This is a genomic window from Altererythrobacter lutimaris (assembly GCF_013371495.1).
Classification (GTDB): domain Bacteria; phylum Pseudomonadota; class Alphaproteobacteria; order Sphingomonadales; family Sphingomonadaceae; genus Erythrobacter; species Erythrobacter lutimaris_A.
Genome location: NZ_JABWTA010000001.1, coordinates 1,646,807 through 1,704,477 on the forward strand (window position 1 = coordinate 1,646,807; position 57,671 = coordinate 1,704,477).

At 57.8% G+C, this 57,671-nt stretch carries 48 protein-coding genes (2 of these 48 running past the window's edge); 29 read left to right on the plus strand and 19 right to left on the minus strand.

All coding sequences use genetic code 11. The annotated features are described in order from the left end of the window. The 3 genes in view from serS to HUO12_RS07995 are tightly spaced (at most 37 nt apart) and all read left to right on the plus strand, a layout consistent with a single transcriptional unit that may run on beyond the window. Positions 1 to 1,156, plus strand: the 3' portion of a protein-coding gene (serS, locus tag HUO12_RS07985; protein WP_176273069.1) for a serine--tRNA ligase. Its footprint begins 125 nt before the window's first position; the window shows 1,156 of its 1,281 coding nt (coding positions 126-1,281); the start codon falls outside the window, past its left edge; the stop codon is at positions 1,154 to 1,156. Continuing rightward, positions 1,156 to 1,920 carry a 5'/3'-nucleotidase SurE gene (gene surE / locus HUO12_RS07990; protein WP_176273070.1) on the plus strand — a complete coding sequence of 255 codons (765 nt, stop codon included), beginning with the start codon at positions 1,156 to 1,158 and terminating at the stop codon, positions 1,918 to 1,920. The genes serS and surE overlap by 1 nt, the downstream gene beginning before the upstream one ends. 37 nt (positions 1,921 to 1,957) lie before the next feature. Continuing rightward, positions 1,958 to 3,016: a potassium channel family protein gene (locus tag HUO12_RS07995; protein WP_176274355.1), complete on the plus strand. Its 1,059-nt coding sequence runs from the start codon at positions 1,958 to 1,960 to the stop codon at positions 3,014 to 3,016. Between the two features lie 118 nt (positions 3,017 to 3,134). Here the strand turns inward: HUO12_RS07995 and HUO12_RS08000 are convergent, their stop codons facing one another. After that, positions 3,135 to 3,545: a DUF1761 domain-containing protein gene (locus tag HUO12_RS08000; RefSeq protein WP_176273071.1), complete on the minus strand. Its 411-nt coding sequence runs from the start codon at positions 3,543 to 3,545 to the stop codon at positions 3,135 to 3,137. Positions 3,546 to 3,622: 77 nt separating this feature from the next. On the opposite strand from HUO12_RS08000, the gene rimO reads away from it, so the two are divergent. From rimO to HUO12_RS08040, 8 genes are all read left to right on the plus strand, one after another. Continuing rightward, entirely contained in the window at positions 3,623 to 5,008 is a 1,386-nt protein-coding gene (gene rimO, locus HUO12_RS08005) for a 30S ribosomal protein S12 methylthiotransferase RimO (protein ID WP_176273072.1), read from the plus strand. Positions 5,009 to 5,235: 227 nt separating this feature from the next. Continuing rightward, the gene (locus HUO12_RS08010) at positions 5,236 to 7,578 is read left to right on the plus strand and encodes an EAL domain-containing protein (RefSeq protein ID WP_176273073.1); all 2,343 of its coding nucleotides are present in this window, start codon (positions 5,236 to 5,238) and stop codon (positions 7,576 to 7,578) included. Positions 7,579 to 7,873: 295 nt separating this feature from the next. Further along, positions 7,874 to 8,671, plus strand: coding sequence for a transglutaminase-like domain-containing protein (locus HUO12_RS08015; protein ID WP_176273074.1), 798 nt, complete (start codon positions 7,874 to 7,876; stop codon positions 8,669 to 8,671). A gap of 105 nt (positions 8,672 to 8,776) precedes the next feature. Continuing rightward, complete coding sequence (gene zwf, locus HUO12_RS08020) at positions 8,777 to 10,219, plus strand: glucose-6-phosphate dehydrogenase (protein ID WP_176273075.1); 1,443 nt, start codon at positions 8,777 to 8,779, stop codon at positions 10,217 to 10,219. Continuing rightward, the gene (gene edd / locus HUO12_RS08025) at positions 10,212 to 12,017 is read left to right on the plus strand and encodes a phosphogluconate dehydratase (protein ID WP_176273076.1); all 1,806 of its coding nucleotides are present in this window, start codon (positions 10,212 to 10,214) and stop codon (positions 12,015 to 12,017) included. The genes zwf and edd overlap by 8 nt, the downstream gene beginning before the upstream one ends. Positions 12,018 to 12,022: 5 nt before the next feature. Continuing rightward, entirely contained in the window at positions 12,023 to 13,003 is a 981-nt protein-coding gene (locus HUO12_RS08030; protein ID WP_176273077.1) for a glucokinase, read from the plus strand. Then, positions 13,000 to 13,614 (plus strand): bifunctional 4-hydroxy-2-oxoglutarate aldolase/2-dehydro-3-deoxy-phosphogluconate aldolase, encoded by a 615-nt coding sequence (eda, locus tag HUO12_RS08035; protein WP_269748038.1) that lies wholly within the window; start codon positions 13,000 to 13,002, stop codon positions 13,612 to 13,614. Before HUO12_RS08030 ends, eda begins: the two co-directional genes overlap by 4 nt. After that, the gene (locus tag HUO12_RS08040) at positions 13,611 to 16,388 is read left to right on the plus strand and encodes a phosphoenolpyruvate carboxylase (RefSeq protein WP_176273078.1); all 2,778 of its coding nucleotides are present in this window, start codon (positions 13,611 to 13,613) and stop codon (positions 16,386 to 16,388) included. The genes eda and HUO12_RS08040 overlap by 4 nt, the downstream gene beginning before the upstream one ends. Before the next feature lie 246 nt (positions 16,389 to 16,634). Here the strand turns inward: HUO12_RS08040 and tilS are convergent, their stop codons facing one another. The 5 genes from tilS to HUO12_RS08065 all read right to left on the minus strand — a co-directional run bounded on the left by tilS (position 16,635) and on the right by HUO12_RS08065 (position 22,396). Next, positions 16,635 to 17,558 (minus strand): tRNA lysidine(34) synthetase TilS, encoded by a 924-nt coding sequence (gene tilS, locus HUO12_RS08045; protein ID WP_176273079.1) that lies wholly within the window; start codon positions 17,556 to 17,558, stop codon positions 16,635 to 16,637. A gap of 62 nt (positions 17,559 to 17,620) precedes the next feature. Next, positions 17,621 to 18,595 (minus strand): tol-pal system YbgF family protein, encoded by a 975-nt coding sequence (locus HUO12_RS08050; protein WP_232367343.1) that lies wholly within the window; start codon positions 18,593 to 18,595, stop codon positions 17,621 to 17,623. 162 nt (positions 18,596 to 18,757) lie between these two features. Continuing rightward, positions 18,758 to 19,651, minus strand: a complete 894-nt coding sequence (locus tag HUO12_RS08055; RefSeq protein WP_176273080.1) for a helix-turn-helix domain-containing protein — start codon at positions 19,649 to 19,651, stop codon at positions 18,758 to 18,760. A gap of 180 nt (positions 19,652 to 19,831) precedes the next feature. Further along, positions 19,832 to 22,102, minus strand: a complete 2,271-nt coding sequence (gene ptsP / locus HUO12_RS08060) for a phosphoenolpyruvate--protein phosphotransferase (protein WP_176273081.1) — start codon at positions 22,100 to 22,102, stop codon at positions 19,832 to 19,834. Between the two features lie 138 nt (positions 22,103 to 22,240). Continuing rightward, on the minus strand, positions 22,241 to 22,396 hold the full coding sequence (locus tag HUO12_RS08065) for a YdcH family protein (RefSeq protein ID WP_176273082.1): 156 nt from the start codon (positions 22,394 to 22,396) through the stop codon (positions 22,241 to 22,243). 175 nt (positions 22,397 to 22,571) lie between these two features. On the opposite strand from HUO12_RS08065, the gene HUO12_RS08070 reads away from it, so the two are divergent. Then, a complete protein-coding gene (locus tag HUO12_RS08070; RefSeq protein WP_176273083.1) occupies positions 22,572 to 22,769 on the plus strand; it encodes a YdcH family protein in 198 nt (65 codons plus the stop codon). Between the two features lie 146 nt (positions 22,770 to 22,915). Beyond that, positions 22,916 to 23,389, plus strand: coding sequence for a DUF1465 family protein (locus tag HUO12_RS08075; RefSeq protein ID WP_176273084.1), 474 nt, complete (start codon positions 22,916 to 22,918; stop codon positions 23,387 to 23,389). 13 nt (positions 23,390 to 23,402) lie between these two features. On the opposite strand, the gene glpK is transcribed toward HUO12_RS08075, so the two are convergent. Beyond that, a complete protein-coding gene (gene glpK, locus HUO12_RS08080; RefSeq protein ID WP_176273085.1) occupies positions 23,403 to 24,875 on the minus strand; it encodes a glycerol kinase GlpK in 1,473 nt (490 codons plus the stop codon). Between the two features lie 59 nt (positions 24,876 to 24,934). Here glpK and HUO12_RS08085 point away from each other — a divergent pair, with 59 nt between their 5' ends. Next, the gene (locus HUO12_RS08085; protein ID WP_176273086.1) at positions 24,935 to 25,819 is read left to right on the plus strand and encodes an MBL fold metallo-hydrolase; all 885 of its coding nucleotides are present in this window, start codon (positions 24,935 to 24,937) and stop codon (positions 25,817 to 25,819) included. 238 nt (positions 25,820 to 26,057) lie between these two features. Here HUO12_RS08085 and HUO12_RS08090 read toward each other — a convergent pair whose 3' ends face one another. Both HUO12_RS08090 and HUO12_RS08095 read right to left on the minus strand, forming a co-directional pair. Continuing rightward, on the minus strand, positions 26,058 to 27,479 hold the full coding sequence (locus HUO12_RS08090; protein ID WP_176273087.1) for a hypothetical protein: 1,422 nt from the start codon (positions 27,477 to 27,479) through the stop codon (positions 26,058 to 26,060). A 53-nt stretch (positions 27,480 to 27,532) separates the two neighbouring features. After that, the gene (locus HUO12_RS08095; RefSeq protein WP_176273088.1) at positions 27,533 to 29,140 is read right to left on the minus strand and encodes a class I adenylate-forming enzyme family protein; all 1,608 of its coding nucleotides are present in this window, start codon (positions 29,138 to 29,140) and stop codon (positions 27,533 to 27,535) included. 111 nt (positions 29,141 to 29,251) lie between these two features. Here HUO12_RS08095 and nadA point away from each other — a divergent pair, with 111 nt between their 5' ends. Next, positions 29,252 to 30,238 (plus strand): quinolinate synthase NadA, encoded by a 987-nt coding sequence (gene nadA / locus HUO12_RS08100; protein ID WP_176273089.1) that lies wholly within the window; start codon positions 29,252 to 29,254, stop codon positions 30,236 to 30,238. A 4-nt stretch (positions 30,239 to 30,242) separates the two neighbouring features. Here the strand turns inward: nadA and HUO12_RS08105 are convergent, their stop codons facing one another. Continuing rightward, positions 30,243 to 32,054: a DUF885 domain-containing protein gene (locus HUO12_RS08105; RefSeq protein ID WP_176273090.1), complete on the minus strand. Its 1,812-nt coding sequence runs from the start codon at positions 32,052 to 32,054 to the stop codon at positions 30,243 to 30,245. 27 nt (positions 32,055 to 32,081) lie between these two features. Continuing rightward, complete coding sequence (locus HUO12_RS08110; RefSeq protein WP_176273091.1) at positions 32,082 to 32,990, minus strand: DMT family transporter; 909 nt, start codon at positions 32,988 to 32,990, stop codon at positions 32,082 to 32,084. A gap of 66 nt (positions 32,991 to 33,056) precedes the next feature. Between HUO12_RS08110 and HUO12_RS08115 the strand changes: the two genes are divergently transcribed. Together HUO12_RS08115 and HUO12_RS08120 are read left to right on the plus strand one after the other, a co-directional pair. Continuing rightward, complete coding sequence (locus HUO12_RS08115) at positions 33,057 to 34,160, plus strand: alkene reductase (RefSeq protein ID WP_176273092.1); 1,104 nt, start codon at positions 33,057 to 33,059, stop codon at positions 34,158 to 34,160. A 36-nt stretch (positions 34,161 to 34,196) separates the two neighbouring features. After that, complete coding sequence (locus tag HUO12_RS08120) at positions 34,197 to 35,087, plus strand: HpcH/HpaI aldolase/citrate lyase family protein (protein WP_176273093.1); 891 nt, start codon at positions 34,197 to 34,199, stop codon at positions 35,085 to 35,087. Between the two features lie 6 nt (positions 35,088 to 35,093). On the opposite strand, the gene HUO12_RS08125 is transcribed toward HUO12_RS08120, so the two are convergent. After that, on the minus strand, positions 35,094 to 35,375 hold the full coding sequence (locus HUO12_RS08125; RefSeq protein ID WP_176273094.1) for a hypothetical protein: 282 nt from the start codon (positions 35,373 to 35,375) through the stop codon (positions 35,094 to 35,096). Further along, the gene (gene lipB, locus HUO12_RS08130) at positions 35,372 to 36,067 is read right to left on the minus strand and encodes a lipoyl(octanoyl) transferase LipB (protein ID WP_408609453.1); all 696 of its coding nucleotides are present in this window, start codon (positions 36,065 to 36,067) and stop codon (positions 35,372 to 35,374) included. The genes HUO12_RS08125 and lipB overlap by 4 nt, the downstream gene beginning before the upstream one ends. 84 nt (positions 36,068 to 36,151) lie before the next feature. Here lipB and HUO12_RS08135 point away from each other — a divergent pair, with 84 nt between their 5' ends. Then, complete coding sequence (locus HUO12_RS08135) at positions 36,152 to 36,946, plus strand: hypothetical protein (protein WP_176273095.1); 795 nt, start codon at positions 36,152 to 36,154, stop codon at positions 36,944 to 36,946. 39 nt (positions 36,947 to 36,985) lie between these two features. Here HUO12_RS08135 and HUO12_RS08140 read toward each other — a convergent pair whose 3' ends face one another. Then, entirely contained in the window at positions 36,986 to 37,615 is a 630-nt protein-coding gene (locus HUO12_RS08140) for a class I SAM-dependent methyltransferase (RefSeq protein ID WP_176273096.1), read from the minus strand. A 111-nt stretch (positions 37,616 to 37,726) separates the two neighbouring features. On the opposite strand from HUO12_RS08140, the gene HUO12_RS08145 reads away from it, so the two are divergent. Then, positions 37,727 to 39,103 (plus strand): MFS transporter, encoded by a 1,377-nt coding sequence (locus HUO12_RS08145; RefSeq protein ID WP_408609454.1) that lies wholly within the window; start codon positions 37,727 to 37,729, stop codon positions 39,101 to 39,103. Positions 39,104 to 39,115: 12 nt separating this feature from the next. Here the strand turns inward: HUO12_RS08145 and arsC are convergent, their stop codons facing one another. Then, positions 39,116 to 39,460 (minus strand): arsenate reductase (glutaredoxin), encoded by a 345-nt coding sequence (gene arsC, locus HUO12_RS08150; protein ID WP_176273097.1) that lies wholly within the window; start codon positions 39,458 to 39,460, stop codon positions 39,116 to 39,118. 168 nt (positions 39,461 to 39,628) lie between these two features. Between arsC and HUO12_RS08155 the strand changes: the two genes are divergently transcribed. Continuing rightward, the gene (locus HUO12_RS08155; RefSeq protein ID WP_332310388.1) at positions 39,629 to 41,764 is read left to right on the plus strand and encodes a TonB-dependent receptor; all 2,136 of its coding nucleotides are present in this window, start codon (positions 39,629 to 39,631) and stop codon (positions 41,762 to 41,764) included. Between the two features lie 32 nt (positions 41,765 to 41,796). Here the strand turns inward: HUO12_RS08155 and HUO12_RS08160 are convergent, their stop codons facing one another. After that, the gene (locus HUO12_RS08160) at positions 41,797 to 42,360 is read right to left on the minus strand and encodes a (2Fe-2S)-binding protein (protein WP_176273098.1); all 564 of its coding nucleotides are present in this window, start codon (positions 42,358 to 42,360) and stop codon (positions 41,797 to 41,799) included. Between the two features lie 125 nt (positions 42,361 to 42,485). On the opposite strand from HUO12_RS08160, the gene HUO12_RS08165 reads away from it, so the two are divergent. The 8 genes from HUO12_RS08165 to HUO12_RS14500 all read left to right on the plus strand — a co-directional run bounded on the left by HUO12_RS08165 (position 42,486) and on the right by HUO12_RS14500 (position 52,270). Beyond that, positions 42,486 to 43,838: an MATE family efflux transporter gene (locus HUO12_RS08165; protein WP_176273099.1), complete on the plus strand. Its 1,353-nt coding sequence runs from the start codon at positions 42,486 to 42,488 to the stop codon at positions 43,836 to 43,838. A 57-nt stretch (positions 43,839 to 43,895) separates the two neighbouring features. After that, positions 43,896 to 46,301: a chemotaxis protein CheA gene (locus HUO12_RS08170; RefSeq protein WP_176273100.1), complete on the plus strand. Its 2,406-nt coding sequence runs from the start codon at positions 43,896 to 43,898 to the stop codon at positions 46,299 to 46,301. Further along, positions 46,298 to 46,738, plus strand: a complete 441-nt coding sequence (locus HUO12_RS08175) for a chemotaxis protein CheW (protein ID WP_176273101.1) — start codon at positions 46,298 to 46,300, stop codon at positions 46,736 to 46,738. Before HUO12_RS08170 ends, HUO12_RS08175 begins: the two co-directional genes overlap by 4 nt. Positions 46,739 to 46,792: 54 nt before the next feature. Then, positions 46,793 to 47,158, plus strand: a complete 366-nt coding sequence (locus HUO12_RS08180) for a response regulator (protein WP_176273102.1) — start codon at positions 46,793 to 46,795, stop codon at positions 47,156 to 47,158. 13 nt (positions 47,159 to 47,171) lie between these two features. Further along, complete coding sequence (gene cheB / locus HUO12_RS08185; RefSeq protein ID WP_332310389.1) at positions 47,172 to 48,275, plus strand: chemotaxis-specific protein-glutamate methyltransferase CheB; 1,104 nt, start codon at positions 47,172 to 47,174, stop codon at positions 48,273 to 48,275. Next, positions 48,275 to 49,135, plus strand: a complete 861-nt coding sequence (locus tag HUO12_RS08190; RefSeq protein WP_176273103.1) for a CheR family methyltransferase — start codon at positions 48,275 to 48,277, stop codon at positions 49,133 to 49,135. The genes cheB and HUO12_RS08190 overlap by 1 nt, the downstream gene beginning before the upstream one ends. Positions 49,136 to 49,316: 181 nt before the next feature. Continuing rightward, positions 49,317 to 50,858 (plus strand): putative bifunctional diguanylate cyclase/phosphodiesterase, encoded by a 1,542-nt coding sequence (locus HUO12_RS08195; RefSeq protein ID WP_332310390.1) that lies wholly within the window; start codon positions 49,317 to 49,319, stop codon positions 50,856 to 50,858. Then, a complete protein-coding gene (locus HUO12_RS14500; RefSeq protein WP_176273104.1) occupies positions 50,855 to 52,270 on the plus strand; it encodes a methyl-accepting chemotaxis protein in 1,416 nt (471 codons plus the stop codon). The genes HUO12_RS08195 and HUO12_RS14500 overlap by 4 nt, the downstream gene beginning before the upstream one ends. Before the next feature lie 88 nt (positions 52,271 to 52,358). On the opposite strand, the gene HUO12_RS08205 is transcribed toward HUO12_RS14500, so the two are convergent. Next, entirely contained in the window at positions 52,359 to 54,212 is a 1,854-nt protein-coding gene (locus tag HUO12_RS08205; protein WP_176273105.1) for a hypothetical protein, read from the minus strand. A 112-nt stretch (positions 54,213 to 54,324) separates the two neighbouring features. Further along, positions 54,325 to 56,277: an ATP-binding protein gene (locus HUO12_RS08210; RefSeq protein ID WP_176273106.1), complete on the minus strand. Its 1,953-nt coding sequence runs from the start codon at positions 56,275 to 56,277 to the stop codon at positions 54,325 to 54,327. Positions 56,278 to 56,363: 86 nt separating this feature from the next. Here HUO12_RS08210 and HUO12_RS08215 point away from each other — a divergent pair, with 86 nt between their 5' ends. Then, a complete protein-coding gene (locus tag HUO12_RS08215) occupies positions 56,364 to 57,020 on the plus strand; it encodes a LuxR C-terminal-related transcriptional regulator (protein WP_176273107.1) in 657 nt (218 codons plus the stop codon). Positions 57,021 to 57,095: 75 nt separating this feature from the next. Here the strand turns inward: HUO12_RS08215 and HUO12_RS08220 are convergent, their stop codons facing one another. Further along, positions 57,096 to 57,671: the 3' portion of an RICIN domain-containing protein gene (locus HUO12_RS08220; RefSeq protein ID WP_176273108.1), read on the minus strand. 438 nt of this gene lie beyond the right edge of the window; the window shows 576 of its 1,014 coding nt (coding positions 439-1,014); its start codon lies beyond the right edge, outside the window — the gene reads right to left on this strand; it ends in the stop codon at positions 57,096 to 57,098.

Below are 57,671 nucleotides of genomic sequence, written 5' to 3' on the forward strand. Positions count from 1 at the left end.
CAAGCTGCAGGAAATGCAGAGCCGCCGCAATGAAGCCTCCAAGGCGATCGGGCAGGCAATGGGTCAAGGCGATAAAGACAAGGCCGAAGCGCTCAAAGCCGAAGTCTCCGAGCTCAAGCAAAGCATGCCTCAAATCGAGGAAGAAGAGCGTGCGCTGGGCGAAGAGTTGCGCGCTGCGCTGCTCGGCCTGCCGAACTTGCTTGATCCCTCTGTACCCGACGGTGACAGCGAGGACGACAATGTCTTCCTGCGCGAATGGGGAGAGAAGCCGAGCTTCGATTTCGAGCCGAAAGAGCATGCAGATATCGCGCCTGCACTTGGCATGGACTTTGAGACCGGGGCGAAGATTTCAGGCGCACGCTTCACGTTCCTGCGCGGAGACATCGCGCGCCTGCACCGTGCGCTCGGTCAGTTCATGCTCGACACCAATACGCGCGAGCACGGCTATACCGAATGCAATCCGCCGCTACTGATCCGCGAAGAAGCAGGATATGGCACAGGTCAGTTGCCGAAGTTTTCAGAAGACCTCTTCCAGACAACCGACGGCCGCTATCTGATTTCGACTTCGGAAATGTCGCTTGGCAATTCCTTCCGCGAGCAGATTTTCGAGGAAGCCGACTTCCCCATGCGCATCACCGCGCTCACGCCCTGCTTCCGCAGCGAAGCGGGCGCAGCGGGCAAGGACACGCGCGGTTTCATTCGCCAACACCAGTTTGAGAAAGTCGAGCTGATCAGCGCTGCCTTGCCGGAGCAATCCGAAGCCGAGCAGGAGCGGATCACGTCGATTGCCGAAGGACTGCTACAAGCGCTCGGTCTGCACTACCGCGTTGTCGCGCTGTGCTCCGGTGACATGGGCGCCGCGATGATGAAAACATTCGATCTGGAAGTCTGGCTGCCCGGACAAGGCGCCTATCGCGAAATCAGTTCCTGCTCCAATGGCGGTGCCTATCAGCCACGCCGCATGAATGCCCGCTATCGTCCCAAAGACAGCAAGAAGACGGAATATTTCCACTTGCTGAACGGCTCCGGTCTTGCGGTGGGTCGTACTCTGGTGGCGATCATCGAAAATTATCAGCAGGCCGACGGTTCAGTCGCAATCCCGAAGGTCCTGCACCCCTATATGGGCGGCGTGACCAAGCTGGAGCCACTTGGCTGATGCGCATTCTGGTCACCAATGACGATGGCTATCACGCCCCCGGCCTTGAAGTGCTGGAGGAGATTGCGCGCCAGTTCAGCGATGACATCTGGGTTTGCGCGCCTGCGGAGGAGCAATCAGGCGCCGGGCATTCGCTGACGCTTAATCATCCGGTTCGCTTGCAGAAGTTTGGCGAACGCCGCTTCGCTGTACGTGGAACGCCAACTGACAGCGTTATGATGGCGCTGCGTACAGTCATGGATGGTCCGCCGGACCTAGTGCTCTCAGGCGTCAACCGCGGCGCGAACCTGGGCGATGACATCACCTATTCCGGCACTGTGTCCGCTGCCATAGAAGGCGCGCTTGCCGGGATTCGCTCGATAGCGCTCTCTCAGGTCTATTCGCGCGAAGGCATGGGCGATGACGTTCCCTTCTCTGCCGCGCGCGATTGGGGCGCGAAAGTGATTGAGCCACTGCTTGGCGCGCAATTCCCGGCCCGCTCGCTAGTCAATGTGAACTTCCCGCCGATACCGGCTGCCGATGTGAAAGGCATTCGCGTCGTCCGGCAAGGCTTCCATGATTACTCGCGCGGCACAGTGGTTGAGGGTCGCGATCCGCGCGGCTATCGGTATTTCTGGTTCGGGCTTGATGCGATTGAGCATACGCTTGATCATGGGACCGATCTGGAAGCAATTGATGAGGGCTATATCGCTGTGACGCCGCTGCAACTCGACCTCACCCACCACGCGTCGCTTGGTGCCCTTGCTGAACGATTCGACGGGTAGAGCGTTTGCGCCGATGAGGAACCCTATCGACCGGATCATGCCGACAAAGAAAGGCCACCCGTCCACCAAGCGGCGGTTCAAGCCCTTGCGGCGTGCGGTCAAAATACCGGTCTGGGGCGATTTGGGCATCCGGCTCACGCTAGCGCTCGGTTTGATCGGGCTGGTCGTGGCGATCCACTGGTTCGACCGCGGAGGCCTCGTTGACAATGTCGATGGCGATGTCAGCCTGCTCGACATCATCTATTTCACGATGATTTCCATCACCACGACAGGCTTTGGCGATATTGCGCCGGTCACCGACCGTGCGCGGCTGATCGAAGCGGTGATCGTGACACCGGTGCGCTTTGCCGTGCTGTTTATCTTTGTAGGCACGGCCTATAATTTCATTATCAAGCGCAGCTGGGAGAAGTGGCGCATGACACGTATTCAAGAAAACCTCGAAGATCACATCGTCGTGCTGGGCTACGGCATTTCTGGCTCAGAAAGCGTCAACGAGCTGATCGAGCGCGGGACCGAAGCCAGCAATATCGTCGTGGTCGATCCAAGCGAAGAGCGGCTGACGGAAGCAGAGAACCTGGGCTGCAATGTCATGGCAGCCGATGCGACGCGCGATCAAACCTTGCAGGCGGTGCGAATTGCCAAGGCGCAGAATGTGCTGGTTTCTGCGGGCCGCGATGACACTTCGATCCTGATCGTGCTGACCGTGCGCGCGCTTGCGCCGCATGTTCCGATCAGCGTGGTTGTGCGCGCGGATGACAATGAATCGCTCGCCCGCCAAGCTGGCGCGAACAATGTCATCAATCCCGTGCGCTTTACCGGATTGCTGCTCGCCGGCAGCGCGACTGGCACGCATATCTCCGAATATCTGGCTGACCTCGCTTCCGTCACTGGCCGCGTCCAGTTGGTCGAACGCGAAGTGACGGAAGAAGAATGCGGCCAGTCGATCCACCAGCTGGAAACAGGCGGGGTTGGCTTGCGCGTTTACCGCCAAGGCAAAGCGATCGGATATTGGGAGAAGGAATGCGAATGCCTTCTTCCCGGGGATATTGTCGTCGAAATCCGCCCCAGCGAGAATGGGAATGGAAACGGCGATTAAAGCAAGGCTTGCGAGAACTTACTGTTTGTCTTGGTTTGTCTGCGCAAGGTCTCGTCCGACTTTCAGCCGATCTCGCTTTATCTAGGGGTCATCTAGGGGTGATCTCGACTTATCTCTCCTAGGGGAGGTAGGCGTGGACCAGCCCCATCGCTGTGTAGAACAACAGCCAATAGCCTGCGTCGATAAAGAATAAGCTCTTGGATTTCTGACTAAAAAGATAATTCGTGCCGAGCGCCGGGACAATGAAGCCGAGCGCTACGCCAAGCGCGGTAAGCACTTTGACCGCAACACTCAGATCCTGCGCGTAGGATGCGAAAGTATGCGCCAAAGTCCAGCTTGCGAGCAGTGAAAACGCGAATGCTCCGCCATAGATCAAGCCCATATTCGAGCCCTTGATATCATCCTCGGTAAGGCCGACGGCCCCCATCCATTTCTTGCCCATGATGGGGCCATACCAAATCCCGCCAACGACAAATCCGCACGCCGCAGCGAGCACGACGCCAAGCCAGTTTACGTCAAACAAATCCATATGAGTTCCTCCCGAATTGCGTCCCTTTGCGAGAGCCTAGCGCAAGAGATCGAACACGTGTAGAGGCGCTGCGCATAATGAGCACGACGACAACTCTCCCTGACCAAAAGAAGGTCGGCATGGTCAGCCTTGGCTGCCCCAAGGCCTTGGTCGATTCCGAGCGCATACTGACCCGCCTTCGCGCCGATGGATATGCGATGAGCCCGGACTACGCCGGTGCAGATGTGGTGCTCGTCAACACCTGCGGTTTTCTGGATAGCGCCAAGGAAGAAAGCCTTTCTGCCATTGGTGAAGCGATCGCTGAGAATGGCCGCGTGATCGTGACAGGCTGCATGGGCGAAGAAGCCGACGCCATTCGCGCCGCGCATCCGCAAGTCCTCGCCGTGACAGGCGCGCATCAATATGAGCAAGTGGTCGAAGCCGTGCATACCCACGCTCCGCCGTCGCAGGGACCGTTTGTGGATCTGATCCCGCAACCGTCAGAGCATGACATCAAGCTCACACCGCGCCATTACAGCTACCTCAAGATTTCAGAGGGTTGCAATCACTCTTGCGCGTTTTGCATCATCCCTCAACTGCGCGGCAAACTCGCCAGCAGGCGCGTCGATGCGGTGCTGCGCGAAGCGGAAAAGCTCGTCGCAGCTGGCACGCGCGAACTGCTTGTGATCAGTCAGGACACTTCGGCTTATGGCGTCGATACGCGCCATGAACCGCGCCAATGGAAGGGGCGAGAGGTCCGCGCGCACATGACCGATCTGGCGCGCGAACTCGGTCAGTTGCGCACGCCGGAATGCACGCCGCCATGGGTCCGGCTCCACTATGTCTACCCCTACCCGCATGTTGATGCGGTAATCCCGCTAATGGCGGAAGGGCTGCTCACCCCCTATCTCGATATCCCGTTCCAGCATGCGAGCCCGAAGGTACTCAAACTGATGCGCCGCCCGGCCAACGAAGCAAAGGTACTCGAGCGGCTGAAGGGCTGGCGCGAAATCTGCCCCGAGATTGCGATCCGATCTTCCTTTGTCGTGGGCTTTCCCGGCGAAACAGAGGAAGACTTCCAGTACTTGCTCGATTGGTTGGAAGAAGCGCAGCTCGACCGGGTCGGAGCCTTTCGTTTCGAACCGGTAGAAGGCGCAGCGGCGAATGACCTACCCGACCCTGTGCCAGAGGCGCTCAAGGAAGAGCGCTATGCCCGATTGATGGAAGTCACTGAGAAGATCAGTGCGGCCAAGCAACAAGCCAAGATCGGGACCACGCTTCCAGTCATCATCGACGAAGTTGGCGAGCCTGATGAAGATGGCGACATCGGCGCGACAGGCCGTAGCCAGGCTGATGCTCCCGAAATCGATGGTCAAGTATTCTTGCGCAACGTGCCTGACGATCTCAAGCAAGGGCACATCGTGGATGTCAGCGTAGAAGATGCTGATGCGCATGATTTTTTCGGTGTTGTCGCAACAGATTAGCGTCGGAATTCGACTCAAGCCACTGATTAAGTTGGTTTTATCAGAGCGGATCGCGCAATGTTCCGGTGATGCCTTGCGCCGTTTTCGGGGCTGGATTTACTCGGATTTAACCATCCTGCAGAGCCCCGCGTTAACCATCAAACCCGCGGAATTCCGCCGTGTTTAATGCTCCCATTCGGTCCAGGGTAAACTTTATCTAAACGCATTTACTACATAGGCAGAACGAGATGAGTGCGAAAAAGCGCCCGGAGAAGGCCGAACGCTGGGAAGATCTTGTAGGTCGCAGCACACGTTCAGGTCCTTGGTATCGTCTACGGCACGCGCTGTGGGCGGGCCTTTTTGCATTCACTTTCCTCGCAATCTCGTTCTTTGAGCCTATCGACCAGACGGTATGGGGTGTTCAGGCGCGCCTGGCTGACGGAAAGCCGTCTGGCCAATTCGCCTATGTCGGCGTCGATCGCGATTTGTCCGATCCATATTCGTCGGTTCGCCGAGTTGAACTGGCTAACGTCTTGCGACGCCTGGATGAAGCGGGTGTGGAGCAGGTCTATGTCGACTTCGTTTTCGACGAAGCAGGCAACGTTGAGAGCGACCAAGCGCTCGCACAAGCAGTCGCTGCCCTTGAAGGTCGCATCGCATTCGTCTCAGAAACTGTCCAAACCTTAGACGGTGAAGGCACAGTCACACATACGATTCCTGAGATCCGCGGAAGCGCGCCAGAGCTTATCGACCCTGACTATAGCGGCGTTCTAAGACTGACCTGGTTCATCCCGCGAGGAGAACAGATCGAAGGCAACGCATACGAGACTTTGGCAAGTGCCTTGCTGAGGGGCGAGGCCGATGTCGCAAACCCGATAATGGTGGATTATGCCATTCCCATCCGTGACATTACGACCGCTAAATTCACAGATCTCCTTAACGGGACAGCAGACGAAACGACGCTTGCATCGCTCAAGGGACGCAAAGTGGTTCTCGGACCAAGCCGGGCCAACGCCGACGCGACAGCACATATTCCCGGTATTCGCGACGTCCCGCGTGGCATCGTTTCCATATATGCCGCCGAAAGCCACCTTGCTGGCCGAGACCACCACATCCCTGCGCTGCCGCTTACGATGGCTGTGCTCCTTTCGCTCATCCTGTGCTGTGCCATTGTCCACAAGAAGGCGCGTCGCTTTGGCTACACGTTCATCGCCACCGCGGTTCCGGGGCTTCTGATTTACAGCTATTTCAGCGGTACTCGTGTTGAGATCGCTTATGCAGGCTTCCTGCTCGGCGTATTCCTCTTGTTCCGCTTGCGCTTCCATTGGCAGCGGCGCGCTTCGCTTCTGGATGAGGAAACCGGCCTCGGCACCTTGCGTGCGCTTGAAAGCAAGCTCGCTCAGAACCCTGGCGACGGATATGCGGTGGTCGCCAAGGTTCACGGCTATGAGCGTGTTCTCAAGCTCCTCCCGGCTGGTCTGCAACCGACATATGTTCGCAAGATCGCTGAGCGCCTGAAGGCAACAGAGCCGGAGCTCGAAGTCTACACCGGCGCGCACTATTTTGCATGGCACTCCACCGATACCAATGCGTCTTCGCTTGAAGACCACCTAAATGGCTTGCGCGCCTTGTTCAGCACACCGCTTGATATTGGCGGTACGCCCATTGATGTCGGCATTACCTTCGGCACTGCCCGAACCGGTCAGAACGGTGAGCGTGCGTTGCCGGCTGCCATGGCAGCTGTTGAGGAGACCAGCGAAGCGCATGAGCCAGTGCGGTTTGCGGTCGAGTCTAGCACAGATGATGGTCTGTGGGACATCTCGCTTAGAAGCCGGATCGACGCGGCAATGAACAATGGTGAGGTATATTGTCTTTACCAACCCAAATACGCCCTAGGCACAGAGTCCGTAACCGGCGTGGAAGCATTGGTGCGGTGGGATGACCATGAACGCGGACCGATTCCGCCAATGGTCTTCGTCCAGGAGTCCGAGAAAGCCGGACGCATCGAGCAGCTCACCCGTTACGTCTTGCAGAGCGCCTGCACCGCCGGGCGCTTGCTGCATTCACGCGGTCACATGATCACCGTCTCTGTAAACGTATCAGCGATCCAGTGTAGTGACATGGCCATTGTTTCGACTGTCGAAGAAACCCTGAAAGCGAGCGGCTTTCCAGCCCGTTATTTGGTGCTGGAAGTCACGGAGACAGCACGTATCCGCGACTTCTCCAAAGCCGCGAGAGTCCTTGAGCAGCTCAAACAGCTCGGTGTGAAGCTCTCCATGGATGATTTCGGCGTCGGTATGGCGAACTATCAGACCTTCTATGAATTGCCGTTCGATGAGCTCAAGATTGATCGCCTGTTTATCAAGGATATCCAGACTGACGAGAAAGCCAGAGCCATCGCAAGCAGCCTTGTGCAGATGGGTTCAGAAGCGCGAATCACAGTGACTGCAGAGGGGGTCGAGAACCCCGAAGATCTCACCATTTTGGAGGAAATTGGCTGCACACAGGTTCAGGGGTACGCAATTTCACGCCCAATCACTTTGCCTAACCTGTTGGATTTCCTCGAGAAGAGACAAAAAAGTATAGTTTAAACTTTACAAACAAGAATGGTTAATGCATTCCTTCGTCAGACGAAAATCTGATGGAGGTCGTCATGCTTGAAGTACTGGCATTTAACTTCTGGAGATGGCTCCTGGGCTAATCCAGTCGATTGACTGAAAACTAAGTTTCCAAGACGGGGTCCTTTGGGGCCCCGTTTTTCGTTTGAACTGACGTCGCCGCTTTGTTGCGAAGGAAGCTTGATCCCAAACGACAATTGCGTAAGTGGTCCCAGCTCTGGGTCTGAACCCAAAAGGTCAGTCCGCATGCACTGACCTGAGGCCTCACATGCAGCTCATTATCGACGCGCAATTGTCAGTCACCCTTGATCAGCCGACCGACGCGTTGCTGCAATGTGAAGCAGCCAAGACCGCGGCTCAGCGCGTCATCAGATCTCAAACATCGATAAGCCCGAACACTTCCTTCTCCAGAGTGGCAGCGCAAGACGGGGTCGGCGAACGCCTCTGGCTAAAGGCCGATGGGAAGATTGACTTCGAATATCGCGCGGAGATCACGATTAGTAGAGTGCCCACCGATATCGCGGCGCTGGCAAGCCCGGAACCGCAGAGCATTCCCGCTTATGCCGTGCCTTATTTCTTCAATACAAGGTACTGCTCAGCTGAGAAGTTTCAGCCATTCGTAGACAGCGAATTCAAAGGAACAGCAGGCGGACAGCGCATAAAGGCCATCGAAGAATGGGTCGCGAAGAATCTCACATATGCGCCTGGCGTCAGCAATTCAGAGACGACCGCGCTTGACACCTTTGCTCAGCGAGAAGGTGTTTGTCGCGACTACGCACATGTGCTCATTTCGCTGGTCCGAGCGAGTGGCATCCCAGCCCGCTATGTCTCCTGTTTTGCGCCTGAAGTTTCACCACAAGACTACCATGCGGTCGCGCAAGTTCTACTACAGGATCCCAAGTCAGGGGCGTGCGCATGGCATTTGGTTGACCCGACCCGCATGTCCACACCGGCAGACACAGCCATCATCGGCGTTGGCCGCGATGCCGGTGACGTGAGTTTTCTTACAACCTTTGGCCCCTGCCAGCTGGAGCGCTCCGTGGTCAGTGTCACTAGTGATGAATAGCTATGCAGACGAGTTGCAAGTGTAGCGCTCGGCTATTTGGCCTGATACTCCTACAAGCATAACGGGAGACGTATCCCGCATGGGAGCTTGGGAGACGCGCACCATATGACTTTTACGGCTGACCATCTCCTCTTGTTTGGGGCAACGGGCGATCTGTCTCAGCGCATGTTGCTGCCTTCCTTATGCGCGATGCACGCAGATGGCCTTCTCAACGAAGATTTGCGTATTATCGGTACGGCACGCTCGGACCTTGACGACAGCGGATTCCGCGATTTCGCGCGGCAGGCTCTCGAAAAGCATTTACCAGCTGAACGTCGCGGCAGGATGGCCGATTTTCTGAATCGTCTGCATTACCAACCGCTCGATGCGACAACTCTTGAAGGGTATGAAGCGCTCGCAGGCCGAGTGCATGCAGATCACAAAGGTTTGGCGATCTTTCTTTCGACCGCGCCGAGCCTATTCGGGCCTACGATCAAGGGTCTCAAACATGCTGGCCTAGCTGGCGAAACCACCAGAATGTGTCTCGAAAAGCCACTGGGCACGGACCTCGCCAGCAGCTGCGAAATCAATGACGCAGTCGCGGATGCCTTCCCGGAAGACCGTATTTTCAGGATCGACCACTATCTCGGCAAAGAAACTGTCCAGAACCTCCTCGCGCTGCGTTTTGCCAATCTCATGTTCGAGCCGATCTGGAATGCAGCCCATATCGACCATGTCCAGATTACGGTTGCTGAGACTGTCGGGCTAGAATCGCGCGTCGCCTATTACGACGATAGCGGCGCGCTGCGCGACATGGTGCAGAACCACATGCTGCAATTGCTTGCACTTGTTGCCATGGAACCGCCGAGCAGCTTCGATTCAACCGCTGTGCGCGACGAGAAAGTCAAAGTGCTCCGCGCATTGCGCCAGGTTGAAGCCAGCGAAACCGTGACCGGTCAATACCGTGCAGGCGCCATCGGCGGTGATGCAGTGCCGGGCTATGATGACGAGCTCGGCAATGACTCTGACACAGAGACGTTCGTTGCGATAAAAGCCCATGTTGACAATTGGCGTTGGAAGAACGTCCCGTTCTACTTGCGGACAGGCAAGCGACTGCCGGAACGTGTCACTGAAATCGTCGTCCAGTTCCGCTGTGTGCCCCACTCGATCTTCGGGGACATGGGCGCAACGCTACAACCCAACCGGCTTGTGATCGGCATCCAGCCGGAAGAGAACATCACTCTGTCACTGATGTCGAAAGTGCCGGGCCTCGACCGCGAAGGCATTCGCATGCGGCAAGTGCCGCTCGATATTGCCATGCCGGATGCATTTGTCGGCCAGCATCGGCGCATTGCTTACGAACGCCTGCTGCTTGACCTTATTGAAGGCAAGCAAACACTGTTTGTCCGCCGTGATGAAGTCGAAGCGCAATGGCAGTGGATCGACGCGATACGCGCGGTTTGGGAAGAAGCGGGCGTTAAACCGAAGACTTACACAGCTGGCACTTGGGGCCCGAGCGCTTCAATTGCATTGACTGAAAGAGACGGAGTGAGCTGGCACGATGAGTGACCTCAATCCCACCATTCGCCGTGTCACGGAGCGGGTGATCGAAGAATCGCGTGCGTCGCGCCAATCCTATCTCGACCTGATGGACCGGGAGGCTGATCGCAAGACGGATCGCGGATCGATGTCTTGTTCTGTGCTCGCGCACGCCTATGCCGGAGCTGAAGAAGATCAGGCAGCGCTGAAGGAAGCACGCGGACCCAATATCGGGATCGTCACTGCCTATAACGACATGCTGTCAGCGCATCAGCCCTATGGTCGCTATCCAGAGCGGATGAAGATCTATGCCCGCGAAGTGGGTGCGACGACGCAGGTTGCAGGCGGAACTCCCGCCATGTGCGATGGCGTGACGCAAGGCGAAGACGGCATGGAGCTGTCGCTTTTTAGTCGCGATGTCATCGCGCTCTCGACCGGCGTCTCACTCAGCCACGCGGTTTATGAAGCGGTCGCTTGCCTTGGCATTTGCGACAAGATCGTACCAGGCCTTTTGATCGGCGCATTGCGGTTTGGTCATTTGCCGACGATCTTTGTGCCATCGGGCCCCATGCCTTCTGGCATTAGCAACAAGGAAAAGCAGAAGACCCGCCAGCTGTTTGCTGAAGGCAAAGTCGGACGGCAAGAACTGCTCGCTAGCGAAATGGGCAGCTATCACTCGCCGGGCACTTGCACCTTCTATGGCACCGCCAACTCCAACCAGATGATGATGGAGATGATGGGGCTGCATATACCCGGCGCCGCTTTCATTCAGCCCGGCACGAAACTGCGCCAGATGCTCGACCAGAAAGCTGTTCACCGCTTGGCTGAGCTCGCCGGGACACGCGAAAAGACGCTTGCGAAATGTGTCGATGAGAAAGCGATCATCAACGCGGCAATCGGATTGCTCGCGACCGGCGGCTCGACCAATCACGCGATCCATATTCCGGCGATGGCGCGTGCTGCAGGCATCCAGTTTGACTGGGACGATCTGTCAGAGCTTTCCAGCGTCGTGCCACTCCTTGCGCGGGTATATCCCAATGGCTCAGGCGATGTGAACCACTTCCATGACGCTGGCGGCATGGGATATGTGATCGGTGAATTGCTCGACGCAGGGCTGTGCCATGGCGATATTGTGACAGTCAGCGAAAACGGCTTCAGCGACTATGCGAAAGAGCCCGGCGTCGGCGAAGACGGCCTAGTCTGGCGCAATGTCGGACCGACCGGCGATGACACTATGCTGCGCCCAGCAAGCGATCCATTTCAAAACGATGGCGGCATGAAGCTCGTCACGGGCAATCTGGGCCGCGGCTGCTTTAAGTCGTCCGCAGTTGCCAAGGAACGCTGGACAATCGAAGCGCCTTGCCGCGTGTTCGAGGATCAGGCCGATGTGAAGAAAGCCTTCGAGGCGGGCGAACTCGACCGCGATGTAGTCGTCGTCGTGCGTTTCCAAGGGCCGCGCGCCAACGGTATGCCAGAGCTGCACAGCCTCACACCGCCATTGGGCGTGCTGCAGGACCGCGGCTATCGCGTCGCGCTTGTCACCGATGGCCGCATGTCTGGTGCTTCAGGCAAAGTCCCTGCGGCGATCCATGTGACGCCCGAGGCGTTTGGCGGCGGTCCGCTTGCCAAGCTGCAAGATGGAGACATCGTGAAACTGTGCGCTGAAACAGATGCGCTCAATACAACTGCGGATCTTGATGCGCGCGAAGCAGCACCCGATCCGACGCCGCATGTCGGCGTTGGTCGCGAAATCTTCGCGATGTTCCGCCAGTTTGCAGACGGCGCTGAGCGCGGCGGTTCCGCCATGCTGACGACTGCAGGTCTGTAAATGCTATGACAGTCACCGAGCTAGTTGCAGTAGATATCGGCGGGACCCACGCCCGCTTTGCCATCGCATCGGTTGGTTCAGACGGAGAAATCACTCTCAGCGAGCCTGAAACGCTGCACACCGAAGATCACGCGAGTTTCCAGACCGCATGGGAGGACTTTCGCGAGCGTCAAGGCGGCACTCTGCCGGATGCGGTTTCCATGGCGGTCGCTGGTCCTGTTCGGCACGACCTGATCCACTTTACCAACAATCCATGGATAATCCGCCCGCCTCTGATCGAAGAGCGCTTGGGATGCTCGCGCTACACAATCGTCAATGACTTCGCCGCTGTTGCGCATGCGGCAGCGCGGGCACCCGCTGAGCAATTTTTGCATCTTGCAGGGCCAGACCAGGACTTGCCAGTGAGGGGGACCATTAGCGTTCTCGGACCCGGCACTGGTCTAGGTGTCGCGCATTTCTGGCGCGATGGGTTAGGTCAATACCGGGTGCAGGCCACGGAAGGCGGGCATGGAGACTTTGCTCCGGTGGATAGTATCGAAGACGCGATCCTTGCCCGGCTTAGAAAGCGCCACACCCGCGTATCCGATGAGCGCGTCGTCTCAGGTCCAGCTATCGTCGATATCTATCAAACACTTGCTGCCATGGAGGGACGCGCAGTCGTCGATCAAGACGATGTTGCGATCTGGACTGCTGGCACAAGCGGCGAAGATAGTCTCGCAGCGGCCGCTGTTGACCGGTTCTGTTTGGCGCTTGGTTCGGTTGCCGGCGATATCGCGCTGATCCAAGGCGCCAGCGGCGTCGTGATAGCTGGCGGGCTCGGCTACCGCATCCGCGAAACGCTGCTCAATTCCGGTTTTGCAGAACGCTTTGCTGCCAAAGGGCGCTTCTCAAGCCTGATGGCAAGCATGCCGGTCAAACTCATAGTTCACCCACAGCCCGGCCTTTATGGCGCGGCAGCCGCCTTTGCGAGGGAGCACCTCAGTTGAAACCTATCGAAAACCTCATGCGCACCGCGCCTGTCATTCCCGTGATCGTCGTTGACGAAGTTGAGCATGCTGTGCCGCTTGCCGAAGCACTTGTGGCTGGCGGGCTCAGTGTGCTGGAAGTGACATTGCGAACGCCCGCAGCATTGGACGCGATTGCGGCGATGAAGCACGTTCCCGGCGCGATCGTTGGTGCAGGGACTGTCACAAATGCTGAAGAGCTGGATGCGGCGATCGGTGCGGGCGCCGAATTCATTGTGTCGCCCGGTCTCACAGAACCCTTGGCCAAAGCGGCAATCGAGCGCGATGTGCCTTTCCTCCCCGGTATCGCCAATGCCGGTGACATCATGCGTGGTCTCGATCTCGGCATCACACACTTCAAGTTCTTTCCTGCGATGGCAGCGGGAGGCCTTCCTGCCTTGAAAGCGCTCGCAGCACCCTTTGGCCAATGTCAGTTTTGTCCGACTGGTGGCATCGGCCTTAACTATGCCAGCGAGTGGCTTGCCTTTGATCCCGTGCTGTGTGTCGGAGGAAGCTGGGTCGCACCGCGCGGCCCCGTCGATAGTGCGAGTGTGATTGAAGCCGCTCGCGAAGCAGCGGCGCTCGGCTCATGAAGAATATCGCTGACCTGATCGACCGTCTTCGCGAATTGCATCAGCGCACGCGCGAGACACCGCTCTTCAACCCTGTCTTCCAGCTTGGTCTGGACCTCTCTCGCGAGCTCGAAGCGGGCGAGATTGACCTCGATGGGCTCGAAGCGATCGTTGCAGAGCTCGAATGCGAAAGCTTGAAGAGCCGCGCGACAAGGCTGCGCCGCCTGGTCTCTCCAGTGGCGCCTGAGAGCAATGCGAAGGCTTTGGCCGCAACGCTTAAGTCCGAGGATTTCGACGCCTTCCGCGCAAGCTGGGAAGTCCCGCAGCTCCACGCTGTCTTTACAGCGCATCCGACATTTCTGCTTACCCCCGATCAGTCCGAAGCGGTCGCAAGGGCGGCAAGCCAGGATGGCGAAATCGACAATGCTGTGTGCGTCACAGGCGCAGAGCGCCCGCAAGTCACGCTCGATTTCGAACATGGCCGCGCGATGCGCGCCATCGCGAACGCTCAGGATGCCCGCGACACGATCGTAGCACGTCTGCTGGAGCATGCGGCGGAGGCATGGCCGGACAAGTGGTTCGATTTCTCTCCCCTGCCGTTCCGGTTTGCGAGCTGGGTCGGCTACGACATGGATGGCCGCACGGACATCAAATGGTTCCATTCCATCGGATTCCGCTTGTCGGAAAAAGCCGAGCGATTGGACCGCTATGCGGTATCTCTGGAGGCAATCGACGGCGAACATGCTCTGCTAGCGACCTTGCGCCCCGCTGCGGAATACGCTGCTGCGCGTGCCGCCGATTTCAGCGCGGACCTCAGCGAGCCGGACGCGCTTTCCTCGGCCGCCAATCGACTGACGCAAGACGATCCGGACAAGCTGCTTAGTCTCGCGCCGATTATTGAGGCACTGGAATCCGAAGCTAGGACTTGCGACAAGCCACGCGCTTTTCAGCTAAAGACGCTAGCGTCCGCCATGCGCGCTGATGGCCTTGGCATGGGCTGGATACACTTCCGCGTGAATTCCAGCCAGCTGCACAATGCGATCCGTCGACAGATCGATCCAGGCAACACGCTGGACCTCTCTAGCAAAGGCGCGATGGTCGTGCTGCGCGATCTTCTCGCGCAAGTGAAACCACTACGAAGCAACTTTGCAGCGCTCGCTATCGAGAGCTCGACAGCAATCCGGCAGTTCCTCGCCATGGCGCAAATCCTTGCGCATGTGGATTCGGACGCGCCAATCCGCATGCTGATCGCTGAATGCGAGCAGCCCTCCACTATCCTCGCCGCACTCTATTTTGCCAAGCTGTTCGGTATCGACGATCACGTCGATGTTTCGCCGCTGTTCGAAACGGAAAGCGCGCTGGAACATGGCGGTCGCTTCTTGGACGCCTTGCTCAAGGAAGACATCTATCGTGAATATGCGCGCAAGCGTGGTCGTGTCGCGATCCAGACCGGTTTCTCCGATGCAGGACGCTTTGTCGGCCAGCTGCCTGCAAGCCTTGCGATTGAGCGGCTGCAAGGCCGGCTGAGCCAAGCCATGGAGAAGAACGGGCTGACCGATGTCGCAGCGCTGATCTTCAACACGCATGGCGAGAGCATGGGGCGCGGCGCGCATCCAGACAGTTTTGCAGACCGCTTGAACTGGCCGCTTAGCCCGTGGTCGAAGCGCCGCTTTGCGCGCGCAGGCGTCCGCCTAGAGCCCGAGGTGAGCTTTCAAGGCGGTGATGGCTATTTGTTCTTTTCAACGCCGGAGCTAGCGCTCGCAACGCTCACGCGGATTGCTGAAGTTCGCCCGGCTGAAACCGATCCGGACGCGCCGACCGATCCCTTCTATCGTCGGACTGACCTGTCGCTGGACTTCTACCGCGCGATCCGCAGTCACCAGAGGCACCATCTGGAAAGCAAGACCTACTCGCGAGCGGTCACAGCTTTTGGCCTTGGCTTGTTGAATTCCACGGGTAGCCGGGTTTCGCGCCGCCAAAGCGATCTGTCAGCAGACCGTGATATGAGCCTGCGCCAGATCCGCGCAATCCCGCACAATTCAGTGCTGCAACAGCTGGGATACCCCGTGAATGTCATCTCCGGTGTCGGCAGCGCCGCGGACGGCACTTACGAAGATATCGCGCAACTGATCCAGGAATCGGAACGCGGCAAGCAGCTGATCCGCCTGGTGCGTTCCTCCAACGCGCTCGCCAGCATTAAGACGGTGGCTGCTTATGGAGAGCTTTTCAACTCCGCCTATTGGGCGAGCCGACCATATCGCGGCACGGAAGGACACTTGACCAGCGCCTGCGAGACACTGGCGGAGTATCTGACAAAGGATGATCGTACCGGGGTCTATCGCCGACTTGCTTCGCGGCTACGGGTTGATGCACTGAAACTGCATCGACTGCTTGACCTGCTCCCCGACGAGAACCCTTTGGAAGATCGCGAGACAATCCGTCGGGCAATCGGTGCAGCACAAGCTCTGCGTCTGGCTTTGCTCCAGCACATGTTCCTGAAAGCTGTGTCGATCCCGGCCTTTAGCCGCGCGAACGATATCAGCCGCGATGATGTGCTGGAGATGGTTTTCAGCCTGCGTGTGGATGATGCACTGGCGCAATTGCGGCGTGCCTATCCGACACATTTCCCTAGCATTGACGACTTTGCGGTCGATCAACCAAGCGATTATCCCGATGGGTCAGAAGAAGGGTATGCCTTGATAGGCCGAGACTACATCGATCCGATCGAGCGGGCTTACGGCCTTTGCTTGCGGCTTTCGACAGCGATCGCGAATGCCTTCGGCGCGCATGGATAAGATTGCCATCGGGCAAGTCCGTTAAGAGTTGCAGGGGGCTGAGTCTCGCTCAGGGACACGCGATCCTGCGCGGTAGCCAGCATGAAGAATCCGAGGCATCTCGTTCTCGTCAAGCCAAACATCGGCTCTCTCCAAGGCGCCGGTATCCAGATGGCCGCAGCAAAGGCACTCCAGTCTTCACCTTTGCGCAACTGCTATCAAACGTTGGGTTAGGCTGCGGCGCGATCAGCGCGACCGGCTGAGAAGTCAGGTCTGCCTGGGGGGTTCGCGTCGCAGCCGCCAACTTTCCCCTTCGATGCTTACGAGCACTCCAGCAAGGTTTCCTCCTTCACCTGTGACGAGCCTGTCGCGAAGGGCGCCAATAGCGCCTCCGCGCGGCGATCCGCCAAGCTCGCGAAATGCCCGCTCTAGCACCAGTAATTGCACCGCGCGCGGCGCTGTTGGGGAATAGAGCAGGCCCTCATCTCGCGTCTCAATCTGCTCGTCCCATTCGCGCGCGGCGGCCCATTCGAGACCTTCAAGCGCTTCGCTGAGATGTTTCGCACTCGAAGCGATCGACAAAGGATCAAGCCACTCAGCTTCAGCCAAGGCATCGCGCATTCGCACGCGATCAAATTGCGGATCGCGGTTCGATGGATCACGTGCAGGTTCGACGCCTGCAGTGGAAACCACAGCCTCGAGCTCCGCCTTGCGCCAACCGAGCAGAGGTCGGATCAAACGCGCGGCTGACGCGTCATTGGGGTCGGTATTCTCATCAAGCATTCGGCTTGGACGAATGGCCGCAAGACCAGCCAGCCCGCTCGCACGGTTTAAGCGCATCAGCAGAGTCTCAGCCTGATCATCAGCATGATGTGCAGTTGCCAGCAAGCGAAGCCCACGCTCACTCATCCAACCTTTCAGCGCCGCATATCGCGCGGCCCTTGCGCCATCCTGCAAATTGCCCGCTGGAACATCCACGCGGAGAATTTTGTGTGATACTCCAAGCTCGTCACAAAGGGTATGAACCGCCTTACACTCAGCCTGACTTTCTTGACGCAAGCCATGGTCGACGCTTGCCGCTTCGACCATGCCTGGCCTGGCCGCATGCGCCATCACAAGCAAAGCAAGACTGTCCGGCCCGCCGGATACAGCGAGGCCCAGTTTCTCATCCTTGGGCCAGATTGACGCCACATCAGCGCGAAAACGCGCCAGCAAATGTGGATGGAGCGTTACTGCTATGTTGCTGTCCCTTCCTAGCTGCAGTTCACTCGTGCACGGTTTGCTTCATACTGCTGCATCAACCTCCCGGTCGCAAGTGCCGGATATGTCTCGCCAAATTCTGCGAGCGCAATGCAGGCGCGATTAGTATCTTCCAATGCGATCATGCTCTCAGCGAGGAATAGCAGACTGTCGCCTGCGCGAATGCCTTGCTTGTCGGTCTGATAATTGCGCAGGAACCAAGGCGCGGCTTCGCGCGCCTTGCCGTCGTCGAGATAGGCACGGCCGAGCAGATTCCGGCCATAGGATGTGCGCCAATGACTCGGGAAGCGCTCTACAAAGCTGGACAGCTGCTGCTGTGCTTCAGGGTAGAAGCCTGCATCCCAAAGACGGAACCCATAGGTATATTCATCGTCGCCATCATCGCCGGTTTGCGGCTTGGTGATTTCCTGCACCGCAGCAAGCCGGTCATCCGATGGACCTGACGGCTGAGCTGCCTCCGGCGGAGTTTCAATTCGGACAACACGCGATGCGCCCCCAGTCATGGCGTCGAGATTGTTGTCTGCAGCGGTTGGCTCTTCACTTTGCGGGACCATTTCCGGGAAAGGATCCGGTCCCATTTGTGAAGGCGTGTCGGTCGTCCCACCTGCTTCAAGCGCAGCAAGCCGTGTCTCCATTTGCACAAGGAGATTCGCATTCTCTTCAGTCTGGCCCGTGAGCTGTTGCAACTGTGCTTCCATCGCATCAAGCCGTACGAGGATGTCCGTTACAGCAGTGGTCGACGGCGTGGTTACGGTTGGACGCGACGGATCGACTGTTGAGATTTCAGGCTCAAAGAAGCGACCATCGCCACCCGGAAAAACACGACGTTGCAGGGCGCGGATTTCCGCTTCCATCTTGCGAATGCGCGCCTCAGACATATCGTCCTGCGCGATTGCCGGGATTGGCGTTGTCACAACAATTGCTGCGGCGCTCAAAGCCATCAGCGGGCGGATAATGGGGAGTGGCATGATCTATCGGGCTCCTTCGGCAGGGGTTCCGGCAATTCCTGACCGCCACATGGGCGGATGAACAAAAAACTGATTGTTACGCCTATAGGCTGAACGTGAGCCGAATCTGCCGGATGGCATGCGGCAAGTCGAGCATTGGGGCTGCCTTAGCAGTGGGTAAGACTAGTTGGTCTGCGGTTCTGGCGTCGGGACCGGTCCGGCGACATCAAGCGCTGCGGTTTCTACCCGGGCGAGCAGTGCCTCAGCTGAAACAGGCGTATCACCCATGGTCACAGGCTCGTCAGCCAGCTTCGGCACTTCGCGGCCATTGATTGTGATCGCGAACGCATCGGGTCGACCGGTGTTGATGCGCGGCTCAACTGCAGTGCTTGGTATCGAGAACGTGTCACCATTAGCCATTTGACCTTCAAACAAAGGGTCCCCGCCCGCTGCGAATGTATCATCGTAGAACCGCACCCACATGCCATCTTCGAGAGCTGTGAAGATGACCTGCCCGTCATCAGTTAGCGCAGCTTGCTCGACCGGCGCTGCATCAATGCCTGCAGCAGAATCACTTGGCGAGCCTGACGTATCGTTCGCTGCCACCAAGACTTGGGTTTCCGTATCTGGTTGGAGCGGTGCCGGTCCAGTGCCAGCGCCATAGAATGTTGAGTAAAAGCTGAACGCACCAATTGCGAGGATCAGTGCCGCAGCCCCTCCTGCCCAAGCAAGACCGGCCGAAGGAAGCTTGCCAGGATCGCCTGGTTCGAACGCATTCTGGCGCGCCTGCCTTGCATCTTCTGCTGCAGCGAGCTCTGCACGGACTTCATCAGCCGTGGTCAGTTCATCCATACCTAGCAAGCGCGCATAGGTACGCGTGAAGCCAACCGCGTAAGTTTTCGCCGGTAGAGCTGAGAAGTCACCACTTTCAATCGTCTGCAAATGATGTTCTGGAATGCGCGTTTCAGATGCGACTTGAGCAACGCTCAGCCCCATTTCCTCGCGCTTGCGACGCAGCTTTTGCCCCACGCTTTCCAGCGCAAGCTCTTCTGCCAAAGCTTCTTCAGTGTCGCTCATGACCCGGTCATATCTTGATTTTGCCCTTTTTTGGACAAAAATCTTCAAGCTGTCTCACAGTCAAGCAATTGATTAGGTGAGATACATGAGGACACGGTGAAAGGGGGCGTGGTTGCGCTCAGCGGTCGAGCAACTGCATCGCGTCGCTGGAAACTCCCAAATCAACGCAAGGATTGCCGGCTAGTCTGTTTCGATTGCACGCTCGTTCGCCCAGGCTTGCAGGGCTTCGCGCAAATTTGTTTCCGGATCACTGAGCCAGCCTGTCATCGCTTCGGTAAGCTCCTTGAGATCGACCTTGCGCACCAGCTCCTTGATGGGACCAACCGCTGCAGGCGTGATCGACAAACGCTGAAAGCCAATTCCCAGCAACGCAAGCGCCTCGAGCCGTCTGCCGCCCATCTCGCCGCAAACGCCAAGATCTACGCCTGATCCGACTGTTCCTTGCGAAACTCTTCGCAAAAACCGAATGATCGCGGGGCTTAGCCAATCATATCGCTGCGCGAGCTTCGGGTTTGCCCGATCTGCCGCGAACAAGAATTGCGTCAGGTCATTCGTCCCGACAGAGAGGAAACTCAAACGAGGCAGCAGAATATCGAGCGTTTCAGCCAGCGCTGGAACTTCCAGCATCGCGCCATAACGGATCGCATCTGGAAGCAGCCTTTTCTGTTTTCTCAAGTATGCAAGCTGATCTTCGAAGACCGCTCTCGCCTGATCAAACTCCCACGGTTCCGAAACCATCGGGAACATGACGTTGAGCTCGCGTCCTGCTGAAGCTTCTAATAGCGCACGGGCTTGTACCTTGAGGAGGCCTTCGCGCTCCAGCGCCATTCGCAGCGCTCGCCAGCCCATCGCGGGATTTTCATCGAACTGGCTTTCCTCGGACTGAAGATAAGGCACAGCCTTGTCGCCGCCGATATCAACCGTACGGAAGATCACCGGCTTGTCACCCGCCGCATCCAGCACATCACGATAGAGTCGCAACTGCTTCTCTCGCTGAGGGAGCGTCGCTGAAACAAGGAACTGAAACTCTGTACGGAAGAGGCCCACACCATCTGCACCGGTCATGGCGAGCGCGCTCATATCATCTCGCAGCCCGGCGTTCATCATGACCTGGATCCGCGTTCCGCAACGCGTGAACGGTTCGACATCGCGCAGCGCCGCATAGGCTGCCTGGCGCTCCTTGGACTTCGCAAAGCGCGTTTCAAATGCTTCGGCTGTCGAGGCGGTTGGCCGGATGGTCGCTGTTGCAGCCCCGGCATCAAGGAGTATTGCGTCCCCATCGCGCACCAGCCCGCGGATGCCACGCGCCTGGCCCAGCACAGGCACGCCCATCGCTCTTGCCACGATCACGACGTGCGCGGTGAGCGAGCCTTCTTCGAGGATCACCCCTTTCAATCGCCTGCGGTCATATTCGAGCAGTTCTGCTGGCCCAAGATTTCGGGCAATCAGTATAGTGTCGCGCCGCAAGCCTTGCGAAGCGGCGGTACCAAGCTGACCAGACACAATGCGGAGCAATCGATTGGAGAGATCTTCCAGATCGTGCATCCGGTCTGCCAGCAGCGGATCGTCGATCTCCCGCATACGCATCCGGGTGCGTTGCTGAACGCGTTCAATGGCTGCCTCAGCGGTAAGCCCGCTATCGATGGCTTCGTTAATCCGCCGCGACCACCCTTCATCATAAGCGAACATCTTATAGGTCTGCAGGACCTCTTCATGCTCGCCGCCAACACCAAATTCGGCCTGGCTAGCCATGTTATCGATCTGCTCGCGCATGCGGTCAAACGCGCGATAGACACGCTGACGCTCGGCTTCGATATCGTCGGCCATGACCTGATCAATCTGAATGCGAGGCTGGTGATAGACAGCTTGGCCCATCGCCAAGCCGCTAACCAATGTCAGGCCATTGACCGTTTGAGGGCCAGACTGTTCAGATGAGAGCCCGGCAGCGTCTTCTTCATCAACAAGGTCAGCATTTGCAATAAGCTCAGACAACACCATTGCGGTCGTCTGCAAAGCTTCGATCTCGACATCCTCGTATCGCCGCGGTTCGACATGCTGAACGCAGAGCACCCCAACCGCGCGCTCACGATAGACGATCGGAACGCCTGCAAAGCTGTGAAATTTGTCTTCGCCGGTTTCCGGCCGATATTGGAAGTCAGGATGCGCTTTCGCTTCTGCTAGGTTCAGCGTCTCGACATTCGCAGCAATCGTTCCTGTCAGGCCTTCACCGATTGCCATCCGCGTGACGTGTACCGCGCTCTGATTCAGGCCTCGGGTCGCGAAGAGCTCAAGCATGCCTTCGCGCAGCAAGTAAATCGAGCAGACCTCGCTATCGAGCGATTGTCCGATCGTATCAACCACGCGATCAAGCTTCCCCTGCGCATGCAAGCGCGAGGCCATGACCTCATGCAAACGGGTCAGGATCTGTCTGGCGGCATCAGCGGCTGTCATTATGGAAACCGCCTATACCACGGATATGTAAATGCGGAATGACGCATTCACACCAATGCGTATTTTGCCGCAGACGCACATTGGCTCAGTGCCAAGCTGTGCGCGTGCGACGTAGTGAGATTGAAATGCTCGGCCCGATTAAGAAGCGGAAAGCTCTTCCTTGATTCTCAGCTTGCGCTTCTTGAGGTCCTGGATCGTACTCGCATCAGGCGCTGGCCGGTTCAGCTCTTCTCGAATTCGTGCTTCGAGGCCAGCGTGTTTGGATTGCAGCGCGTCAATGTGGGTTGATGCCATAAAGTCTCTCCTCAAGTGGGTGGGAACCCCTGTTGGCGGAGCGACTCGTCCAAGCGCGGACGAGCCGCGAATTGTCATCAAATCATAACCTGCCTATCTTGAAAAGAGATTCCGGATAATGAATCGTCGCATACGGACGGAATCGCGATAAAATGATAATCGGGAGCCAATCGCAGTGACAGAAGAAGAGCTTCGCAAGCGTCTGGAATTGCTGCGCAGCGAGCATGGTGATCTGGATGCAGCGATCATTGCATTGGGCGAAGCTGGCTCCACCGATCAATTGCAGATAGCACGCCTCAAGAAACGCAAGCTGCGCTTGAAAGACCAGATTGCGCAGATCGAAGACGTCCTGCTGCCGGACATCATCGCTTAGCAACAGCGGTTGCTCCGAGTAGGAAACAGGTGCGTGTTTACTCCAGATTCACGAAAACGTATCGGAACGGGACAGCTCCGAGCCATCACTGGAAAAGATGGTTGATCAGGTAGCGTTAACGCGAATGGCTCGATACCCAAGCCTTCATGAGCCGACCTACCTCTCTTTCCCAGCCGATTATCGAATCGCTCTACACCGAAGCGCTTGTCCTTGCGGATGAAGTGCGCGCCGTGTTTGCGCAAGGTGTCGGCGAAGAGCTGCGCTCGCAGGACGACCTCGCCAAGCTCACCTTCTCCAGCGAAGGTCTGAAGGCGACGACACGCATGATGCATATCCTTGCCTGGCTGCTCAATCAGCGGGCCTATTTCTCAGGCGAACTGAATTCTGTTCAATTGCGTCAGCATGGCTCGCTTCCCGAAGATCAGGGATCAAGCGAGGAAGAAGTCGTACGGCTCGATCCGGTCAGCCGCGAGCTGGTCGAGGAAACGATCCGCTTGCATCGCCGGATCTTCCGGCTGGATGCGGCATGGCGAAACGATTTCGAAGCCAATCCGGGTGTCCATGCGATGCATGAACGGCTCGGCCGCGCGATGATGCAGTCAGGTTCGCGTACCGGCTGATCAAAGGGGCTGATCAAGCCGCTGCAAGCGCCTTGCGCCAGCGCGTCAATCGTTCCTCCCGCTGGACTTGCCCCATCTCTGGCTCGAACCGCGCAAGTTCGCCGCGCATGGCCTCGGCTGCATCGCCCAGGCTTTCGTAGAGCCCTGCTCCGGTTGCCGCGAGCATCGCGGTGCCAAGCGCCGTGGTCTCGACAAAGCCCGGCCGCTCGACTGTGAGGCCCAGGATATTCGCAATGTCCTGCGCCATCCAGTCATTCGCGCTCATCCCGCCATCGATTTTGAGGCTGTCCCAAGCCGCACCATCTGCTGCAAAGGCGTCTGCCAAATCATGAGTTTGGTGTGCCATCGCCTCAAGCGCAGCGCGCGCCAGCTCGGCCTTCCCGCTCGCAAAGCTAAGCCCCGCAATTATGCCGCGCGCATCCGCCCGCCAATGCGGCGCGCCGAGGCCAGCAAGCGCTGGTACGATCGTGACGCCGCCCGTATCATCAATCGAGCGGGCGAGCGCTTCAGTCTCGCTCGCAATTTCGACTATCCCCAAGGAATCGCGCAGCCACTGCATGAGACTGCCCGCGACAAACACTGAGCCTTCGATGGCATAAGTCCGCTTGCCATCAAGCTGCATCAATACAGTACCGAGCAAACGGTTCACCGATCGCGGGATGTCATGCCCTTTATTAGTGAGCACAAAGGCTCCCGTGCCATATGTCGCTTTAGTCTCACCCGGCTTGAGGCAGGCTTGGCCGATGGTTGCCGATTGCTGGTCGCCTGCAAGGCCGGTGATCGGGATCGCCGCGCCAAGAAGGCTCGCCTCCGTAGCTGCCAGTGTTCCTGCATTGTCGACGACTTGCGGCATGGAGCTTCGCGGGACTCCAAGCAGATCGCAGAGCCCTTCATCAAATCCCGCACCATCCAGCGCCATCAGGAGCGTCCGGCTGGCATTGCTCGCATCTGTGATATGCTTAGCGCCGCTTGTGAGCTTGAAAATGAGCCAGCTTTCAATCGTGCCAAAAGCGAGCGTGCCCGCGTCGGCCGCGGCGCTCACTTCGGGTATATTGTCCAGCATCCAACGCATCTTGGTGCCCGAGAAATAGGGATCGAGGAGCAGGCCTGTCTTTTCTTGCACATCCGGTTCGTGTCCGGCAGCGCGCAGCTCTTCGCAGAAATCCGCTGTCCGGCGATCTTGCCATACGATCGCTTTGCAAAGCGGCTCGCCGGATTGCTTGTCCCAGGCGACCACCGTTTCGCGCTGATTGGTAATGCCAATGCATGCGATCTTATCCGCACCGCCCGCCTTCTCGATGACTTCAAGCGCGCACGCCAAAGTCTTGTCCCAGATCTCTGCCGCGTCATGCTCGACCCAGCCGCCCCGCGGATAATGCTGAGTAATCTCTTGCTGCACGACCTCATGCAGCTTGCCCGCAACATCGAACAGCATCGCGCGCGTCGAGGTTGTGCCTTCGTCCAGGACCAGGATGAAAGTGCTCACTTATCTCTCCCAACAAATTCCCAAGTGACTTCTGCCACCCATTTCCTCATATGCAAGCCATGGCGTTACCACCTGAACCATGGCCGACAGGCGTTGCCGAGCAATGCGAGCCGCTCGTGCGGCGTGTGCTCGCGCCTAACCCCTCGCCTTACACCTACACCGGCACGCAAACCTATATTGTTGGGGCCGGTAGGGACGTAGCGGTGATCGATCCCGGTCCTGCCGACAATGCACATATTGGGGCGATCATGGACGCTTTGGGCGACGCCAGGGTCACTGCAATCATGTGCACGCATACGCATCGCGATCATTCGCCCGCCGCAGCACCTCTGGCAGAGAAGACCGGAGCGCCCGTTATTGGCTGCGCGCCGCTCGTCATCAGCGATGAAGCGCTCGCCATGTGGGGCGCACGTGCGGACGAATCTTTCGACGCAACCTACGCGCCCAACCGCGTGCTGGAAGATGGCGAAGCCATGACCGGCGAAGGCTGGACTTTGCGCGCAGTCCATACACCGGGCCATACCTCCAACCATCTATGCTTCGCGCTGGAGGAAAGCGGCGCACTGTTCACGGGCGATCATGTCATGGGCTGGTCGACTAGCGTGGTGATCCCGCCTGATGGCGATATGGGGGAGTACCTAAAAAGCCTTGAGCGGCTGCAACAGCGCGAGGACCGGGTCTATTACTCAGCGCATGGCGCGCCGATCGAGAAACCGCGCCAGCTTGTGCGCGGGATGATCGGCCATCGGCGCCAACGCGAGAACCAGATCATGCGGCTACTTGGTGAGCGCGCCCGCCCGCTCGAGGAATTCATTCCCGACATGTATAAAGGACTCGATCCTCGCTTGAATAAAGCCGCACAAATGAGCGTGCTTGCGCATCTGATCGACTTGCAGAAACGCGGCCAGGTCGCGAAGGACGACGAGGTCTGGCAGGCGAGCTGAGAGCGCATGTTGGATACGCATGTTACACAGTCTTGGGGAAGATAACTCAAGGCGTAACGCGCAAGATAATTTCCCAACAAAGCTGACACCTTTCCTATATTTGCAAAACTCATGTGAGTGCTTCGAACGCGCTTTCCGCGCTTCGCGTGGCAGAAATCGATAGTTTTTAAGAGCAACGACGGGTTAGCTATGCCGGCAGATGTAGGAAAGGTTGGAAGGTGGCTCTGTCGCGAGGCTCTCAGCTTGCCGCTGCCAAATGCTGCGCGACCCACCAGGCGACGAAGCTTGTGTAAGAAGGCCACATGTTGAGCCCCTCGCGGGCTGCCTTGATCGCAGCGTGAGGTTCCTCCCAATCCTCGCGGTCGAGCAAATAGACCTTCCGATCTTTCTTCCGATAGAGGTACCAGCCGCCATCCGTGTCCGGATGATAGGCCTCGATATTTCCGGCGATACCGATGAATTCGTCGGACAGGCCGCATTCCTGCTGGAGAAATTCAGTCGAGTCCTTGAGGTCAATGTCCGAGCCAAACGGGTCGCCCAGAACCAGCGGTGACTGGTCATTCAGAATATTCTCGACGTCATAGGTGCGCATTAGGTCCAGCGTCGCCGGATCGCGCACCCACCCGACTTCCTTAAGCGCTGCGGCGACCTTGCTGCGCTCTTTCTTGGAGCGCTTGGGGTCGAAGAATTCACCCTCTTCGTCGCGTTGGTCTTCGAGATGCGTGTCGATGAAACGACGCGCCTGCTGGATGTCGGCAATAATTCCTGTCTCCGCGTCGGGATCAGGCAGCTTCAGCGCAATGGCCTTCAGGAAGCGATCTGGCTCGCGTGTCGTTTGTGGCGGCGCGCCCATCACATCTGTGTTCGGCCAGCTGTGCCGGTATTTGCCTTCCCATCCGATCCGCTTGAGGATGGCTGCAAAGATATAGTCAGTGACGAGCGCGGCATATTCACCATAGCCGTCTTGTAGGTCGGCATCGGGGTTGCGCTTGCTCTTGGCCGTGATCAGCTTCTGATGCTCGGCAAACATCGCTTCGCTGGTTTCAAATTCGCCGGTGAGCACTCTTGCATAGAAAGCGAATTCTTCGATCCGGTACTTGGGAAAGCGGCTCTTCGTCCACTGGTCGACGCTGACCTGCCAGTGGTTCCAATCAAACTCTTCCTGCCCCAGGCAATAGTCCATCAGGGTGTCTTTGAACCAGGGCTCGTATCCCATATCCAGATCGCCAATCAGCGGCGAGCCTATGAACTCCTCATCGAGCAGGCAGGCAGCACATTTCGCGAAATGGATTTCGCGCGGGAACTCCAGTGTCCGATTGTGCTCGGCACAAACCTCCATCAGCCGCGAATACCAGTTCAGCGATGTGCGAAGACACTTTTCAGCCTGCTCGACATCGCCTTGCCCCCAATAGAGAAGGGCCAATCTGAAGGCGTGTGCGACCTGGCTTGCCATGTTGTGGGTGCCAAGTTGCAGCTCCCCGTCGCGGATCTGCTTTTCAACCAGCTGCGAAATATTGAGGCCGCCGGGCTTGAACCGTTCTCCTTCAAGCCAATGATGGCTCAGCCAGAACAGATAGTTGATCCGGCTCATCTTGGCCGGGTCGATGGCTCCGAACCGGCGCCAACGCCGCCACAGTCTGAAAGGATTGTATGTGTCCATCGCGCACGCCTATGAAAATTCGTGCTTTTTCGCAAATTGAGCGTGGTTCCAGACTAACCCAAATCTCCTTTCGCAAAGCTCTCTGCGAGCGCGAATTTCTGAATCTTGCCTGAGCCTGTCAGCGGAAACTCATTCATCCAGACCCAATGGGCGGGTGTTTTCTGGGGTGAGAGACGCTCGCGGATAAAGCTGCGTAGCTCGCTTTCGTCCGGGCGCTCATGGCCCTCGGCCAGCCGCATGAAACACGCGACTATCTCGCCCCATTTTTCATCCGGCACGCCTGCGATCGCCACTTCAGCGAGCGCAGGATGCTCCAGCAAAGCCGCTTCGATTTCTGCCGGGAAGAGGTTCTCGCCGCCGCGAATGATCATCTCTTTCACGCGCCCGGTTATCTTCACATAACCGCGCGCGCTCATGCTGCCAAGATCGCCGGTATGCAGCCAGCCATCGGCATCAATCGTCTCAGCTGTTGCTTGCGGATTGTCGTTGTATCCGACCATCATATTGAAGCCGCGCATGCAGATCTCGCCTTGCTCGTCCACCGCGCAGATGCTGTTGTCATTCGGAGAGCGGATCGCAACCCCCATATGGCTGCAAGGCTGCCCGATGGTTTCTGTCAGCTCCGCCCCGCTGTCACTTGGCCAAGCGGCAGTGATCGCGGGCGAGGTCTCCGTCTGGCCATAGACAATCAGGATAGGCACGCCGAAGGTCTCTTGCGCCGCACGGTTGAGCTCGGGCGCCACCATCGCCCCGCCGCTCACCACGGTTTCTACGCAGGAGATATCCGTGCCGGTCGCTTTCGCCGCTTCGATCATCGCGAAAATCATCGTCGAAACGCCGCCGACAACTTCCGGCTTCTCACGCGCAATGGCTGCGACAACCGCTACGGGGTCGAAAAGGCTGACGAGCAGCAGAGTCGCACCATGGCTGAGGGTCCCCAGCACGCATACCGCACTGCCGGCGGTATGGAATAGCGGGAACGGACACATCACGGTCTTGCCGGGCGCAAGGTTCCAACGAACAAAAACGTCGTGATTGCTCTGCACCAGACCATGCTGGTGAAGCAGCACACCCTTGGGAAAACCCGTGGTGCCAGAGGTATACTGGATCATGCAGATATCATGCGGCTTGGTCTCGCGCAGCTCGCCATCATGCTCACCTGCAAACAGTTCGGCATGGTCGGTGATATCGATGACATAGTCATGGGCTGCGAGGCCTGCCGCCGCCTCATCGACAATTGGTCGCAGACCCGAACCGCGCACATGCGGCTGGTAATAAACCGCTTCGGAATTGGACTGCTCCAGCACGTAGCGCACTTCGCGAGCAGTGAAAGCCGGATTGACTGTGACAAGCGTTAGCCCCGCAAGCGCCGCACCCATCTGGACAAGTATCCATTCCGGGCAATTGCCCGCCATGATGGCGATCCGCGTGCCCTGCGTGTGACGTGAAGCGAGAGCTTTGCCTGCCCGCTCCGCATCGCTCAGCAGCTCCGCAAAGGTCCATTCGCGTCCCGCTGAACCATCGGCGAGCAGCTCGCGCAGAGCCAGTGCATCGCCGCGCGTTGCCGCCTGTTCGTGCAGCACATCACCGATTGTCCGCTCTTCCATCGGCGTATCGGTCTGTGCCGGGAAATAGGCTTCGGTGAGCTTTACATCATACATCGCAATCTTCTCCCGCGAACACGGCTAGCATTTTGCGACCCAAAGCGCTCGCAAAATGGCACAAAATGCCTATATGAAAAGCGAAATTTGCAAGCTGACTGGATGGCATTGATGAGCTTCGAGACAAAAGTCCCTACTGGTGATGACCTGCTGGCTGAGATCGACCGCCTGCGCAAAGAGCGCAACGCGGTGATCCTCGCGCATTATTACCAGACGCCCGATATTCAGGATATTGCGGACTTTGTCGGGGACTCGCTGCAATTGAGCCAGGAAGCGGCGAAGACCGATGCGGACGTTATCGCGTTTTGCGGCGTGAAGTTCATGGCGGATACTGCGAAGATCCTTTCACCAGAGAAGATCGTGGTGCTCCCCGATATGGATGCAGGCTGCAGCCTCGAAGATTCTTGTCCGCCAGAGAAGTTCAAGGCCTTCCGCGAGGCTCACCCCGATCACATCGCGCTCACTTACATCAACTGCTCGACGGAAGTGAAAGCGCTGTCGGACGTGATCGTCACCAGCTCGAGCGCGGAGACAATCCTCCAGCAGATCCCGCGCGATCAGAATATCATCTTCGGGCCGGATCGCCATCTGGGCGGCTATCTCAGTCGCAAGTTTGATCGGGAAATGCTGCTGTGGCCCGGCGTGTGCATCGTGCACGAGGCCTTTAGCGAGACCGAGCTTTTAAAGCTCAAGGAACAGCATCCCGATGCGCCGATTGCCGCGCACCCGGAATGCCCGCCAACCATTATTGATCATGCTGATTATGTCGGCTCGACGAGCGGAATCCTCAAATTCGCGCAGGAGTTTGAAGGCGATACGCTGATCGTCGCGACTGAGCCGCACATCATGCACCAGATGGAAAAGGCTCTTCCGGAGAAGACTTTCATCGGTGCGCCGGGTGCTGACGGGAACTGCTCCTGCAATATCTGCCCTTACATGGCTTTGAACACGATGGAGAAGCTCTATGTCGCGCTGCGCGACCTGGAACCGCGTATCGAGATCGACGAAGAATTGCGCTTGAAAGCGAAGGGCAGCCTGGACCGCATGCTGGAAATGGCAAGCGGAACGGTCGGCATGGGCGATCTGGGGAAGGTCTAACCCTTCACTCCACAGGCAATTCAAATAGCAGCGCGCGAGCGTATTTCACAGGCGGGGAGCCAAAGCTGAGCACGCGGTCGTGATACTCGCGCAGGTCGAAGTCCTCGCCCCACCGCTCTTCCGCTTCCTGCCGCAAACTCCAATGCTGGTCATAGCCTGTATAGTAGCTCAATAGCTGGATCGAACCTAAGTTCGCGCGCACCCATTTGCCAGCGGCCTCGCGTTCCTGCTGGAAGCCGCCTTCCATCATCAGCGTCATCGCTTCCTCGCGCTCCATCCCGTCGGTGTGGATCTTGATATCAAGCAGCGTGTTGATGATCGCGCGCAAGCGGAATTTGAGGCCATTTAGAATGAAATATTTGCCCTCGGTCGTTTCCATTCCGCCGAGATAGCCATCTTCAGCAATCATGCGCTCGGAATAGACCGCCCAGCCTTCGATAAAGGGACCGCTGGAAAGCACGGCGCGCAGGACGCTGTCATACTTATTGGCATGATCCAGCTGCAACGCGTGCCCCGGTACACCTTCATGGATCGACAGGATATGCAGCAGCGAGTTGTTGTACTCCTTGAGGAAGCTGGTCGCTTGGCTCTCGCTCCAGCTGTCAGGGATCGGCGCGACCGCGTAGAAGGCAGGCAGGCTCTTGTCGAGCGGCCCCGGCGCATCGAGGTAAGCAACCGAATTGCCCCAGAAGGCTTCGGGCATAGTGATGATCTGCACCGGACCATCCATCGGACGGACCAGATTACGCTCATAGGTGTAGGCGGTCGCGAAGTCGGTGGTGTCGCGGGCGGCTTGTTCCAGCCCGTCGCGCGGCGCGCGGTTTTCGTAGCTTTTCTCAAGCCCGCATTCGATCACGGCCTGTTCGAGCATCGCAGGATCGCGCGTTTGCAAATCACCACATGGCTCGATCTCGCGCGCGACTTCGAACATTTGCGCACGCGTTTCCGCATAGGCTGCTTCCGCACGCGATTTCAGTTCGGTCACGCTCATATCTGTGTGGAGCGCGAAGGCCATTTTCTGCTGGTACTTTTCCAGCCCCAGCCGGAACTCGCCCTGCGCGCCAGGCACGACCGTCTCGTCGAGCCATGTCTGATGTTCGGTAAGCGCTGCCTCCAGACCAGCTTTCGCGGCATTGTAGCGCTCGTTTGCGAGGCCTGCTTTTTCGACTTCCGGATCGATCAGACCATTGACGATCGACATAATTCCAGCATTTTGCTTGGCGACCGTCTCGGCATGCACCTTGGGCACGCGAGCCACAACGATCTGCGCACGCGCGGTCTCCAGAAATGCAGGGATCGCTTCCATCCTCGCAATGATGTCAGGCAGACGCTCTTCAAAGGGCGCGAAATCCCGCGCGACCATGCCATAGAGCGCACTGGAAGCTGTGCCATGATAGCGTTGCGGGTTCCACGCCCATTGCTGCTCCACGTCATGCGACCAGACATCATATTCGAGCTGCGTTTTGAGCAGCGAATAATCGACCTGATTAGCGCGGCTCAGCTCATCAAAGGGGATGGTCTCAAGCGCTGCAAGGAACGCCAGATCCGCATTGTGCGAAGTGCGCCGACCGCGCTCTGATATATCGGGCATCAAAGCATTGTAGCGATACTCCCCGAGACCCGTTGCCGCGACCGGGTTCAGCTCAGTCAGCACTTCGATATAATCCGCGCCGAGCTTCTCGAAGGCTGCATTCGCATCAGCTTGAGGCGCTTCAGCGGCAGCAGCGGGCTGGCTTTCAACCGGGCCGGAATAGGCGGCACAAGCAGAAAGGCTCAAGGCAGCAAGGCTCACAAGCGCAGGTGACGCGAACTTCATGGCAATTTCCCCTCTTCCAAGTGAGGGCTAGCTAGCACCGCGCGCAGGCTTGGTCGAGGGTGTGCTCATCCGCGACAGGACCAAGGCGCTGCCAAGCAGAACCATGCCGAGAATGTCGACCGGTACGAGCATCTCGCCAAACGCATACCAGCCATACAGCGCTGCGATGGCAGGCTGTGTAAGGAGCGCCAACCCGATCACCAGCGGCGGAAAATGCCGCATCGCGAAGACCAGCAGGCCCTGCCCGATCAACTGGCTGGAGACGAACAGCATCAATACCGGCGTCCAGTCAGTCGGCCAGACGGGTTCGCCAAGGATCAGCGCCAAGCTCAACAGGACCGGACTGCCGAACAGGCTGACCCACACGAGCAAGCTCCAGCTGCCAAAGGTCGTGCGCGCACCTTTCAGGGTGAGCAGGTACACCGCATAGAGCAGTCCCGCGGTCAGGCAGAACAGATCGCCGAGGAATGTCTCTGTCGAGATTTCCAGACTGCGACCCATAAGAATGCCAGCCCCTGCAAGCGCGCAGACAATCGCTAGCCATTCAAACCCGCGCGGCAACATGCGCGCAATAATGAAGCCCCAGAATAGCAGGATGATCGAGCCGGCATTGCCGAACAATGTCGCATTGCCGAGCCGGGTGAGGCCAATGCCGATATGCCAGCTCGCTAAATCAAGCGCGAAGGCGACAGAACCGAGAGCGACCAAGGCCAGCGTCTTGCGCGGCATTCCGCCGACGCGCTGCCCGCTCATCTTCGCAAACAGGAACAGGAATGGCAGAGCAAGGAACAAGCGCCAGAAGCCTGCTGAGACCGGACCTGTGTCCGCGAGCCTTACCAGCCAGGGGCCAAGCGCGAGCGCTACATTGCCTCCAAGCAACGCCGCGATCAGCGCCAAGCCGACCAAGCTGCTTTTGTGTGCCCCCTCATTTTCCATGCTTGCGCCCTAGCGCTGAAAAGGCCAGTTGCGAAACACTATCGAATTCAATGAGAGGACCCTTGCGTGCACGACACACTGTTTGAGCCCCTGAAGCTGGGCGCAATTGAAGCCAAGAACCGCATCTTCATGGCGCCGCTGACGCGCGGACGTGCTGCAGATCCTGTGTTTGTACCCAATGAAATGATGGCGACCTATTACCGCCAGCGCGCCAGTGCAGGCCTAATCCTGACCGAGGCGACAGGCATCAGCATTGAAGGGCTCGGCTGGCCGTCTGCGCCAGGAATCTGGAGCGAAGAGCAAGCCGAAGGCTGGAAGGCCTCAACCGCTGCGGTGCATGCAGAAGGCGGCACCATCGTGCTGCAGCTGTGGCATATGGGTCGTCTTGTGCACCCCTATTTCCTCGGTGGGCAGCCGCCGGTCTCAGCGAGCGGGACAACCGCGCCGGGCCATGGCCACACCCCGGAAGGGCGCAAGGACTACGAACCTGCACGCGCCATGACGCAAGACGATATCAAGCGGACCATCGATGACTATCGCAATGCAGCCGTGAACGCGAAAGCAGCTGGCTTTGACGGCGTGCAATTGCACGGCGCCAATGGCTATCTCGTCGACCAATTCCTGCGCGACAGCACGAATCTGCGCGATGACGACTATGGCGGCAGCGCAGAGAATCGCACCCGCTTCATGCGCGAAGTGCTTGAGGCATTGATCGACGTCTGGGGCGCAGACCGGGTCGGCATTCGCCTATCACCCAATGGCGAAACGCAAGGCTGCGATGACAGCGATCCCGCGGGCACATTTGGCGCAGCGACCAAGGTTATCGAGGAATTGGGCCTCGCCTTCCTCGAGCTGCGCGAGCCTGGCCCGGAGGGCACGTTCGGTCAGACAGACGTACCCAAGCAGAGCCCGATGATCCGCGAGATTTACTCAGGCCCACTGATCCTCAACTCCGATTACGATGCGCAATCCGCTGTTAACGATATCGAAGCCGGTCTTTGCGATGCTGTTAGCTTCGGGCGGCCATTTATCTCTAACCCCGATCTGCCGGCGCGGATCAGGCAAGGGGCGGAATGGGCGCCAAACCGGGACGTGCCTAAGAGCTGGTACTTCCCCGGCCCGGCTGGTTACACGGACTATCCGACGCTGGAGGAAGAAGCCGCTAGCTAAGCGGAGCGACGCGTCCCGCCGATTGGAGGCGAGACAATGCGGTCGTGGTTGCTGGTCCCTGCTGAGGACGAAGAGAAACTCGAAGATGCAGCAAGCAGCGGCGCGGATGTCGTTGTGCTCGATCTGGATCAGGCGCGTTCTGAAAGCGCGCGTGTAGACGGGCGCGAACGCGCGGCGGACTGGATGCGCAATCATCGCCAGCAAGTCCTGCAAGGCCAGAACTTTGCGCGCTGGGTGCGGATTTCTCCGATTGAGTCCGAACATTGGCGCGAGGATTTGCGTGCAGCGCTCGCAGGCGCTGCTGAAGGCATCTTCCTGCCTGCTGTGCCCGGCCCTGCCTATGTCCAGCAGCTCGCATCGGAAGTGTATGAAGTCGAGCAACGCTCAGGCATTGCGCATGGCGCGACACAGATCATTCCGCTAGTTGCCTCGCGCCCGCAAAATGTGCTGACGCTTGGCCAGTTCGCTGAGAACGTACAGCCTCGCCTCGGCGGGTTCAGCTGGGAAAGCGCTATCCTTGCAGAAGCAGTGGGCGCCCGGCGCGAACACAGCTCGACCGGCGAGTGGTTTGGCGCAATGGCCTATGCGCGTTCAAAGATCGTGCTGCTGGCCAAGGCATGCGGTTTGCTTGCGTTGGAAAGTGCGCAGCCGGCCACGATGTCAGACGAGGCTTTCGCCAATCTCGCCATGGTCGCGCGTGCTGATGGTTTCACGGGCATGTTTGCAAATTCGGCGGCTCAAGTGAAAGCAATCAACGCGGCTTTCTCGCCTACAGAAGGCGAGCTCACCCGCGCCGAAGGGATCATCGCGCAGTTCACCAGCAATCCGAATGCCGACCATGTGCGCATGGGTAACCGCGTACTCAACCGCTCTGACTTGCAACGCGCGAGGCAGATGCTGGAAACCGTCAATATGGGTGTGGGCTAAGCCAACTCAGCTTTCGCCGGATTCGGGCTCTATTGCTTCAGGTTCAGCTTCAATAGAGCCCGCTGGCGTACGATCCTGCTCAGAGGACAACCGTTGCAAGCGCTCTTCTTCGCCGGCCAAAGGCGGTGATTGCGACGTCACCGATTCCAGCGGAAGCATGTCATCGCTGATAGTGCCGCCGAGGATTTCGCCTTTGGCTTCCAGGTCTTCACCGCCAGCAGATTCTTCCGGTTCGCTGGAGCAAGCAGCAACAAATGCCAAAGGCGCAATAAGGATCAGTCTAGTCATGCGCATGAGCCTTTAGAGCCTGGCAAGCGATCAAGGAAGTCCTTCCCCCGCGCAATCAGTGCGGCATCCCATTCCTGCGGTAAGATATCGATCCCGAGCCGCTCAAGGCTGGTCACGCCGAACTCGTCAATCCCGCACGGCACAATGCCGGAGAAATGCGAGAGATCAGGCGCAATATTGACTGAGAAGCCGTGCATAGTCACCCAGCGGCGTACGCGAACGCCAATCGCGCCGATCTTGGCTTCGCGCCCATCCACGTCCTTGGTCCATATGCCAACCCTGCCATCCACAGCCCAGCTTTCGACACCGAAGTCACTGAGCGCATCAATGACCCATTTCTCCAGCCCGTGGACGAAACACCGCACATCTTTTCCGCGCTGGTTTAGATCGAGCATGACATAACCGATCCGCTGGCCCGGACCGTGATAGGTGTAGCGTCCGCCCCGCCCCGTCTCGACTACGTCGAAGCGCGGGTCACGCAATTCCGCGATAACCGCGCTTGTCCCGGCGGTGTAGACCGGCGGATGCTCCAGCAACCAAAGCATCTCGCGCGCATCACCCGCAGCAATGGCCGCGTTGCGCGCTTCCATGAATTCGAGCGCTTCGCGATAGGCGATCAAGTCTGTTTCCTGGCGGATTTCCATCCCGTCCATGAAGCTTGCCGGGTCCAATTTATGTGTGGCCGTTTGCATCTGGCATTGCGTGGGGGCAATCTTCGCGCTTATCAAGAGGCAAACGCGCAGAAGGAGCCTGCGCAAGCAGAGGGACAAAACACCATGAAACTCGATTTGGGCCGTGCATGGAATGACGCAACTGCCTTGCTGTCCGCGAACAAGGACGTGATCGGCATTGTTGCCGGCGTGTTTTTCTTCCTGCCCTATCTGGCGCTAAGCCTACTCATGCCCGAAGCCGCTCAACCACAGATCAACAATCCCGAAGATATCGATGCTGTGATGGAAGCGCTTGGCGCGATCTATGCAGAGAACTGGTGGATCTTTGTCCTCACATCCGTTTTGCAAATGATCGGAATGCTGGCACTGTTCGCGCTGCTGACGGACAGAGCGCGGCCCACCGTAGGTGAAGCATTGAAGCGCGGTACAACCGGTTTTCCGAGCTATCTTGCAGCTCAGATCCTTGTTGCTGTGGCAATTGGTTTTGTCGGCGGATTGCTGGCTGTGATTTCGCCTTTTCTGATTATTCTCGCCATCCCGATCATCTTCTATCTGCTAGTGAAATTCTCCTTGATCGGAGCGGTTATCGGGATTGAGCAGACGCTCAATCCCTTCGCCGTACTCAAGCGATCCTGGCAGCTTACCAAAGGCAACAGCTTCCGGATCTTCTTTTTCTTCTTCCTGATCTTGCTCTCGTTGATGATCATCTCGCTCATCGTAACCATGATCTTCGGAGTGGTATTTGCCGCGGCAGGTGGACAGATCGAATTGATCGGCAATGGGATCGTCGGAAGCCTGGTAAACGCCATCTTCGCAATCATCTTCCTTGGAGTGCTTGCCAGCCTGCACAGGCAGCTCGCAGGCCCCAATGCCGAGGCGTTGAGCGAAACTTTCGAATGAACGAGTGAATTAGTGAGCGAGCGGGCCGAAGCCGCGCGCTCATTCTTTGCTCTTCCAGCCCCAAAACAACTTGCAGGGCAGAATGTTGAGCCATTCAAAGCCCTGATCAATGCGGTCGAAATGCGGCGCCATGAAGTCACGGCATGCCGCTGTGAACTGATAGACGAGGAATGCGCCGCCCGGGCGGATAACGCGGTGCGTCGCGGCTGCAATCGCTGGCGCAACACCTGATGGCAAAGTCGAGAATGGTAGGCCAGACAGCACATAATCGGCATGCTCAAAGCCGTGCTCGGCAACGATCCGCTCGACATCTTCCGCCGAGCCCAGCACGGCATGGAAGCGCGGATCGCGGATCGTCTTGCGCAAATAGTCAATATAGATCGGGTTGGTATCGATCACGATCAGCGCGCCGTCACCGCGTAAGCGGTCAAGCACCGGACGACAAAACGTACCAATCCCGGGGCCGTATTCGACAAACAGCTTTGTCTCGCGCCAATCGACCGGCTCCAGCATACGCCGAACAGTAAAGCGCGAGGATGGGATGATAGAGCCCACCATACGCGGGTGCTCCATAAAACCGCGGAAGAACACGCTGCACTGTGCGCCATAAAGGGCGAGCCGGTCGCGCAGTCCGCCTTTGCTGCCAAGTGTTGCGCCCTTCGATTTCATGGTAGATCCTTCTCTCGCGGCTAATGGGGGAATGCCAAGCGATGATTGGCACGCCTTGCAGATGCTTTCACGCATTGCAAGCATCAGCCGCCTCGCTTAGCTGCATTTACGATGGATAACAGCGGAACACCTGAAGCGGCGGATGCCGTAACGTCACCTGCGCTCAAGAAGGAAACACGCACGATCTCGCGTGGCCGGATGGCGTTGCTTTTCGCTGTGATGCTGACGACCGCTGCAGGCAACACCGCCATGCAATCGGTCATGCCGTCGATCGGAACCGCGCTCGAAGTTTCAGACGTGTGGATCAGCTTGGCTTACACTTGGTCCGCCCTTTTATGGATGACTTGCGCCCCCTATTGGGCTCGCAAGTCGGATCAGCGCGGACGCAAGGCGATGATGGCTCTGGGGATGAGCGGCTTTATCATATCCATGGGGCTATGCGCGCTAGTGCTGTGGTTTGGCCTGGCCGGAGTGCTCCCTGCAATCTGGACGCTGCTTCTGTTTGCGATGGCACGTAGCCTTTATGGCGGATTTGGGTCGGCGGCACCGCCTGCGGTGCAAGCCTATGTAGCCTCACGCACCGCTCGTTCAGAACGGACGCAAGCGCTTGCCTTGATCGCATCGAGCTTTGGCCTTGGCACAGTACTTGGGCCAGCACTTGCACCGCTCATGGTTTTTCCCGGACTTGGTTTGACCGGTCCGTTCTGGGCATTTGTCGTCATTGGTGTCGTGACACTCATCGCACTGCGTCTGCGCTTGCCCAATGACGAGCCGCAATTCCCGGCAAGAGGTCGCGGCATTGATGAGCCTTTCTCCGCCAGTTCGTCGGCCCGTCAGCAGGAGGGGGACGATGATGAAGACAGCGGTGAGCCGGGAACGGCGGCCAAGCGGCTGAGCTGGTGGGAGCCGCGTATCAGGCCTTGGGTGATCGCCGGATTGCTTGGCGGACATGCGCAAGCCATGGTGTTAGGGGTCGTCGGATTTCTGGTCTTAGATCGGCTCGGCCTGCGGTCTGATCCGCTTGCAGGAACAGGGCCTGTTGGCATTGTCCTGATGTGCGGCGCGATAGCCACATTGCTTGCACAATGGGGGGTGATCCCGCGGCTTAATCTGGGCCCACGCGCATCGACCTTGTGGGGTATCGCTCTTGCAGCGTTCGGAGTTGTGGTCTTCGCCCTCGCGCAAGACCTGCATGCGATCGCGCTGGGCTATGCAATCGCATCATTGGGCTTCGGCCTGTTCAGGCCCGGCACAACCGCGGGTACTTCGCTTGCGGTAACGCGCGCAGAGCAAGGCGAAGCTTCAGGCATCGTGTCTTCCGTGGCTGGTGCCGCCTTCGTGTTCGCACCGGCGCTCGGCGTATGGCTCTACAGCCTGTCAGAGATCGTCGCGTTCAGCACAGTCGTGTCGCTGTGCCTCGCTGTCCTGCTGCTGGGCTGGAAGCAATTGCAAAGCGACGATGTGCTTACGAAGAGCCGGCCTGCCTGAGCACCGCCACGTTCAAAGTATTTCAAGAACCGCATCCTGCGGACGGCATAGCCGCGTGCCCTTGTCGGTTCGCACGAGCGGGCGCTCGATCAGGATCGGGTCGGCTGCCATCGCAGCAAGCACTGTGTCATCGTCCGCATCTGGCAGGCCCCGCTCAGCCGCGTCAGTTCCGCGGATCCGAAGTCCCTGCTGCGGCGAAATCTCTGCTTCTGCATAGAGCGCCTTGAGCTCAGCCGCGCTGGGCGGGTCTTTCAGATACTCGACCACAGTTACATCGACCTTGGAGAGGTTCTCTAGGATCGCGAGCGTCTTTCGCGAAGTACCGCATTTCGGATTGTGCCAGATTGTCGCTTTCACAAACTTCCCTTTCAAACCAATTTGACGTCAATTTTGTGTGACATATGAACCTCAGTTCGCCTCAGCTAGTCGCAAAAGCGAGAAAAATCACCCAATAAGGTTGTAATTGCAAATTAGTCGCAATAACAGGCCCAGCATTGATAACGACTCGCAATAAGGATCGTCATAGTGGGCTTTCAAACTGTTCGGACCACCCTTCTGGGTTCTGTTGCCACTCTCCTCGTTGCCACGCCTGCCTTAGCTGAAAGCGAGGACGCGGCAGAGGAATTTTATGATGACAGCATCATCGTAACTGGCGAAGTGCTCTATTCTGACCAGATCAATGCGGTCAAAACGCCCACCCCCATTATCGACGTCCCGCAAAGCCTGACCATAACCACGCAGGAAGAAATTCAACTCCGCGGTTTTACCAGCATCGGCGAGATCATTGACTACACTCCGGGCGTGAATATGTCGCAGGGCGAAGGACATCGCGATGCGATCGTCTTTCGCGGGATCCGTTCGACAGCGGACTTCTTCATCGATGGAATGCGCGACGATGTGCAGTACTATCGCGGACTCTACAATCTAGAGCAGGTTGAAATCTTGCGCGGCCCCAATGCGCTGTTGTTCGGTCGCGGCGGTACAGGCGGCATCCTCAACCGCGTGACAAAGAAGGGCTCACTCGGCGAGAACTTCAGCGGCGGCCAGGTTGCAGTCGATACGTTTGGTGCGTTTGACTTGCAGGCGGATATCAATTTCGCGGCGGGAGACAGTGTCGCGATCCGCGTGAATGCGGCCTATGAGAACCTCAACAACCACCGTGATTTCTACGACGGCGAGCGTATCGGGATCAATCCAACGGCGCGCATCAAATTGAGTGAAGCGACTGTCGTCGATCTCTCATACGAGTATGCGAACCATGACCGCTTCATTGATCGCGGTATTCCGACAGGCGCGGACGGACGCCCGGTCGAAGCATTCAAAGACATTGTGTTCGGCGATCCGGAATTGAACTTCAACGACTTGGAAGCGCACTTGCTGCGCGCGAATCTCAGCCATCAATTCTCGGACAACGTCAAAGGCAATTTCGCCGTCTTTTACGGCGACTACAACAAGGTCTATTCGAACTTCTACGCGTCGGGCTATGACCAACTCGCGACGCCAGATGAAGTGGACATCGATGGCTATATCGACACCACTCAGCGTCAGAATCTGATCCTGTCAGGCACACTGGTTAGCGAGTTTGAAACTGGCAGCATCGCTCACACGCTGATGGTTGGCGGTGAATATATCAGCACCGATTCTGACCAGGACCGCTTCAACCCGGTTTGGAGCGAAAGCCTTGACGATGTTGAAACCTTTGCAATCGATCGACCGCTAGCTTTCCGCAACGGTGTGGGTGTCGCTGCAAACAGCAATCCGACGACGGTCGCTTTTTCGGACCTCAACGACGATACCCGCGCCGATCTGGAAGTGTTCTCGCTGTTCATTCAGAACGAGATCGAGCTGACTGATTGGCTCAACATCGTTGTAGGCGGACGTTTTGACAGCTTTGACATCACCGTTGATGACTTTGGTGATCCAGCCAACCCCACTGGTCTGTCCCGCAAGGACGAAGAGTTCAGCCCGCGCGGCGGCATCATTATCAAGCCGAAGGACAATATCTCGGTCTATGCGAGCTATTCGGAAAGCTTCCTGCCCCGCTCCGGCGAGCAATTTGCCAATCTCGGCGGCGGCGCAGATGCACTTGATCCGGACACTTTCACCAATTTGGAAGCGGGCCTCAAATGGGATTTCCAGCAAGGTTTGAGCCTCACTGCGGCTGTGTTCGAGATCGAGCAAAGCTCGCCACAAGTCGATGACAATGATGCTCAGCAGCTCGTCGTTGTCGACTCAACGATTCAAGGCTTCGAGCTTCAGCTGCAAGGCGAGGTCATGCCTGGCTGGTTCGTTTCAGCCGGTTACAGCTACCTTGACGGCGAGCAAGTGAACCAGGCGGGACCAACCGGGCTTCGCCCACGCGAATTGCCCGAGAATATGTTCTCGATCTGGAACAAGGTCCAAGTAACGGACAAGTTTGGCATCGGCATTGGCCTGACCCATCAGGACGAAAGCTTCATCAATAACGGTAACACCGCAGTCTTGCCTGCATATACCCGCGTTGATGCAGCACTCTATTACAATGTCTCGGACAATCTGCGCGTGCAGGTCAATGTCGAAAACCTGACGGACACGCTCTATTTCCCGAACTCACATTCGACCCATCAGGCAAGTGTCGGCGCGCCTCTGAACGCGCGCTTTGCGATTACCGGGCGGTTCTAGGGACTGGCAGCAACCCCCAGCGGGCGGCAGTTTCATTCGCTGTCGCCCGCGACCTCTTCACGGATCGGCCTGAGTGCAGGCACCACGCGAGACGCTTCAGCAGGATCGACTTGCGGCGCAGGAGCCGCGCTGATGGTTTCGCGTCGCCTTGCCACGCGGCCTGCACGCTGAATTGCTCTCACCAGCCGAGGATAGATGCCGCAACGGCAGATATTTGGGATTGCTTGCTTGATCTCTTCTTCGCTGGGATCCGCATTGCGTGAAATCAGCGAAGCGGCTGCAAGCGCGATCCCCGGCGTACAGAAACCGCACTGGATCGCCTGTTCTGCCACCAGTGCCTGCTGGACCGGATGCGTGCGGTCATCCGACAAACCTTCAATCGTCGTGACAAAGCGTCCTTCAGCTTCGCCTATGGTCACAAGGCACGAACGCAAAGCTGCGCCATCCACCAGCACTGTGCATGCCCCGCAATCGCCATTGCCGCAGCCATATTTCGTACCGGTCAGATTGGCTGCATCGCGCAGCGCCCACAGCAAGGGGGTGTCGGCGTCGAGATCGAACTCAAGCGGCTGCTCGTTGACTGTCATGCGCGGCATAGGCGCGGCTTCTCCAAATGCGGCGTAGGCGAAGGCCTATCGCATGTGCGGCACAAACCGGCAAGCAAGCCGCAATTGCACAATCCCTCTTCCCCACGGCTCTCTGCACCGCTACGCCACCCTGGATGAGCGAGAACGCCAAACTCACGCGCGGTTCGATCCGCGGGCATCTCGTTTCGCAAACGCTGCCCATGATCATTGGCGTCGCGGCAATCATGTCGATCGGGCTCGTCGATGCTTATTTCATAGGTCAGTTGGGTAGCGATCCCCTCGCTGCGATTTCCTTCATTTTCCCGGTGAGCGTTGCCACAAGCAGCCTCGGCGTAGGCATGATGGTCGGGATCAACTCCGTAGTCGCGCGGGCGCTTGGTGAAGGCGATGTCGACAAAGCTGCGAGACGAGCGAATTTCGGCTTGATCCTGGCGGTGCTGGCAGGAGCTATATTGGGCGCGGCACTGTTCGTGCTGATCGACCCTTTGTTCCGCTTGATGCAAGCGGATGAAGAATTGATGCCACTCATACGCATCTACATGCAGCCCTACGCACTTGGCTTCCCGCTGATCATGGCAATCATGGGCGTGAACGGCATACTGCGCGGACAAGGTGAAGCGAAGCGCACGTCCTATGTCTCACTGACCTATGCGGCTGCCAACTGGGTGCTCGATCCAATCCTGATCACTGGAGCATTCGGGTTTGCAGGCTTTGGCATTCAAGGGGCTGCATTCGCGACCATTATCGGTTGGGCGGTTGGCCTCGCGGCGGCTCTCTGGCTGATGCGCAACACGACTCTTCCGCTCGATCTGTCACTCATCAGACAATGCCGCAAGCGCGAGCAGATCTATGCAATCATGAAAGTCGCCGGGCCTGCAGCGATGTCGAATTCGATCAATCCGATCGGTCTTTCTGTTCTGACGGCATTGATTGCAGCCGAAGGCTCAGCCGCTGTAGCTGGCTTTGGTGCAGCCGGCAGAGTGCAAAGCTTTGCCGTGGTCCCATTGCTCGGCCTGTCCGGCTCGATCGGAGCGATAGTTGGACAGAATTGGGGCGCTGGAGAGTTTGGCCGCGCGCGGCAGGCTATGCTTGGCGCTGGCCTGTTCGCGATTGTCTGGGGCCTCGCAATTGCGCTGGTTCTGGCGCTGTTTGGGGATTGGTTCGGACAGTTCTTCAGCGATGATCCGGAGGTGATCGAGGAATTTGCTCTATACCTGTCCATCGCTGCCTGGGGTTATGCCGGTTTCGGAGTGCTGATCACCGCAAATGGCGCGCTAAACGCCGTCGACAAAGCGACTTACGCCTTGGTCCAATCGGTCGCGCGCGTGTTTCTTATCACGTTGCCATTCGCGTGGTTCTTGCGCCCAGCTTGGGGATCCTCCGCTATCTATGCAGCCGAGCTCGCTGCCAATGTCATCGGCGGCGCTGTGGCGGCTGGAGTGGTCTGGTACGTGCTCACACGTAGGACCACCGCGGACAAGTCGTGACCCTTCATTAACCAAATCATTCCATAAGCAGCCGCCTCACCATTTGAGGCCTGTGAGATGGATGACCTGTTAGCGGATTTCGTCGCTGAAACCCGCGAAATGCTGGAAGCGAGCCAAGGAGAGCTAGTCGCCTGGGAAGCTGATCCGTCGGATCGCTCGCGGCTGGATGCTGTCTTTCGCTTTGTCCATACGGTCAAAGGCAATTGCGGCTTCTTTGATTTTCCGCGGCTCGAAATGCTGAGCCATGCAGCCGAAGATGCGCTTGCCGATGTCCGTGCAGGCCGCCGGGAATCCGATACCGCACTGGTCACCGCGATCCTCGCCATCATTGACCGTATCGCCCAAATGGCCGACGCGATCGAAGCGGGCAATGAGTTCCCAGAAGGTGGTGACGAGGAGCTCATCGCGGCATTGGAAGCTTCCGAGCGGGAGACTGGTACTCTCGCGGACGCGCCAGCGAAAGCGTCGCCCAACTCAGAGTTTCAATCTGACAAAAGCGCAGTCGCAAAGTCGGCACCGCTGGCAGGCGCTGGCTCTCAAGCACGCACCATCAGACTGTCAACTGCATTGCTGGACCGCGTCATGGTCGGCGTCTCGGATATGGTGCTCGCCCGCAATGATCTTGCACATCGCCTGCGGATCGCTGGCAATGAGCCAACCATCGACGGACCGTTCGAGCGGCTGTCTTCAATACTGACAGACGTGCGCGAAGCTATCACCCGCATGCGGATGCAGCACATTGAGCATCTCTTCAGCGTCTTTCCGCGCCTGGTTCGCGATCTTTCCAACGAGCTCGGCAAGCAGGTCCTGATCGACTTTGAAGGCGGCGACGTCGAACTTGACCGCGAAATGGTCGAGATGGTTCGCGATCCGCTCACGCACATTGTCCGCAATGCTGTTGACCACGGCATTGAACCACCTGCCGAGCGGCTTAAAACCGGGAAACGCGAAACCGGGCTGTTGCGGATCGCAGCACGTCAGGCAGGTAATCGTATCTCGATTGTCATTACCGATGACGGTCGCGGTCTTGATGTCGACAAGATTGCCGCAAAGGCACTGGAGAACGGCCTCGTTACCAAGGCTTCGCTGGCGGAGATGAACCGCGAAGACATCTTGCAGCTGGTGTTCGAGCCAGGTCTTACGACCGCTGAACACGTCAGTTCGGTATCTGGACGCGGTGTCGGCCTTGATGTCGTTCGAGCGAACCTTGAACGCGTCGGTGGAACCATCAGAGTCACCAGCACGCCCGATCATGGCTCGCTATTCTATCTCACTCTGCCACTGACGCTGAGCATCATCTCCGGCCTCACCGTTGAGCAAGGCGACCAGTGCTTTGCAATTCCACAGTCTTATGTCGAAGAGGTCGTCCAGCTCGACTCAGATGCGCTGGACTACACGCAGGTTGGTGATCGCCCGATGGTCACGTTCCGCGAGAAGCGCGTCCCCTGCCTTTCGATGGAAGACATTCTCGGGGTCAGTCATAAGCACGAAACTGAAGATCGAACTGCTATCATGATCCGGCTAGCAAGCGGCGATCTCATCGCTTTGCTCACCGACAAGGTGCGCAATATCAGCGATCTAGTCGTCAAGCCTCTGCCCCCAGCAATCATGCAGACACGGCTCTATACGGGCTCGACGCAATTGGACGACGGCACGCCTATTCTGGTCCTCGATGTACCGCAGATTGCAAGCAATGCCGGCCTTATCTCCGACACGCATGCGCAAAGTTCCGGTCAGGTGCAGGAAGAGAAGGAGGCGGTCTCTCGTGGCACGCAGGCGATGATCTTCATCGGATATGATAACCGTCGTTATGCAATGCGGCTTGAGCTGATTGAGCGGATTGAAACTGTTGCCCGCGAAGCGCTTGATCTGTCTGGCAAGCGCCCGCGGGTGCTGGTCAACGGTATTCTCCTTGATCTGCTGGGCTTCGATGCCGCAGATGTCCCTAGCGACACGCTTCGCTTGCTACGGATGAGCGACGGAATCAATACATTGGCTTATGCCGTTAAGCGTGTCGAAGACGCCGTTTTCTTAAGCGACGAACTGAACCATGCACCGGATGAAGACCTGCTTGAAGGTTTGGCAATCCTCGATGGAAAGCCAGTCGCATTGCTAGACGGATATGCGATCTTCGCGCGCTACGGGACCGCCTGCGCAAGCGGAGCGCAGATCACTTGTAGCGTGCCGGATACGGAATGGGCCAAGTCTATCCTGGCCCCACTGGTCGCGCGCTGCGGTTATGCGGTGCTCCCGACTTCAAGCGACGAAACCGCCGACGTAGAGATTGTCATGAGCGGCGAAGCGCCAACCCGAGCTACCCACGCAAACACCATCGTACTTGCTGATATCGAGCCAGGTGAAAGCGATGAAAAGCCCGGCTCCATCTATCGCTATGACGAGATGGCCCTTCGCAAGGCATTGCAAGAAATCCGCATGCGAAACACCAAGGGGGAAGCAGCATGATGGAATTGCTGGTCATGCTGACGATAGGCGGCCGCCAGTGTGCCTTGCGCGCCGTCGAAGTGGATTCTGTGATGGAGATTGAGACCATCACTCGTGTCCCCAATGCGCCCGATCATGTGGTCGGCCTCAGCACACGCCGCAGCCAGACCCTGACAGTTGTCGATTGCATGCGTGCAGCAGGCCTTGAGGAAACAACCAATCCGATTGGGCAACGCGCCGCTGTTGTTGAGCATGAAGGGCATATCTACGCACTCCTGGTTGATGCCATCGAAGATGTCGAAGGCTCGGACGGAGAGGTCATCGCCGTGACAGGCGGTTTTGGCGAGCATTGGTCTCAATTGGCTGAAGGGATGGTCGAAACCCGCAGGGGACCCGCTCTATTGCTGAAAGCTGATCGCCTTATCGCGGGCAAGGGGAGAATCCCCGCCGCTGCTTAAGATGATGGTTACCCGCAAGCGTTACACCCAAAGTCAAAATAGACAGGGGTCATTATGAAAACGTGCCTGATCGTCGATGATTCAAGGGTCATCCGGAAAGTGTCTCGGCACATTCTGGAAACACTGGGTTTCGCCGTAGATGAAGCAGAGAATGGCAAAGAAGGCCTCGCTTATTGCGACGAGCGAATGCCTGACGTTGTTTTGCTCGACTGGAACATGCCTGTCATGACAGGGATTGAGTTTATCACACAGCTGCGCCAGCGCCCAGATGGCGGCAAGCCTAAGGTTGTCTTCTGTACAACCGAGAACGACGTCGCGCATATTCGGCAGGCCATCTCGGCCGGGGCAGACGAATATGTCATGAAGCCATTCGACCACGAGACTTTGCAAATCAAATTGCAGCTTGTTGGCATGAGCTGAGGAACGGGCGCTCGTGACTCCACCGGCAACATCTCTGGACAAGAATAGTTCTGACAAAACACACGGCCGCAGCGACGGTCCAATCCGTGTGTTGATTGTCGACGATTCTCTGACCGTGCGAACCATTTTCTCGCGCATGGTGCAAGACGCGTCAGACATGATGGTCGTCGCTGGTGAACGGACAGCAGAACTGGCTTTGGCTCGGCTTCGCAAGGAGGCTGTCGATGTCATCCTGCTTGATCTTGAGATGCCAGGAATGGGTGGCCTGGAGGCTCTTCCTCAGCTACTCAAAGCTCAAAGAGACGCACAGGTCCTCGTCGTATCTTCGCTGACCAATGAAGGCGCGGAAGCCACAATGGCTGCGCTTTCCATGGGCGCTGCCGATACGATGCTCAAACCGCGGCCAGGCGGTTTTGACGCGCAATATCGCTCCGCTTTGCTGGAGAAGATCCGTGCCTTAGGAGGCGGGTCAAACGCTCCGGCGGAAGCTAGCGCACAAGCATCCAATCCTCGCGCATCAGCGAAACTGACCGCCTCCCGACAGAGTGAAATCATTGCCATCGGCGCATCCACGGGCGGAATTCATGCTCTCAACCTGCTGTTGCGGACGCTCAAGCCCGAGTATGACTTGCCTATCTGCATTACACAGCATCTGCCGACATCCTTTGTATCGGTTTTCGCACGGCAGTTGGAAGTCACTTCAGCGCGGCGGGCGGTTATTGCCGAAGACGGTGCGATTATCCAGCGCGGCGAAATCGCCGTTGCCACGGGCCATTCACATATGCTGCTGGAACCGCATGGTCAGGGCTTTGTCGCGCGCACCTCAAGTCAACCAGCCGCGAGCGGATGCATGCCGTCGGTTGATCCCATGCTTTCGAGCCTCGCCCGGAACTGCGACGGCAGAGCGACCGCCATCCTGCTTTCCGGTATGGGGAAAGACGGTGTGCTCGGCGCTGGAGAGCTGGTCAGTGCAGGCGGGACAGTGCTCGCGCAGGACGCTGAAACTTCGGCCGTCTGGGGAATGCCGGGCGCGGTCGCCAATGCGGGCCTTGCGAGCGCGGTCTTGCCGCCAGAGAAGCTTGCGGAGCGGCTGATGGCGGATCGCGGATTGACCTGATGGAGATCGGTGAAGCCTCCTATCTGATCATTGCAGACCTTCTCGCCGCACGCACCGGTCAGCAGCTTACAGAAAGCCGCCGATGGCGTGTGGGCACGAGCCTTGCCGGCCTCTTCAGAGAACGCGGCATCTCCAATATCGATCAGTTGGTCTGCATGCTTGCATCGCCAGGGCAGGCTGCTCTTGCGGACGAAGTAGTAGAGGCGCTGCTCAATAACGAGACGTACTTTTTCCGCGATCGACCAACATTTGAGCAGCTTCCGCAGCATGTATTCCCAATGCTGGCGGAGCGCCGCAAAGCGCAGCGACGTTTGCAAATTTGGTGCGCCGGGTGTTCAACCGGGCAAGAAGCGCATTCGCTTGCTATGCAATTCGCTGACAACAGCGCTCAATGGGAAGGTTGGTCGATCGACATACTAGGGACCGACATCTCGCAAAGCGCAATCGCAACGGCTAAGGCTGGCCATTACAGCCAATTCGAGGTTCAGCGTGGTTTGGGTATCGCGCAAATGCTCGATCATTTTGAGGAAACCGCATCAGGCTGGCAAATGAGCAGCGAGACGCGCTCGATTGTACGGTTTCAACAGCATAACGTTTTGGACAAGCCTCCAGCGCTCAACAGCTTCGATCTGATCTTGTGCCGCAACGTCTTGCTCTATTTCCCGCAGCAAACACGTGCTCGAGTCTTTGAGCGACTGAGTGAAGCTTTGAGCGCGGATGGAATTCTCATGCTTGGAGCCGGAGAAACCGTCGTCGGACAAACCAAGCTGTTCGCACCAGTCGCTGACAGGATCAGCCTTTACGCTGCCGCTCAGTCCATCCCCGCGGGCTCTGCCGCGCAGGTAAGGCTGCTTGCATAGGTCCGTACTCGGCGTAGTTTCCGATCAGCAAGCACCCTGATCTCCTCTTCTCAAATATCTGATTTATAGTGATAAAATTGGTAGTTCGCAGCAGCAGGGTAAATTTTCGGTTTACGCTAAATTAGCGAATACTGGTTATCCAAATCCCCTTCGCGCGCGAAGCGCGAACCAAGGGGGTTGTGTGCGTACATTTTCTCGCCCGATGACACTGCGGCCAGTGATGCTCATTATAGCACCGCTGCTCATGCTGACAGTGCTGTTTGGCTTGTTGATGGCCGCGATCCTGATGAGCGGGAAAAGCGCCTATGTTTCGGGCACGAGCATATTGGTTGCAGGGGTTCTGATTTATGGCGCGACGCTGTTCGTGCTCAGTGTTACCGGCGTGTCCAGCATCCGCGAGCTTGAAGATCTCGGACGGCGCGATGGCTTGAGCGGGCTCGCCAATCGCCATGCCCTTCACCAGGATTTCGCAAGGTCTGTGCGCCGCAATCCTGAGGCAGCACTCGCGCTCATCGATCTTGATGGCTTCAAACAAGTGAATGATCACTTGGGGCATTTTGTCGGCGATCAGGTAATCCGACACTGCGCAGCCATGCTCAAGGAGATCTGCGGCAAGGATGCGCGCTGTTACCGTCTGGGCGGCGATGAGTTTGCAATTTTGGTCCATGGTCCGGTTGCGGGCACAATCCTTGAAGGCATTTGCCGCAATTTCATCGATGAGTTGGAAGCCCCAGTCCCCATTGGCGATAGGCGTTTGGCTATTGGCGCCAGCATTGGACTGGCGGGTACAAACGAAGTCGATAGCCTAAGCTCGTCCGAGCTGCTGCGGCGCGCTGACGTAGCCATGTACGCATCCAAACGTTTCGGCCGGATGCGCAGCACCTGGTACGACGAGGACTTCGATCGTGATCGCGAGGCTGTGCAAGAGCTTGACGATGAATTGCGGCAGGCGCTTGCCAATGACGAGTTTGCCTTGGTCTATCAACCATTGGTCGATGCCAAGACCCAAGCAATTGTCGCTGTTGAAGCGCTGATCCGCTGGAACCGCCCGGATGGTAAAGCAGTTGGCCCCCATGTCTTCATTCCGGTCGCTGAAGAAACCGGAATGATCAATCCGATTGGACTTTGGGTCCTTCGAAAGGCTTGCGAAGATGCGTTGGATTGGGCGCCCCTCGCAGTATCAGTAAACATCTCGGCCGCTCAGCTGCGCAACGCAGAATTTCCCGTCAAGCTGGGTCAAATCCTTGAAGAGACCGGCTTTCCGGCGGAGCGTCTGGAACTGGAAATTACAGAGACATTCCTTGTCATGGATTCCAACGTTGCCGAACGCAGCCTTGAGATCATTCGTGGTTTTGGTGTGAAAGTCGCGCTCGATGATTTCGGGACAGGGTACGCTTCGATCGGTTTCCTTCGGCAGTTCCGGTTCGAAAAACTAAAGCTTGATCGCTCGCTCGTAGTTGATGCTGGCGAAGACGAGGGCAGCCGCGCGATGATGCTATCCTCTGTCACCCTCGCTCGGGCCTTGAAGATGGGTGTTGCTGCAGAAGGTGTCGAGACCACAGAGCAGGCCGAAATGGCTAAGGCAGCTGGATGCGATCAGATTCAGGGCTGGCTCTATTACAAGGCGATGCCGCCACAAGAAGTTTCTGAGCTTCTCGCTGGTCAATCCGAATTCTCATCAAACCCATCGCACGTGAATTCCTCAAGAGGCGCACAAGCATGACCGCTCAACCCGATCCATCACAATTCACTGTCGATAGTGAGCTGACGGATGAATCCATCCGCTTCGACGAAAAAGTTGACCCTTTCACCGCATGGTTTGGACGCCTGGGCACAAGCCCGAAGGTGTTTTTCGTGGTAGTGCTGCCCTTGGCGATCTCGCTGGCTTCAGCGGCGTTTGCTTATATGGGTCTTGCAGCCGTTGAAAGCGGTCTCGCCGCCGGAACTGAACAAGCAATCACCACTGCCCGTGCTGAAATCTCCACTCTGCAAGTTATGCTGATTGTCAGTATCGCTTTGTCGGCAATCCTGTTTGTGCTGGTGCTTGGTGTAATCAATCGCGACATCATCCGCAGCAGCCGCCAATTGATAGATTGCCTTACACTCATCACAGACCGCAAATTCGATTTTGAGGTACCTGGGCAAGACCGGAGCGACGAATACGGCCAGCTTGCAGTTGCGATAGAGAGCATTCGTATCGCCAATGCGGAATTTGTCGCGTTAGAGAAAGACAACCAACAGCGCCTGGAAAGCAACCTGGTAAGCGAGCAGGACTCCCGCCAGAAAAGGCGCGAGCTTCTTTCACGGCTTGCGAAACAGCTGGAGCGTGAAGTCGTCGATGTCGCGAACGGGGTGGCGACAGCAGCCAACCAGTTAAAGACTACAGCAACCGGCATGGCTGCAACGGCTGAGCAAGCCAACATCCGCACCGAACAAGTCGCATTGTCCATGGAGGAAGCCAATGCGGGCGCAACTTCTGCAGCCGCAGCAAGCGACGAGTTTGCCATGTCAATTGGCGAGATCAGCCAGCAGGCAGCCAATTCCGCTGAAATGGCGCGAGCGGCGTCTACATCTGCAGGCGAAGCCGATGCTACAATATCCGCTCTGTCTGCCTCAGCCGAAGAGGTCGGCCAGATCGTCGAGCTCATTCAAACCATTGCACAGCGCACCAATCTGCTCGCATTGAACGCATCGATTGAAGCAGCGCGCGGCGGTGAGGCTGGCCGCGGCTTTGCAGTGGTCGCAAGCGAAGTCAAAGAGCTGGCCATGCAGACCAGCCGAGCCACTGAACAGGTCGCGGAACAGATCCGCGCGATGCAGGACACCACTGGCGCGAGCGTTTCTGCACTGCGCTCCATCGCTTCGCAGATCAACCAGTTGGAAGTAACTGCTGTATCGATTGCAAGCGCCGTCGACCAGCAATCGGTTGCTGGACAAGAACTGGCGCGCAATATCGACAAGGCAGCAAACGGCACTGATCAGGTGTCCGAGCATGTCGAAGATGTCCGCGAGCTGTCGCTTTCGACCGGAGCAGCGGCATCGCAAGTGCTCGCTTCATCGACCGAACTTGAGTCTCAAGCGTCAAGCCTGAGAGAACAGCTCAACCGCTTCCTGAGGCAAGTGCGCGAAGACTGACCCTGGGGACACTCGCTCAATGAAAAACCCGCCGCTCATATCGAGCAGCGGGTTTCTTGTGTTTCGCGCTGAAGGGGCTGAAGACCGCTCAGCAATCCTTATCATTTTCCTTCTTGCGGAAGATGTTGCCAATTCCGCAACCGATCTTGGAGCCCACTTTCTTGGTATTGCCCCAGTGGTGCTGCGCACGGTCTCCCGCAACCTGCCCCAGATTTTTGAGTTTGTCGGAACCTTTAAGTGCATCAGCATAGCGTTGCTGTGTATCGCGCATCGCATGCAGCTCCATACCGGTCGCGCTGCCAATTTTTTCTCGCTTGTCGGCACCGTAGTTCCGCATGTTTTCTTTCAGTTTGCCTTTGGTCGTCAGGGTTTCGCCGATCTTCCTGAAATTCGACTTGTGGTGCTCCCAGCGGTCACGCGCCACATCTCCCATTGTGACGTCCTTATCGAAGATCGCCGAGCCATAACGGAAGCCTGTGGCGAGAGGATCATCCATCTCAGCTCCAGTCAGTGCCTTCACACTCTCCGTCGCAGCGATACCTACGACTGCGCCTTTGGCCATGTTGCTGCCGAATTTGCTGACCTTACCCAACCGCCCCGCTGGCTTTGCTACGCCGGTCGCGGGTGTAGGCGCGCCTCTTGGTATGCCGCTAGTGTGACGGACTTGCGCAGAGCGACCAGCCTGATTGAGCCGACCAATATCGCCGCCTTGAGCATTGATGTTGCGGGCGAGCTGGCCTTCATTAACGATGCGACCGCGCGCCGCCTGGGCTGCATCGCCTTGGCCGATCAGACGCGAAGTCCCCTCCGGACCGACGCGGCCTTGCATAGCCCGCTCAAACCCTGAACCACCGCGCGCCGCAGCATTCACATTGCGGGCCTGGAAGCGAGTGTTCCGCGCTGCATTGCCACGCGCCTCAAGAGCCGGATTGCTGGCATTGCCGAGACCACGGCCACGCGCATCTTGAGCAAAGCGCCCTTGACGAGCCAACGTGTCTAGATTGGCGGTGCTCCCCACGCGGTTGAAGCGGGTGTTCTGAGCGCGCGCCCCGTTTGCATCCAACCGTGCGAGATCGTCAGCTGTACCACCGATAGCATTGGCACGGGGACGCTGTGCCGCATTGCCTCGCGCCTCAAGCCGAGCAAGTTCGTCTGCGCTACCACCGAACGCGTTGGCCCTTGGTCGCTGAGCTGCGTTGCCACGTGCTTCCAGCCGCGCAAGGTCGTCAGCAGCTCCGCCGATTGCATTGGCGCGGGCGGCTTGCGCTCTGGCACCCATGGTTTCAGGTGACGCCAGAGTAGTCGTACCGCTTGGCGATACCGCGCGATTAGCCCGGATCTGCTGTGCGAGCCGCCCATGGGTATCCACCCTTGCCATATCGTCCGCAGAACCAGCGATTGCGTTCGCGCGGGCGCGCTGAGCCGATTGGCCTCTGGTGTCCAAATCATCAAGTGCAGAGCCATTGCCGATTGCTGCACGATTGGTCCCGTTGCCAGCAGGTGATTCCAATGTTTGGATATTGCGAGGGCTGCCAGCTGCATCGCGAGCATTCACAACATCTGCGGCTCTGTGTGGGCCCCTGTCAACTGGGTTGGGTGAACCGGAATAATAGCCCCGACCCGCGTTGGGCGCACGATTTGCATTCACGTCACGGATCTGATCAGTCGTCAGAGTGCGGGTAGGCATTTTATTTGCGTTTACTGGAGCTCTGACGCCTCTGTAGATCGCATACCCAGTCCCACCATAAACTGCCGCTTCACTCACGGACAATTCACCATCTTTTTCAAATTCGCCGCTCTCTGCAGCAGATGCCTCTTCAGCAGCTATCTCTTCGGCAGTTTCCTCTTCAGCCTGCTCATCCTGCGCTGCCAGCGGTGTGGCAAAAGCTGCAATCGCCAGGACTGAAGCGCTCAGTGCTGTTTTGGCTTTCATCAGTTTCATCGTTCAACTCCCGTAACCGGCCGGTCCCATCGACCGGTCTTGCCTCATTTTGGTAGAGGAAACGGAGTTCGAACAGCATGGGGGCAATACCCCAAAAGCGGTACTTTCCGGTTCAGGTAGCAGACAGGGATAGACGCGCCCTTGCCCCTTGATTTGGAGCAGATTCCATCGTGAATTCAAAGTCATGACGCTGGGCCAGTTCCTGAATTATGGCTAGGCCCAGCCCGTCACCATCTGAACCTTTGCGTTTACCACCTGGCTGCATCGCCTCAGCCAGCTGATCGGCATTCATGCCGCAACCATTGTCCCGAACTTCGATCACGCATCGACTACCACGATGACGCACGCCAACCATGATCCGCGAGGCATCGGCATGACGCAGCGCATTGGCGACGAGATTGCTGGTCGATCGCACCAAGGCAAGCGCAGGCACATTCGTCCGGCAGTCTGAATGCGCAACTCTAAGCGCAATCCCGCGTTCGCGTGCTTCAGCGGCAAACATGTCGGACACTGCCCGGAGCACGAGATCGAGCGGGTACTCTTCGGCTTTCTCGGTTAGGATCGGCTCGTCCCGCGGTCCGCGATCACTGTATTCATTTGTAAGCTGCTCGAGATAATCGACCGCTTCATTCAGGCGTGCCTGCAAACCAGGTGAAAGGCTGTCCGCCTCTTCGCGCAATGCGCCTCGCAGCCCCATCAATGGTTGACGAATGTCATGACTTGCAGCGGCGAGCTGTTGCTTTCGGCGCTGTGCGGAATCGCGAGCACGCGCATATTCGCGTTCTGTCTCGAGCAATTGACGATCGGTTTCCGCACGCGCTTCCAGCGCAGCGATACGCTCCGCCGTTAAACGATCGCGCTCCTGCCTTGTGCGGCGTACGTCGACCAGAACGAGGAACAGCATGGCAAAGCCGGCCAGCATCCGGATGGCATCACGGATGAATTCGATGGTAAGATCCGGCAGATTTCGGCCGAGGTAATAGGGCTCGACCAGGACTGCGGCGAACACACAGAAGAACAGAATAGCCGCTGCGATCACTCGCAATCGGCCCGCTATATCGAATCGGAAAGCGACGAGAATCGCGAAGAGCAGGAGGGCGAGGTAGAATGCCCAGAGCACGTCTACTGTGGAATCGGACACCCAGGCTATCCAGAGAAGCGGCGTGGGCAGAAGAACTGCGACAACCCCGAGGGCTGGATATCGCAGCAAGCGAAACTCGAGGCGGAATATGAAAAGGAACGCGTAGTAGTTGTAAAAAATCACTGAGAGCGTCAGCGCTTCCCAGATACGCCGTCCTTCTTTGGGTGTCGCGCTAAAGGCGGTCGACAAGAGCGACGCATCGGCTTGCAGCATGACAAGCGCAAACCCGAAAGCAACGATCGTCCCGATTGTACGCTTTGTTGCGATCGATACCACAGCAAGCACTGTGGCGATAAACAACAGGGTAAGAGTGAAAAGCGCTTTGACGAGCGCCGCCACAATCTGGTTTCGCCCCAGTTCGCCTTCGCGGTAAACGCCCATGGTGGGCCGGTCATTGATCGTCGTATTGATAAGGATTGTACGCGCTTCGCCCGGAGGCAGAACAAAACTCTGCGTACGGATGTAGGTGAAATAGCGTGCGGCAAGGGACTGACCATCCCCTGCTGCATTCGCAAGGATTTCCTGTGCGGGTTTATCACCGTCGATCAGATAAACCTCGGGGAGCTCGATGAAGATTGCACCGAGCCCAAGGACACGGCGTAATTCATTTTCTGGATCGCGCGATGGATTGACGAGTTCTATCGCGATCCAGGTCCTGGGGCTCGGCACATCAGCAAAGGGCTGCTCGGGAAATTCGCTTTGGAATTCCGCTTGTTCCAAGGCACGCCTAGCATCGGCCAAAGTGAAATCGGCTGAATCCGGTGCAATCAGATAGCGAGCTTGCAAATCGATCCGCTCGACCGACTGGCCAGGCGGGACTTCGATTGTTTGCGCGACCGCAGACGTGGCCGCACCACTAAGCCAAAGTAGTGCGGCTACGAAAATGACCCCCAGGCGGGCAAGGAAGTTATGATCTTTCAACACCTAGCCGCCTTATGGTAACGTTTTTTCGCTATCTGCATAGCGAGCACGAGCCAGCTCAGGGCGTAGCGTAGCAATAGGGGCACGAATTGGCATTCGGAACAAAGCGAACTGCGGTCATTGCGGATGACCATGCCATCGTGCGCGGCGCACTTACCGGTGTCCTTGCTAACAAAGACGCACTCGAAGGCTACGAAGTCACTGTGTGTGAGGAAGCGGACAATGGTATCTCCGCTATCGCTGCTGTTCGCAAACATCGCCCTGACCTCCTTATGCTCGATGTGACTATGCCGCATGCCGGTGGGACTGAAGTATTGCTAGAAGCGCGGCGCTGGTCGCCAGACACCCGGATTGTCGTATTCACCGCTGTTGAAGCACTCGGGAAAATTGCTGAGCTTGTCGAAGTCGGTGCGGACGGCGTCTTCTGCAAAGCAGACGACGTGGATGAGATGGCGCGCGCCTTGCCGCGTATTCTCGATGGCGGGCGCGTAGTCAGCAGCCGCTACGCCAAACTGCTTGAAGACAGCGCGGATCTCGAACCTTTGACAGACCGCGAACGCCAAGTCCTGAATCTCGTGGTGGCAGGACGGACCAATCGGGAAATCGGAGAGACCCTTGGGATCAGCGTCAAGACTGTCGACCGTCATCGCACCAGCGTGATGCGTAAGACCGGAGTGCATTCTGCCGCAGAGCTTATCGCTTACGCCTTGCGAGAAGGCCTGATCGACTCCGTAACAGGCATTTGAGTCTCTCCAACTACGCGGGGAAGATGAAGGATCGGACTGAAACATCTGATCCTTCTCCCCGCCTGTGACCCCTCGTTAATTCCTCATAAGCGTACCCCACGCCTGGTTGGCGCCATCGTGGCAATCCCACAGCATTACTTTCGACCCGTTCTTCTTCTTGTCTGAATCAGAGCGGGAGAGATCGAGGCAGCGTCCACTTGAATGGGTGAAGCGCATGATTTGCATGTCGCCTCCGCGGATATTGGCAAAGCCCGGGATATCCATCCTCTTCACGCTTGCCGTCCATTGCTGCATTGCATTGCCATCGCAGCCATAGGATTTGATCGGCGCACCTTTCTTGGTTCCCGTCGCTTCGAGGCACATCCCGGCACCGGTAATGATCAGCCCTTCCTCTTCAAGGAAGTAAAACTTCTGATTGTTCCCTCCATGGCATTCCCAGCCCATGACCTTTGCGCCTTGCTTTTTCATGTTGGAGCGGCTGACGTCGAGGCACAGCTTGTTCCGGCTTTGGAGCTCGTAGCCATTGGCCGGGTCGAAATCGATGGGACCGGGGCGCTCTGCCGGAGGCGCATCACCAATCGGACCTGGTAGAGGCGGCGGTGCGCCAATCCTGCGGCCACCGCTTTCGATCAAATCAAGTTCCTCCTGAAA

What these genes read in the sequence shown, in the direction of transcription:
- surE (WP_176273070.1), top strand. Translation starts at nt 1,156, where the DNA reads ATGCGCATTCTGGTCACCAATGACGATGGCTATCACGCCCCCGGCCTT.
- HUO12_RS08105 (WP_176273090.1), bottom strand. Translation starts at nt 32,054, where the DNA reads ATGAAGTTCGCGTCACCTGCGCTTGTGAGCCTTGCTGCCTTGAGCCTT.
- HUO12_RS08190 (WP_176273103.1), top strand. Translation starts at nt 48,275, where the DNA reads ATGGAGATCGGTGAAGCCTCCTATCTGATCATTGCAGACCTTCTCGCC.
- HUO12_RS08095 (WP_176273088.1), bottom strand. Translation starts at nt 29,140, where the DNA reads ATGTATGATGTAAAGCTCACCGAAGCCTATTTCCCGGCACAGACCGAT.
- HUO12_RS08140 (WP_176273096.1), bottom strand. Translation starts at nt 37,615, where the DNA reads ATGAAATCGAAGGGCGCAACACTTGGCAGCAAAGGCGGACTGCGCGAC.
- HUO12_RS08120 (WP_176273093.1), top strand. Translation starts at nt 34,197, where the DNA reads ATGCGGTCGTGGTTGCTGGTCCCTGCTGAGGACGAAGAGAAACTCGAA.
- HUO12_RS08075 (WP_176273084.1), top strand. Translation starts at nt 22,916, where the DNA reads ATGAGCCGACCTACCTCTCTTTCCCAGCCGATTATCGAATCGCTCTAC.
- HUO12_RS08170 (WP_176273100.1), top strand. Translation starts at nt 43,896, where the DNA reads ATGGATGACCTGTTAGCGGATTTCGTCGCTGAAACCCGCGAAATGCTG.
- HUO12_RS14500 (WP_176273104.1), top strand. Translation starts at nt 50,855, where the DNA reads ATGACCGCTCAACCCGATCCATCACAATTCACTGTCGATAGTGAGCTG.
- HUO12_RS07995 (WP_176274355.1), top strand. Translation starts at nt 1,958, where the DNA reads ATGCCGACAAAGAAAGGCCACCCGTCCACCAAGCGGCGGTTCAAGCCC.
- HUO12_RS08175 (WP_176273101.1), top strand. Translation starts at nt 46,298, where the DNA reads ATGATGGAATTGCTGGTCATGCTGACGATAGGCGGCCGCCAGTGTGCC.
- ptsP (WP_176273081.1), bottom strand. Translation starts at nt 22,102, where the DNA reads ATGACAGCCGCTGATGCCGCCAGACAGATCCTGACCCGTTTGCATGAG.
- HUO12_RS08040 (WP_176273078.1), top strand. Translation starts at nt 13,611, where the DNA reads ATGAAGAATATCGCTGACCTGATCGACCGTCTTCGCGAATTGCATCAG.
- HUO12_RS08135 (WP_176273095.1), top strand. Translation starts at nt 36,152, where the DNA reads ATGAAACTCGATTTGGGCCGTGCATGGAATGACGCAACTGCCTTGCTG.
- HUO12_RS08110 (WP_176273091.1), bottom strand. Translation starts at nt 32,990, where the DNA reads ATGGAAAATGAGGGGGCACACAAAAGCAGCTTGGTCGGCTTGGCGCTG.
- rimO (WP_176273072.1), top strand. Translation starts at nt 3,623, where the DNA reads ATGAGCACGACGACAACTCTCCCTGACCAAAAGAAGGTCGGCATGGTC.
- HUO12_RS08055 (WP_176273080.1), bottom strand. Translation starts at nt 19,651, where the DNA reads ATGAGCGACACTGAAGAAGCTTTGGCAGAAGAGCTTGCGCTGGAAAGC.
- lipB (WP_408609453.1), bottom strand. Translation starts at nt 36,067, where the DNA reads ATGCAAACGGCCACACATAAATTGGACCCGGCAAGCTTCATGGACGGG.
- zwf (WP_176273075.1), top strand. Translation starts at nt 8,777, where the DNA reads ATGACTTTTACGGCTGACCATCTCCTCTTGTTTGGGGCAACGGGCGAT.
- HUO12_RS08180 (WP_176273102.1), top strand. Translation starts at nt 46,793, where the DNA reads ATGAAAACGTGCCTGATCGTCGATGATTCAAGGGTCATCCGGAAAGTG.
- HUO12_RS08145 (WP_408609454.1), top strand. Translation starts at nt 37,727, where the DNA reads ATGGATAACAGCGGAACACCTGAAGCGGCGGATGCCGTAACGTCACCT.
- HUO12_RS08030 (WP_176273077.1), top strand. Translation starts at nt 12,023, where the DNA reads ATGACAGTCACCGAGCTAGTTGCAGTAGATATCGGCGGGACCCACGCC.
- HUO12_RS08125 (WP_176273094.1), bottom strand. Translation starts at nt 35,375, where the DNA reads ATGACTAGACTGATCCTTATTGCGCCTTTGGCATTTGTTGCTGCTTGC.
- HUO12_RS08160 (WP_176273098.1), bottom strand. Translation starts at nt 42,360, where the DNA reads ATGCCGCGCATGACAGTCAACGAGCAGCCGCTTGAGTTCGATCTCGAC.
- HUO12_RS08090 (WP_176273087.1), bottom strand. Translation starts at nt 27,479, where the DNA reads ATGGACACATACAATCCTTTCAGACTGTGGCGGCGTTGGCGCCGGTTC.
- HUO12_RS08050 (WP_232367343.1), bottom strand. Translation starts at nt 18,595, where the DNA reads ATGCCACTCCCCATTATCCGCCCGCTGATGGCTTTGAGCGCCGCAGCA.
- nadA (WP_176273089.1), top strand. Translation starts at nt 29,252, where the DNA reads ATGAGCTTCGAGACAAAAGTCCCTACTGGTGATGACCTGCTGGCTGAG.
- HUO12_RS08010 (WP_176273073.1), top strand. Translation starts at nt 5,236, where the DNA reads ATGAGTGCGAAAAAGCGCCCGGAGAAGGCCGAACGCTGGGAAGATCTT.
- HUO12_RS08085 (WP_176273086.1), top strand. Translation starts at nt 24,935, where the DNA reads ATGGCGTTACCACCTGAACCATGGCCGACAGGCGTTGCCGAGCAATGC.
- edd (WP_176273076.1), top strand. Translation starts at nt 10,212, where the DNA reads ATGAGTGACCTCAATCCCACCATTCGCCGTGTCACGGAGCGGGTGATC.
- HUO12_RS08000 (WP_176273071.1), bottom strand. Translation starts at nt 3,545, where the DNA reads ATGGATTTGTTTGACGTAAACTGGCTTGGCGTCGTGCTCGCTGCGGCG.
- HUO12_RS08165 (WP_176273099.1), top strand. Translation starts at nt 42,486, where the DNA reads ATGAGCGAGAACGCCAAACTCACGCGCGGTTCGATCCGCGGGCATCTC.
- HUO12_RS08015 (WP_176273074.1), top strand. Translation starts at nt 7,874, where the DNA reads ATGCAGCTCATTATCGACGCGCAATTGTCAGTCACCCTTGATCAGCCG.
- HUO12_RS08065 (WP_176273082.1), bottom strand. Translation starts at nt 22,396, where the DNA reads ATGGCATCAACCCACATTGACGCGCTGCAATCCAAACACGCTGGCCTC.
- HUO12_RS08205 (WP_176273105.1), bottom strand. Translation starts at nt 54,212, where the DNA reads ATGAAACTGATGAAAGCCAAAACAGCACTGAGCGCTTCAGTCCTGGCG.